The following is a 55,671-nucleotide window of genomic DNA, read 5'->3' on the forward strand; positions in this document are numbered from 1 at the left end:
GCCGCGGCCCCCCCCCGCGCCCCGCCCCCCGCGCCCGGCCCGGGGGGCCCCCCCCCCCCGGGGGGGGGGGGCCCCCCCCGGGGGGGGCCCCCCCCCCCCACCGCCGGTCGCAGACCGCTCTGCCCGTGGCCCCGGGCAGCGGCTCCGCGCCTCAGGACCGCCCGCGACCGGTGACGAAGTCGCGGACGCGGTCCACGAGGCCCGCGCCAGGGCCAAGGATCTTGTTGGCCGGAGGAGTGTCCGGCGCGCTCGGATGCGGACGCGTCGGCGCGACGTGCTTGGCCCGGCGGACCTTCTCGCCCAGCGCGAACAGCTCGTCGGGGGTGCACGCCTGCGCGAGGGCGGGGAACAACTGCTGCTCCTCCTCCCGCAGGTGCTCGGTGACATCGACGATCAGCTTCCGCGTGAGCTGGTCGAAACGGGGGTCGTCGACCTCGACGTCCTCCAGTTCCTTGAGGTCGCGCTCCATCTCGGCGTGCTCCTGGATCTCCTTGTCGGCCAGCGCGTCCCCGCCGGCCACGTGCTCGCGGACGGCCGGGTACAGGTACATCTCCTCGGCCACCGAGTGCCGGACCAGCTCGATGGTGACCTCGTCCGTCACCTTCCTGCGCTGCTTGTCTCCGACCGGGAGGGCCCGCAGTCGGGCGAAGTACTCCTCGACCTCGCGGTGGTCGGCCGTGAGCTCGGCGATGATGTTGCCGCCGTGTCCCATCACGTTCTCCTTCCGGGTTGAGGATCCGTCTACGGACGGCTGCCCGGTCCTGGGGAACGCACGCCCCCAGCCGGGGACGACGGCCGCCGGAGGGGGAACGGATCGTCTAGCGCGCCGTGGCGGGAGCGGCCGGGGCCGGTGGTTCGACCTCGACGACATCCTGCAGGCCGACGAGCGTCACGATGCGGCGCGGCTGGCCCTGCACCCCGTGGAGGGCCAGGTGGACGCCCTCGGGGCCGAGCCGGTGCCGCAGCCGGAGGACGAGGTTGACGCCGGACGAGTCCATGAAGGTGAGTCCGGCCAGATCCAGGACGACGGACGTGCAGCCGTCGAGGTCGAGTGCTTCGTTGACGCGCGAGACGTTGTCGATGTCCATCTCGCCGGTCAGGCAGAGGGTGAGGCGATCGGCGTGACGCTCGGGTGCCACGGTCAGGGCGGTGGTCATGGTTCCTGCTCCTTCGGGGAGCCGGAGCCCATCGCGGCATCTGTCGGGGTCGACTGCCGCCATCCGCGCGCATACCTGCGCACGCGGAATCCAGTAAGTGGCCCGTACCTTTCCGCCGGCCGTGGACGGCCGGGAGGACGGCGCGGAACGTGTACCAAACCAGGCTGATGTCCACTCACCGTCCCACAACGGGAACGCGCAGGCCAGGGCCTCGATCCTGGGAAATCGTCGGCCCCGGGCCGGGGGGTGGCCCGCCCGCACACCCCCCGCCTGCGGATTCATCCGTACAGGTGGGGCGCCGGACGTCGCGTCTCCTCCGGTCAATGGGCACATTTCCCGCACGTCCCGGCCACACCGTGCCCGCAACTCGGGCTGTTCGCCCGGCGAAGGGCCCCGGACGCCCGGTGCGCGGACGGTCAGGCGCGCCGCATTCCGCGTCGTGTCCTGCGCCGCATTCCGCGCGGCCGGCGCGGCGCACGCGGACGCATCCAGCGGCGCCACCATGCGGTGGCGGGCCACGTCGCACAGAGCAGCGTGGTCCCCCACGCGACGGCGAAGGCCCACAGGAGCGGACCGTCCTTGGTCATGGCGGCCGCCAGCAGCAGGACGAGACTGCACCCGCCCAGGAAGGTCACGAGCAGGGCGCGCGGCCGGCGTGCGAACCGCGCCGCCACGTCCCGCCGCCGGGTGTGCGGCCGCATCGTCCGCATCCGCCGGGCGAGTTCGCGGTCGCTCCGCAGCAGGCTCTCGATCCCGTTCAGTGCACGCACTTCCTCGACGCTGAGCGCGCAGTCCTCCCGCATCGACGCCTCCACGGCGGGTGCAACGGGGTCCGGGCCGTCCGGTCACCCGGCTCGCTCCTACCCCCGGGACGGCCCGGTGAGCGGGCCGGCGGCGCGATTGACCGGATTCCGTCGTCCGGCGCGCGGCCGTCCTCAGCCCGCCGGTGTCACGGTCAGCAGACGGGGCCGGGAGCGCGCGATGAGCAGGGCGACGTCGTCGCGGCACCCGGGCAGGCGCAGTTCGGTCAGCAGACGGTCGCAGGTCTCCTCCACCGAGCGGTCCCGGGCGTGCAGGAGGTCGACCAGCACGGCGAGGCGCTCGTCGATGGGCTGGTCGCGCGTCTCGACGAGCCCGTCGGTGTACAGGACGAGCGCGTCGCCGAGGCCGAGGCGGACCACGGTGTTCTGGAACGGCACACCGCCCACGCCCAGAGGAGTGCCGGTCGGCAGGTCGAGCAGTTCGGGCCGTTCGCCGCCGCGTACGACGATCGGCGGGAGGTGGCCGGCGTTGGCGACGCGGCACTCGCCCCGATCCGGGTCGTAGACCGCCAGGACGCAGGTGGCGATGGAGTGGTCGGCGTGTTCCCGCCCCTGGATGATCTTGTCCAATTCGCCCAGGATCTGCGCCGGTTCGAGGTGGAGGGCGGCGAGGGTCGAGGCGGCGGTCCGCAGCCTGCCCATCGTCGTGGCCGCCGGCACCCCGCTGCCCATGACGTCCCCCACGACGAGGACCGCCTTCCCGTCGTCCAGGGTGATGACGTCGTACCAGTCGCCGCCGACCTCACTGCTGGACTGCGCCGGACGGTAGCGGGCGGCGACCTCCAGACAGGGGTGGCAGGGGCGCAGCTGCGGGAGGAGGCTGCGTTGCAGGGTCTCCGCGGTGCTGCGCAGGCGCTGGTGCAGGCGGGCGTTGTCGATGCACACCGCGGCGCGGGAGGCCAGCTCCCAGGCGACGGTCACGTCGTCCTCGTCGAAGGGCTGGGGGTCGCGCGCACGGCCGAGTCCGAGGACTCCGAGGATGCGGCCGCGGGCGATGAGCGGCACCGCCATCGCCGAGTGCACACCGGCCTCGGCGAGGTCCGCCGCCGCGTCCTCGTCGCGGGCGATGCGCAGCAGGTCCCCGGCGTCGGCGTGCGTGATCAACTGCGGACGGCCGGTGCGCACGCAGAGTGCCGCCAGGTGCCCGGGCGGGTACGCCACGACGACCTCCGGTCCGGTCTCCATACGCGCCGCCCGTGTCGGCTGCGTGGTCTTGGACGCCAGGGCCCGGAAGACGGCGGTGTCCTCGGCGGGCTCGGCGCCCTCCTCCTCCAGCACGTCGTCGAGGATGTCCACCGCGGCCATGTCGGCCGGTTCCGGCACGACGACGTCCGCCAGTTCCCGCGCGGTCCGCTCCACGTCCAGGGAGGTGCCCAGACGGGCCGAGCCGTCCGCGATCAGGGCGAGGCGCCGGCGGGCCCGGTCCGCCTCCATCGAGGCGCTGTGCCGGTCGGTGACGTCGACCACGGAGCACGCCACGCCCAGCACGACCCCGTTCTGGTCCTCCAGCCGGTAGAACGAGACGGCCCAGGCGTGGTCGCTGTCCGGGTCCGCGGCGGTGCGGCCGACGACGTACCGGTCGACGACGGGGACGCCGGTGCCCAGGACCTCCCACAGCGTCTCCTCCGCCTGCCGGAACTCGGGCCGCGGCAGCACCTCGCGGAAGGGGCGGCCGATGTGGTCGTCCTCCGGGAGGCCGTGCATGCGGGCCAGCGCCGGGTTCACGGACAGGTACCGCAGGCCGGTGTCCATGACCGCCAGGCCGATCGGCGACTGCGCGACCAGCTGGTAGGCCAGGGCCAGGCCGCGCTCCATCGTCTGCAGCCGCGACCGGTCGGTGGCCAGCCCAAGGGCGTGACAGTCGCCGAGGCTGTCCGTCAGCCGTACGTTGCGGAACTCCACCAGGCGCGTGCGGCCGTCCTTGCACCGGATCGGGAACGCGCCGGCCCAGCTCCTGCCGGTCTCCATCACGTCCTCGAACAGCCGGACCGCCGCGTCCAGGTGCGCGGAGTCCACAAGGAGCACGGCGGCGTACTTCCCGACGGCCTCGTCGGCCGTGTAGCCGAACAGCTCCTGGGCCTGCGGGCTCCACATGTCGATGCGGCCGTCGGCATCCAGCAGGACGGCCGCGACCCCGAGGATGTCCATGAGCCCGCTGGGCCCCAGCGTCATGCCCTCGGGCCGGCCCGCGTCGAGCGGCTGGTGATCCACTTCGCTCATCGCGGGCTCTCCTTTCACCCCCACCCAGAGCGGCGGCCGCAAGCCGGGGTCAGGCGTCATCCGGCGGGCATGCACCCCGAGCCCGAGCGTGCGGCGGCGTACCTGCCGATGACTTCTCCGGCTCGCCTACCCGCGGGTCGTCCGGCTGAGTCATTTACGCGCCGGAGGCGTTCCGCCCCCGGTGCGTGCCGCGCTCCGGTCCTCAGGAGGGGTGGCGGCCCGCCACGTCACCGTCCGGGTCGTCGGCCAGGACGACGCGGGCGGTGATGCGCTTGCCGACCGGCTGCCGGTGGACCTCGAAGCTCTGGCAGACGGCCATGATGATCTCCAGGCCGTGCTGGCCCACCCGGTCGGCGTCCGCGGCGCGGGCCACCGGAAGCGTCGTGTCGCTGTCCCACACGGTGACCTCCACCGTGCCGTCGCTGATCTGCAGCGTCAGCAGGCACGGTCCGGGGGCGTACTTGCGGGCGTTGGTCACCAGCTCGCTGACCACCAGCTGCACCGTGACCATCACCCGGTCCGACACCGGCAGACCGTGGACCGCCTGCACATCGGCGAGGAAGTCGCGCGCGAGGTCGCGGGCCTCGGCGATCTGCTCGCTGCCCTCGTACGCGGCCGTCACCGCTATCGGTCGCGTGTCCGGATACGTCCGGTCCCCACCTCGTGCAGCCTCGTACATCCAGTCCGCCTTCGCGCCGCTTCCACACCTGCTCCGATGCGTGTGCCCCGACAGGGCAGGATCACACCTCACGATGTCCGGTGCCGCACCGGGACCCCGTCCGGCGGTCACCTGCCCTGGTCGCGGCCGGTTCACGGACCGGTCGGGTCTCAGCGGGCCCGGGTCCGGGCGGCGGTCCGCCCGCCGGTGCGCGCCTCGTCCGCCGCGGCGCGACGGGCCACGGCCTTGCCGCGCCGGAAGAGGGCCATGCTCGCGAGGCCGAGGACCATGAGGGCGACGCCCGTCACGATCTGGCTGAGATACGCGAGCCCGGCCCCCGAGTCCTCGCCGAAGTACCCGAACGCGAAGGGCGAGGCGATCAGGCAGGCGCCGCAGAAGACGGTCAGGATGTCGCTGGCCTCGCTGCGTGTCCTCGTCACGCGGGCACAGCCGTTGAGGATCACGACGGTGGCGAAGACCAGATCCACCATGCGCGCGCCGTTGGCGATGGGTGTGTTGGGGTAGGCCAGGGGCCAGCCCGCCGCGAAGAGCCATCCGCCGATCAGCAGCAGTGGCACGGTGAGCAGCGAGTCGCGGATGTCGATCATCGATGCGTCGTAGTGCGGCTCCACCAGGGGCCGGACCGGGGGACGGTTCGCCACGGACATGGTGCTCCCTCCTGCGCGTCGCCCGGTGGGCGACCGGCGGGGGTATGGGCGTCTGTCCCATTTTCATGCACCGTGACCGGAACGTCCTGTCGGCTGTCAGCGCGCGCCCGCGCCGTCCTCCGCGCTGTCCGCGGCCTCCGGCCCGACGAGGGTGTGGATGAGCGGGACGCGGACGAGAACCAGCGCGCCGCACACCACCAGGAGCGCGCCGAGCAGCATGGGCACGATGTACCAGCCGCCCCGCAGCCGCTCCTCGAAGACGGTGACGCCCAGCGCGAGGCTCACCGTCGCGTCCCCGAGCGTGAGCGCGGGCTGCGAGGCGACCAGGGGTCCCGACTGCATGGCGTTCTCCAGGAGGAAGACGGCGGCGACACCGACCAGGGCGAAGCCGTACGTCTGCCAGGCGGTGAAGAACGCCGCGGCTCCGTCGTCGTTCCAGACCTGCGTGGCGTCCTTCAGCAAGCCCGCGGTCAGCGCGTAGCAGATGGCCGCCCCAGAGCCGAAGCACGTGGCGCGCACCCGCCCCTCCGGGCGGCGGACGGCGACCGCGATGAGGAGCAGGACGGCGGCGCCGCAGGCCGGCAGGGCCGCGGCCCACAGCGCCGCATGCGGCCTGTTCACCCCGCCGCTGGGCGACGCGGCCCACAACCCCATGCCCAGCCCGACGACCATGCAGCCGACGGCGGTCCATCCGCGCGGCGGCAGCCGCCGGTGCAGCACGACTCCGGCGAGGGACAGTGCGAAGGGCAGTTCCAGGACGAAGAGCGGCTGGACGAGGGTCAGCTCGCCGTTGAGCAGGGCCAGCGCCTGGAAGGCCGCCGCCGCGATCACCGCGCCGAAGCCGACGAGCCACACGGGCTTGCGCAGCAGTTCCGCGATCAGGGCGAGCCGCAGTCCCTCCGAGAGCGGCACCGTGCGGGCGGCGTAGCGCTGCAGCACGGTGGCCAGCGCGTTGCTGAGCGCCGCGAGGAGGGCGAACAGCACGGCAAGGATGGTCTGCACCGGGGATCTCCTTTGCCTCACCTCCCACGTCGATCCCAAACTAATCGGTGACTTCCGTTCGGCACGCGCGCGACGCGTCGGCCGCCGCACGCGGATACCCGCGCCCTCAGAGCACGCGCTGACCCTTGCCGAGGGCGATGACGCCGTTGGCCGAGGCGTGGTAGAGCTCGCGGTCGCGGTCGGGGTTGACGCCGATCGTGGCGCCCGGCGGCACCGTGATGTTCTTGTCGAGGATGGCCCGGCGGACCACCGCCCCGCGGCCGATGCGGACGTTGTCGTGCAGGACCGACCCCTGCACCACGGCGCCCTCCTCGACCACGACGCCCGGCGACAGGACGGACTGGGTGACCTGGCCGGAGATGATGCAGCCCGGGCTGACCATGGACTCGCTCGCGATGCCCCCGGCCACGAACTTGGCGGGCGGCAGGCGCAGGGAGTGCGTGTACAGCGGCCACTGGTTGTTGTAGAGGTTGAAGACCGGGTTGATCGAGATCAGGTCCAGGTGGGAGTCGTAGTAGGCGTCCAGGGTCCCGACGTCCCGCCAGTAGCCGTGGTCGCGGGCCGTCTCGCCGGGGACGTGGTTGTCGTCGAAGTCGTAGACCTGGACCTGACCCTTGTCGGTGAGCAGGGGGATGATGCTGCCGCCCATGTCGTGGACCGAGTCGTCGTCCTCGGCGTCCTGGTGGAGGGCGTCCAGCAGCACCTTCGTGGTGAAGATGTAGTTGCCCATGGAGGCGTAGACGTGGTCGGGGTCGCCCGGCAGCCCCGGCGGGTCGGCCGGCTTCTCCAGGAACGCCTCGACCCGGATGCCGCCCGCGGCCGGGGTGATGATGCCGAAGGACGACGCCTGGTCGCGCGGGACGCGTATGCCGGCGACGGTGGCGCCGGCGCCGTTCTCGATGTGCTGGCGCAGCATCTGGCGCGGATCCATGCGGTACACGTGGTCGGCGCCGAAGACGACGATGTAGTCGGGCTGCTCGTCGTACACGAGGTTCAGCGACTGGAAGATGGCGTCCGCGCTGCCGAGGAACCACCGCGGGCCCAGGCGCTGCTGCGCCGGGACCGGGGTGACGTAGTTGCCCAGCAGGTTGGACATCCGCCAGGTGGTGGTGATGTGCCGGTCCAGGGAGTGCGACTTGTACTGCGTCAGCACGCAGATGCGCATGATGTCGCCGTTGACGAGATTGGACAGGACGAAGTCCACCAGCCGGTAGGCGCCGCCGAAGGGCACGGCCGGTTTGGCGCGGTCGGCGGTGAGCGGCATGAGCCGCTTCCCCTCCCCGCCCGCGAGAACGATTCCGAGCACTGAAGGTCCGCCGCGCATCGCTTCCCCCTACCCCTGGTCCGTCACTGTTCCCGGGTCCTTCGCGCACCCGCTCACCCGAGGGTCCGCCGGTACACGTCCACCGTGCGGCGGGCCACCGCGTCCCACCCGAACTCGGCCACCGCGCGCTCCCGGCCCGCCGCGCCCATCCGGGCGGCCGTGGCGGGGTCGCCCACAACGGCGTTGACGGCGGCCGCCAGGCCCTCCTCGAAGGCCGCCGGGTCCTTCTCCTCGTACGGCACGAGTACCCCCGTGACGCCGTCCCTCACCACCTCGGGGATGCCGCCGACGGCCGAGGCGACGACCGCGGTGCCGCAGGCCATCGCCTCCAGGTTGACGATGCCCAGTGGCTCGTACACCGACGGGCACACGAACACGGCCGCATGGGTGAGGAGTTGCACCACGTCCGGGCGCGGCAGCATGCCGGGGATCCAGATCACGCCGCTGCGCGCCTGGCCCAGTTGTTCCACCAGGTCGCGGAACTCCGCGTCGATCGCCGGTGTGTCGGGGGCCCCGGCGGCCAGCACGAGCTGGATGTCCGGGTCCAGGCGGCGGGCGGCGCGCAGCAGATGGGGGACGCCCTTCTGCCGGGTGATGCGCCCGACGAACAGGGCGTACGGGCGCTCGGGGTCGATGCCCTGCGCGTGCAGGACGGTGTCGTCCGGGTCGGGCCGGTACAGGCGCGTGTCGATGCCGTTGTGCACGGCGTGCACGCGGGACGGGTCCAGGGCCGGGTAGGACTCCAGGATGTCCACGCGCATGCCGTGCGAGACCGCGACGACGGCGTCGGCCGCCTCGATCGCGGTGCGCTCCGCCCAGCCGGACAGGGTGTAGCCGCCGCCGAGTTGCTCGGCCTTCCAGGGGCGCAGGGGCTCGAGCGAGTGGGCGGTCATCACGTGCGGGATGCCGTGCAGGAGCTTGCCCAGATGGCCGCCGAGATTGGCGTACCAGGTGTGCGAGTGCACCAGGTCGCGCCCGGTCAGGGCGGCGGCCATGGACAGGTCGACCGACAGGCTGCGCAGCGCCTCGTTGGCCCCGGTGAGGCCGCCGTCCGCGGCGTGCCGGAACACCCCGGCCGGGTCGTCCGCCGCCGCACCGGCCCAGCAGTGGACCTGAAGGTCCGTCAGGGCCCGTAGCTCACGGGCGAGGAACTCGACATGGACGCCGGCACCGCCGTACACGTCCGGCGGGTATTCACGAGTGAGCAGGGCCACCTTCACGGGCGCCTCCCGATTGCGTCGCCGTGTCGGGACATCCCTGCCCCGCGGAACGTCGTTCGATCCGCATTGTGCGCCGCCGCCGTCGATCTGTGGAGGGGCCGCACGCACCTCAACTGCCGTGCGGCCCCGGTCCGGAGGCCCTGACGTGCCGGTTACGCGACGGGCGCCCGGTCGTGGAAGGTGACGAGGACGGCGCGCGCCTCGGCGCCGTCGGGCAGCCGCCAGCGGGCGTCGACGTGCCCGAGCACACCGCCGCCCGGCGATCCGATGCCCGCGCCGGGGCGCAGCGCCCGGACCACCCGCAGGACCAGCCGCTCCTCCGGGTCGCCGTCCAGGACGACGTCCGTGGTGCCGTCGGGACCGTCAGCCACGGCGCCGGAGCCGTGGGACGGGGCCTGCGCGGGCCCGGTCCAGGAGCGGCCGACGGTGGGATCGGGGGTGTCGCTCACGCTCTGCGCCTGCGCCTGCGCCTCACCGCGGACGAAGGCCGCCAACTGGCCCACGAGCACCGGGTCGTGGGTGCCGTCGTACACCCAGCGCGTGCCCAGCACGCCGTGCTCCGTCGTGCCGATCAGGGCTTGCTCGGCCCCGGCCAGCGGGGCGCCGCGGTAGGTGAGCGGCACGTGGTAGGCCGCCTCGTCGCCGCTGCCGTCGGTGACCACCATGAACTCCAGGCCGACCTCGCCCCGGGGGTCGTCCAGGCGGAAGCCGCCCGCCTTGGTCAGTTCCGGGCGTCCGCCCGTGCCCGCGTACCACGGCTGCCGGGGGAGCCACTCGGTGAGCAGTTCCAGTTTGGTGGGCGACAGCGTGGTGCGGTGAATCAAGGACATCGCCTGTGAAGCCTTCCCCTGGGCGGACGCGGTCCGCCCATCGTGCCATCCGCTCCGCGGGCCGGGCGGGGAAGGCCGCCGGTTCAGCCGCCGGTGAGCGCCTTGTCGACCTCGGTGACGAAGGCGTCGAGGTCGTCCGGCGTACGGGAGGTGACGAGGGTCCAGCCGCCCGTCCTGTCGCTGACCACCGGCTCGTCCACCCAGGACGCGGCGCCCGCGTTGCCGATGTCGGTCCGCAGCGAGGCGTACGAGGTGAGGGTCTTGCCCCGTACGGCGTCGGCCTCCACCAGCGCCCAGGGGCCGTGGCAGATCGCGGCGACGGGCCGGCCGGAGGAGACGAACGACCGGACGATGCCGATCGCGTCCTCGCTCTGGCGGAGCGCGTCGGCGTTGATCGTGCCGCCGGGGATGAGGAGCAGGTCGAAGTCGGTCGGGTCCACCTTGTCGAAGGTGGTGGTCGGCCGCACCGTCCTGCCGGGGTCCTTGTCCCCGACGAGGGTCACGATGGGCTCGTCCGCGACGGCGGCGATGGCGACGTCCGCGCCTTCGTCGCGCAGGTGCTCGGTGGGGACGACGAGTTCGTCCTGCTCCACTCCGTAGTTGGTGGCGATCGCCAGGACGCGGTGACCGCTGAGTGGCTTGTCGGCCATGGTGCTGCCTTTCACGAGTGCCGCGGTGCGGCTGTTGGACAGACGGCGCCTGCCCGACCCCCTGTACGGGAAACGTGCATGATGAACCTTTTGTGTTCTGTATGCCAATCATTGGCATATGCCCGAGCGGCCCGGAGGTCCGGTCGGCCGCCGCGATCCGTCGCGGTCCGCCGCGGCGCCCGCGTCGAAATTCGTGACCCTGCGTGACCGCGACGGCGTCCTTCGTGATCGTTGGCCACTACTTCGCCCTGCGCCGCCGTGCCCACGCCAATCCATGTCGATTCGGACGACTCAATTGCCCCAACAGGGGTATTTGATGGTCGAAAAGACCGAAATGAGCGGAGATGGTTTCGATGGCCTACACGCGACCGAGCATCGAGGAGCACCCGGACCTTCTTGAGCTCCGCGCCGAGTACGAGCGGACGACGGCGACCAACCGGGGGCAGGCGATCGAGGCCATGGGCCTGGTCACAGGCACCTACCTGGCCGCGTCTCCATGGATCGTCGGCTTCAACGGCCTGTCGACGATAACGGTCGCCAATCTGATCGCCGGCGTCGCGTACGCCCTGCTGATGGGCGGCATCGGGCGGGGGTTCGAACGTACGCACTCCATGGCGTGGGCGGCGGCGATCATCGGTCTGTGGACGATCATCTCGCCGTGGTGCATCGCGGGGAGCGTCGCCACGACTCGGACGATCACCAACAACGTGGTCGTCGGCGTCATCATGCTCGTTCTCGCACTGGCGGCGGCGACGATGCGCCCCGGCGCCAACCGCATGCGGCGCGAGATGCCCGACCACCCCACGCCGGGTCGGCGCGTCTGAGCGACACCCCGCCGTGAGCCCCACCGGACGGCTCCCTGGACCGCCGGGACGGGGAACGGCGGAGGGCGGCACCGCCTGCCGGTGCCGCCCTCCGCCCTGTTCGGGGACTGACGTAGCACTCGCGCCCTCCCGGCGGTCTACTGGGAAGTGGCCTCGCCGACGTCCGCCCCGCACCGACCGGGCGGGGCGGCGACCTCGGGAGCCACTCATGTGCCACACGCACCCAGCAGGCGACGGGAACGAGGGCGGCATGTCGGTGGAGGAGCCGGAACTGCGGCAACTGCTCGCGGGTCTGACCGCGGTGCGCGACGGCGACTTCGGCACGCGGCTGCCCGACGGCGAGGACGGCCTGCTGGCCGAGATCGCCACCGTGTTCAACGGCATGGTCGACCAGCTGTCGCTCTTCACCTCCGAGGTGACCCGCGTCGCCCGGGAGGTCGGGACCGAGGGCGCTCTCGGCGGTCAGGCGGAGGTGCCCGCCGTCTCGGGGACGTGGGCGGATCTGACGGACTCCGTCAACGCGATGGCCGGCAACCTGACCGCCCAGGTCAGGAACATCGCCCAGGTGACCACCGCGGTCGCGCGCGGTGACCTCTCCCAGAAGATCGACGTCGACGCGCGGGGCGAGATCCTGGAGCTGAAGGAGACCGTCAACACGATGGTCGACCAGCTCTCCTCGTTCGCGGACGAGGTGACGCGGGTGGCCCGGGAGGTCGGCACCGAGGGCAACCTCGGCGGCCAGGCCGACGTACAGGACGTCTCCGGTACCTGGCGGGACCTGACGGACTCCGTGAACTCCATGGCGGGCAATCTGACCGCCCAGGTCAGGAACATCGCCCAGGTCGCCACGGCGGTCGCCGGCGGCGACCTCTCCCAGAAGATCAGGGTGGACGCGCGGGGCGAGATCCTGGAGCTGAAGGAGACCGTGAACACGATGGTCGACCAGCTGTCGGCCTTCGCGGACGAGGTGACCCGCGTGGCCCGGGAGGTCGGCACCGAGGGCAACCTCGGCGGTCAGGCCACCGTGCGCGGTGTCTCCGGCACCTGGAAGGACCTCACCGACAACGTCAACGTGATGGCCTCCAACCTGACCGGCCAGGTGCGCTCCATCGCCCAGGTGGCCACCGCGGTGGCCCGCGGCGACCTCTCGCAGAAGATCACCGTCGAGGCGAAGGGCGAGGTGGCCGCCCTGGCCGGGGTCATCAACACCATGGTCGACACGCTCTCGGCGTTCGCCGACGAGGTGACCCGCGTCGCCCGCGAGGTCGGGACCGAGGGCCGGCTCGGCGGCCAGGCCCGCGTGCCCAACGTGGCCGGCACCTGGAAGGACCTCACCGACAACGTCAACTCCATGGCCAACAACCTGACCGGCCAGGTGCGGAACATCGCGCAGGTCACCACCGCGGTCGCGGGCGGTGACCTGTCACGGAAGATCGACGTCGACGCCCGCGGCGAGATCCTGGAGCTCAAGACCACCATCAACACCATGGTCGACCAGCTGTCCGCCTTCGCCGCCGAGGTCACCCGGGTCGCCCGCGAGGTGGGCAGCGAGGGCCGGCTCGGCGGCCAGGCCGAGGTGGAGGGCGTGTCCGGCACCTGGAAGCGCCTGACGGAGAACGTCAACGAACTCGCCGGCAACCTCACCCGGCAGGTCCGGGCGATCGCCGAGGTCGCCAGCGCGGTCGCCGAGGGCGACCTCACCCGCTCGATCACCGTGGACGCCTCCGGCGAGGTCGCCGAGCTCAAGGACAACATCAACGCCATGGTCGGCTCGCTGCGCGAGAGCACCCGCGCCAACCGCGAGCAGGACTGGCTGAAGTCGAACCTGGCGCGCATCTCCGGTCTGCTCCAGGGCCACCGGGACCTGGACGTGGTGGCGGAACTCGTCATGGACGAGCTGACCCCCCTCGTCGACGCCCAGTACGGCGCCTTCTACCTCGCCGAGGAGACCGCGGACGGCACCGTCCTGCGGCTGGTCGGCTCCTACGGACGGCCCGCCGCGCTCGGCGCGGGGGAGCGCTTCGCGCTCGGCGAGTCCCTGGTCGGGCAGGTCGCGCGCAGCCGCCGCACGATCGCCGTCGACGAGGTGCCCGCGGGCTACGTCATCTCCTCCGGCCTGGGGGCGGCCACCCCCGCCGGGCTCGTCGTGCTGCCGGTCGTGGTCGAGGACCAGGTGCTCAGCGTGATCGAACTGGCCTCCTTCTCTGGCTTCACGGCTGTGCACCGCGACTTCCTGGAGCGGCTGAGGGAGACGATCGGCGTCAACGTCAGCACCATCCTCGCCAACGCCCGCACCGACGAACTGCTGGAGGAGTCCCAGCGCCTGGCCGGGGAACTGCGCGCCCGCTCCGAAGAACTGCAGGTGCAGCAGGACGAGTTGCAGCGCTCCAACGCCGAACTGGAGGAGAAGGCCACGCTCCTGGCCGCCCAGAACCGCGACATCGAGACCAAGAACCTGGAGATCGAGCAGGCCCGCCAGGAACTGGAGACCCGGGCCCGCGAGCTGGACCTCGCCTCGACGTACAAGTCGGAGTTCCTGGCCAACATGAGCCACGAACTGCGCACGCCCCTCAACAGCCTTCTCGTCCTTGCCCAGTTGCTCGCCCAGAACGCGACCCGCAACCTGACGCCCAAGCAGGTCGAGTACGCCGGCATCATCCACTCGGCCGGCTCGGACCTGCTTCAGCTGATCAACGACATCCTCGACCTGTCCAAGATCGAGGCCGGGAAGATGGACGTCAACGTCGAACCGATCCCCCTGCGGCGGATCGTGGAGTACATCGAGGCGACCTTCCGCCCGATGACCACCGAGAAGGGGCTCGCGTTCGACGTCGTCGCCGGGTCCGGCGTCCCGGGCGAGCTCAGTACCGACGAGGCCCGGCTGCGGCAGGTCCTGCGCAACCTGCTCTCCAACGCGGTGAAGTTCACCGAGGAGGGGCAGGTGCGGCTGCGCGTGGAGCAGGCGACGGCCGGCGAACTGCCCGCCGACGTCGACGCGGAGGCCGGGGCGATCGCCTTCCGCGTCACGGACACCGGCATCGGCATCGCGGACCGGCAGCTGGAGACGATCTTCGGCGCCTTCCAGCAGGCCGACGGCACCACCAGCCGCAAGTACGGCGGCACCGGCCTCGGCCTGTCCATCAGCCGTGAGATCGCCCACCTGCTCGGCGGCGCCGTCACGGCCCGGAGCACCCTCGGCAGCGGCAGCACCTTCACCCTGTACCTGCCCGTCGCCCGCACGGCGCGGGCCGCGCGGGAACCGGTACCGGAGCCGGAGCCGGCCCTCGGCCGTGCCGCCGCCATGGAGCCCTGCTGCGACGACGGTGTGACCACCGACGCCACCACAGGCACGGGCACAGAGGACGCCGCGACCCGGCCCGAACGCCTGCTCCTGGTGGTCGAGGCGCGCCCCCGCGGGCTGCTGTCGCTGGTCGCCGAGAGCGCCCTCGCCGACCTGGTGACGGGCCCCGGCACGCCGCGGCCCGGGGAGGCCGTCGACATCGTCACGGCCGTGGGCGCGCCGGAGGCCGCCGCCGTGCTCTCCGCAGAACCCACCGGGCACGTCGAGTGCGTCGTACTCGACCTCGGACTGCCGCACGGCGAGGCCTCCCGCATCGTGCGGGACATGCGGGAGGACGCCGCGCTGGCGTCCGTTCCCGTCCTGGCCTACCGCGCCGGCCCCGGCGACGCCGAGCCGGACGCGGTCGTGCGGGCCCAGGCCGGCGCGCAGCGGGTGGAGCTGCTGACCGGTCTGGACGCGCTGCGCGAACGCATCGCCGCGCACCTGTCCGCCCGTCAGCCGGCGGACGCGGCCCCCGCGCCCCGGCCGCAGGAGTCCCCGATGCGGGCCGAGAGCGACGAACCCGTCCCGCCGTCACTGGCCGGGCGGACGGTCCTGGTGGTGGACGACGACGCCCGCAACATGTTCGCCATCACCGGCATCCTGGAACTGCAGGGCATCCACGTGCTGCGCGCGGACAACGGGCGCAGCGGCATCGAGACGCTCCTCGCGCACCCCGAGGTCGACCTCGTCCTGATGGACGTGATGATGCCCGAGATGGACGGCTACGCGGCGACCGCCGAGATCCGCGGCAGGCCCGAGTACGCCGGACTGCCCATCATCGCGGTCACCGCCAAGGCGATGCCGGGCGACCGCGAGAAGAACCTGGCCGCGGGGGCGAGCGACTACGTCACCAAACCCTTCGACGCCGACGACCTGATCGCCCGGGTGCGCTACTGGCTGACCCCATGACCCCGCCCGCACCGTCCGAGGGACCCCCGCCGCATCGCCCGGGTGCGCTACTGGCTGACCCCATGACCCCGCCCGCACCGTCCGCATCGTCCGAGGGACCCCCGCCGCCGTGACCGCCCCCGACGCCCCGGAGCCGGCCCGGCAGGACCCGCCGGCCACACCGCCGTCCACGCCCTCGGACGGGGCGCCGTCCGCGGCCGTCGCCGCCCGGCTCGCCGTCACCGTGGAGCGCCTGCGGCAGCAACTCCAGGAGGCAGAGGCCGTCGCGGACGGCCGCGCCGTGGTCGAACTGGCCAAAGGAGTGCTCGTGGCACGGCTGGGCTGCGGCCCCGCCGAGGCGGCCCGGCAACTGACGCGACTCGCCGACACGGCAGGCGTCTCACGCCTGGAACTGGCCGCGGAGGTGGTCAACGACGCGGCCCACGACGGCATCACCGGCGCGGTCGGCGACATCACGGCCCGCGGGCCCGGCGCGGCTGCGGCGGACAACGGCGGCTCCCCGCCCGGGGTCCGCCTGCGCACCGCCGAGAGTGGAGCCCTGGCCGCCACGGACAGCCAGACCGTCGCGGTGTCGCTGCTGGGGCACGCCCTGGCCCCCCTGGGCGCCTGCGCGGTGGCGATCTGGGCGGCCGGACCCGACGCCTCCCTCACGCTGGCCGGTCACGCCGGGTACACCGAGGCCGAGGCGAGGCGCTGGCGGTACGTGCCGCCCACCGTGGCGACCGTCGCCCGCCGGGCCCTGGACGAGCGCCGGGCGCGCTCCTTCCCCGCTTCCTCTGCTTCTCCAGCTCCAGAAGGGGACATGCCCTCGATGCGGCCGGAGTGCGGCGCGGGCGGCCGCATCGCGGTGCCCGCGGGCGCGGGCGGGCGAGTCGACGCCGTCCTGGAGATCTGCTGGCCGGAGGAGCCGCCCCCGCTGTCCCAGGCGCTCCTGCGCCAGCTCGACGCCCTGGCCGGGCTCTGCGTCCACACCCTGGTCGCGGTCCCCGCGGCGCAGGGCCCGCTGCCCGTCGACGAACTGATCGACATCTGCGACGCCATCCACGACCCCGCGCTCGTGCTGACGCCGCTCACCGGCGCCGGCGGCCGTGTGACCGACTTCCGTATCCGTCACACCAACGGGCACTTCGTGGACCCCGCCGGACGCCCTCGCGGCGCCGTCACCGGAGCCACCCTCCTGGAGGCCTACCCCTCGGCCGCGGGCGACGGCCACCTCTTCGACAGGGCCGTGCAGGTCCATGCGACCGGCGAGCCCTTCCGCGCCGAGCACATGGCCTTCAGCTCGCTCGTCGAGCACGTCGCGCTGACCGTCGTCGCCGAGGTCGGCATCAGCCGGCACGGCCCGCACCTGCTGCTGATCTGGCGCGTCGAGGACGAGACCGCCCGGCTGGCCGGCCTTCTGCAGCACGCCCAGCGCCTCGGCGGGCTGGGCGGCTTCGAGGAGAACGTCCGCACCGGCGAGATCACCTGGAACAGCGAGCTGTTCGCCCTCTACGGCAGGAACGAGCACTCCACCCCGGTGCCCCTGGAGGACCTGCGGCTGCACGCCCACGCCGACGACTCCGCGGCCATCGGCCGCTTCCTGCGCACCGTCTCGCGCCACCACCGGCCCGCCTCCGTGGCCTTCCGGCTGCGGCGCCCCGACGGCGTCACCCGGCACATCCGCGTCGTCGCCGAACCGGTGCTGGACGCCGGCGGCAGACTGCTCGCCGTACGCGGGGCCTACCAGGACGTCTCCTCCCAGCACTGGACGGAGGTGGCGCTCGCCGCGACGCAGGACCGGCTCGCCCACTCCGAGGAGCAGGCCGCCGAACGCGACCGGCTGGCGCTGCAGTTGCAGCACGCCATCATGCCCCCCACGCGCGGACCGCTGGACGCCCCCGGCCTGGAGGTGGCCGTGCGGTACCGGCCCGCGGAGACGGAGTCCCTGGTCGGAGGGGACTGGTACGACGCGGTCGTGCTCCCGACGGGCGACGTCCTGCTGTGCGTCGGCGACGTGGCGGGGCACGGGATCGAGGCCGCGACGAGCATGGTCGTCCTGCGCAACGCGCTGCGCGGGCTCGCCGTCACCGGCGCGGGCCCGGGGCAACTGCTGTCCTGGCTCAACGTCGTGGCGTACCACCTGACCGACCGCGTCACGGCCACCGTCGTCTGCGGCCTGTACATCCCCGCGACGCGCACGCTGTGCTGGGCGAGGGCCGGGCACCTTCCTCCGGCCCTGCTGCGGGGGGAGGAGGCGACCACGCTGCCGCCGGGACACGGCATGCTGCTCGGCGCCGTTCCCGAGACCGCGTACGAGGAACAGGAGGTCCGCCTGCGGCCGGGGGACACGCTGCTGATGTACACCGACGGCCTGGTCGAGCGCCGGGACAGTTCCATGACCGACTCGGTGGCCCACCTGCTGGCGACCGCCCGCGACGCCGCTCCGTCCTCCCTGGAGCACCGCCTCGACCGGCTCCTCGCCGGGAGCCGCTCCGACACCGACGACGACACCTGTGTCATCGGCATCCGCGTGATCTGACGGTCCGTCCGGCGTGCCATCCGGACGGCATGGAAGCCGTGTCGGACATAACGGCATGGAGACGGACAAGTTAATGTCGCCGCCGGATCGCGGTCCGCCGCCCGGCCGGCGGACGACACCGAGGAGTCAGGAGCCCCCGATGGCCAGCCCGCACCACCCCCACGACAGCCACGAGCACGTCCACGGCGAGAACTGCGGCCACGTCGCCTTCCGGCACGGCGACCACACCGACTACGCCCATGACGGGCACGTCCACCGTTCCCACGAGGGCCACGTCGACGAGTGCGACGCGACGGGCGGTCACCTCGCCCACGGGGAACACGCCCACCAGCACGGCGAAGGCTGCGGCCATGTCGCCGTACGGCACGGCGACCACACGGACTTCGTCCACGACGGCCACCGCCACGCGGCCCACGAGGGGCACTGGGACGACCACTGAGCGGCCGGTGCCGGTCGTGATCGTCGCAGGGTGTACAGATGACGGTGCCGCCCGAGCCGGGCGGCACCCATCACGCAGAGGACACGCGAACACCCGTGCACAGACGCCTCCGACCGGCCGCCACCGCCGTGGCGGCCCTCCTCCTGGCCGCCCTGCTGGGCGCCTGCGCCGGTACTCCTTCGGGGTCCGGCGCGCCGGTCTCCTCCGGTCCGGTGGCCGCCCACGGCGGCTCCCACGGCTCCGGCGGAACCGCGAAGGCCCCGGACGGCACCGTCGTCGGCATGCTCGACACCTATCGCCACGACCCCCGGAAGACGGTCCCCGCGACGCGGCCCCGCATGGCCGACGCGTGCACCGACCGCACACGTCGGGTGCGGCACACGTCCTCCCGTCACTCCGGCAAGCACACGACGACCCGCAGTTGGTACACCACCGAGCACTACCGGGACTGCCACCAGGTCCGGCGCGGCACCGAGACGTACCAGCGCGTCGTGCGCGCCGAGCGCTGGTGCGTACGCCTCGACGACGTCTGGTACCAGGTGGACGCGGCCACCTACGCCACCGCCACGAACACCGACCAGGGCGACCGGCTCACCATCACCCCCATCCGGACCGGGTGTTCATGACGCGCTGACCGGATGACCGGATGACCGGGTGAACGGCTGACGGGCATCCGGGCCGGGGAGCCGCCGCTACCCTGCCCGGATGCCCCGCCCGCTGCTCTTCCTCGACATCGACGGACCCCTGATCCCCTTCGGCTCCCCGGCCGGCCACGCGGCGTTCCCCGTGGTACGCCCGTCCCCGCGGGAGACCGCGAACCCGCTGCTGGACCGGATCGATCCCGCACTCGGCCCGAAGCCGGCGGCGCTGCCCTGCGAACCGGTCTGGGCGACGTCCTGGACGGCCGAGGACGCCAACACGTCGGTGGCACCCCGCCTCGGCCTTCCGGCCCTGCCGGCGGTGACCTGGCCGGAACCGTCCGCCGACGACGCGCGCGACGAACGGGCGGGCCTGCACTGGAAGACGCGGACGCTGCTGCGCCGGGCAGCCGGACGGCCCTTCGCCTGGGCCGACGACGAGATCACCGCCGCCGACCGCGACTGGGTCGCCGCCCAGGGCGCACACGCCCTGCTGCACCGCGTCGACCCGCGGCAGGGCCTCACAGAACGGGACTTCGCCGTGCTGGCCGCCTGGCTGGCACGAGCAGCGCCGTCGGTCACATGACCGCGCCCGGATCGAGCGCACGGGACGGGCTCAGCGGTCATGGACGCAGACCAGGGCCTCGCGCCGACGCCGACAGCCGTGCACACCGTGAGGCGCTACTCCTCGGGCGCGACGACCTCGCCCGTGCCCGCGTTCCGGATCATGATCGCCTCGACCGGGCAGGACTCGGCGGCGTCCACGAGGACGTCCGCCGGTTCGGCCTGCGCGTGCCGGGGGTGCGAGACCCCGTTGCGGAGCTCGAAGTACTCGGGGGCGATGCCGGCGCAGGCGCCGGTGCCCATGCAGGTGTGTTCGTCGACGTTGATCTGCCAGGTCATGGTCGTGTCCTCGGTCGGTACGCGGTGAGGTGAGGTGGAGGTGCGAGTACGGGGCGGAGGTCAGGGACCGTCCCAGGTGACGGGCATGCGCTCCGGACCGCGCAGGGCCACGCCCGACTTCCAGACGACGGACTCCTCCCCGCCCGCGAACCGCAGCCCGGGCAGCCGTCCCAGCAGGGAGGTCAGGGCCACCTGCAGTTCCATCCGCGCCAGCGGGGCGCCGAGGCAGTGGTGCGGTCCGTGCCCGAAGCCGACGTGCGAGGCCTCGTCGCGCCGGAAGTCGAGCGCGTCGGGGTCGGCGTACACCGACGGATCGCGGTTGGCGGATGCGGCGGCGGCCACGACCGCCTCGCCGGCCCGTACGGTGCCGCTGCTCAACTCGACGTCCTCCGTCGCGTAGCGCGGCAGGCCGGCACCGTTGCCCAGGGGGACGAACCGCATCATCTCCTCGACGGCCTGCGGCACCAGACCGAGGTCCGCGCGCAGCGCCTCCAGTTCCCGGGGGTGGGTGAGGAGGGTGTAGACGAAGTTGGGGATCTGCGTGGCTGTCGTCTCGTGGCCCGCGACGAGCAGCGCGACGGCCAGGACCACCAACTCCTGCTCCGAGAGCCGGTCCTCCTCGTCCCGCGCCGCGACGAGCGAACCGAGCAGGTCGTCCCCGGGCGCGGACCCGCTCCGGCGCTGCGCGATCAGACCGGCCATGTACCCCGTGAGCCGCCGCATGTGGTCCTCCACCTGCTCGGCGGTGAACTTCGTGGTGGACAGCAGTGCGTCCGACCACGTGCGGAACGCGGCGCGGTCCTCGTAGGGCACGCCGAGCAGCTCGCAGATGACGGTGACCGGCAGCGGCAGGGCGAAGTCCTCCACGAGGTCGGCCGGAGCGCCCTTGCTGACCATCGCGTCGAGCAGGCCGGCGGCGATCTGCTCGGTGCGGGGCCGCAGCTGTTCGATGCGGCGGGCGGTGAACGCCTTCGCCACGACGCGGCGCACCCGGGTGTGGTCGGGCGGGTCGAGCTCCAGGATGCTGCCGGGCAGACCCCGGCCGGGCCGCAGGCGCGGCTCGTCGCGGCGGGCGGCCTCGGCCCGGCTGAACCGCGGGTCGCCGAGGACGGTCCTGACGTCCTCGTACCGCGTGACGAGCCAGGCGGTCTCGCCGTAGGGAAAGCGGACGCGGCACATCGGCTCGCTGTCGCGCAGCTCGGCGAACACCGGGTCCACGGTCAGCCGGTCGGCTGCGGAGAAGGGAAAGGTCCTCGGTTCGGTGACGGCCATGGAAACTCCTGCGAAGGCGGTACGTGCGGCGGAGGGGTTCGGCGGGCGCTGCGGGGCCCTCACGGCGGCCCGGGGAGCGGGTGCAGCGCGGGCGCGAGCAGGTGGCAGAGATCGTCCGCGAGCAGGTCCAGCGGGTCGGCGGTGCCCAGCGGCAGACCGCCCGCGATCCATGTCGTGAGGAACGACCCCGTCTGGAGGGAGGCCATCAGAGCGCGCTGCCGGGCCTCCTCGGGGGACACGCCCCGCCAGCGCCCGGCGTCGAGCGTCAGCAGGTCCACGTAGCGTTCGTGCGCGGCCACGTAGCGGTCCCGGACGTCGCCGTCGTCACCGGCCGCGGACGGTGTGGCGCCGAAGAGCACCCGGATCGTCGGCGCCAGCGCCCGCCAGTTCGCCGCCGCACGGTCCAGCCACGCGCGGACGGTGTCACGGTTCCACTCCGGGACGGCGGCGAGATCCTCGTAGAGCGCGTCGGCGACCGCGTACACCCGGTCGGACAGCGCGGCGATGATCGCGGCCTTGCCGCCGAAGTGCGCGTAGACCGTGGCCCGGGTGACGCCGCTCGCCGCGGCGATGTCCTCCATCGTGGCGTGCACGAAAGACGTCCTGCTGAAGACGGTGACCGCCCCGTCCAGCACCCGGTTGCGGGTCAGGTCCCGCTGCTGCTCACGCAGGCTCACCCGTGGTTCGCGGCCGGCCGGACGCGCTGCGTCCGGGGCGGTCGTGGAACGGGCGGCGGCCTGCTTGCGGCGCTCCATGGGACAAGCCTACAAAATGCCGCAAGTCTTGACATTTTGTGCAGCGCCGACCGGGGAGGGGCGGGGAGCGCCCCGCGGCACCGCGCTCGGGGACGCAGAAGTGCCGGTGGGGTGACGACCGCCGTTCGCGTCGCCACCGATGACGGTGTGAGCGAGCGGGGTGTGCCCGGCGGGATCCTCCAACTCCGGGTCCGCACCGAAGGCGAGGAGGACTGCCGTCGTGTGCACGGTCAGAGGCTGCCCGCTCTGCAGCGCGGAATCGCCCTCGACGTCGATCGCACGGGTCAGGAGCGTCATGCCTTCATCGATCTCGTCAGGATCGGCCCCTGCTCCGAGAAGGCGGGCCAAGATCTCCGCGTCCTCCGCCCCGACCGCCTGATGAGCGGGCGTCGAGGTGTCCTCCGGCTGCGTCACGAGGGGATCGAACCCGCACCTGTCCGGCGACGCGATCGGGTTGGTCCGCGCCGCAACCAGCAGGCAGCAGCCGGAGCGGGCTCACTTCGAACCGGCGTCCCGCCCCGTGTCCCGGCCCTGGTGAGCGTCGGGACACGGGGCGGCCCGCTCACTCCCCGGAGTCGATGGCGGGCCGGCGCAACTGCACCTCGGCGCCGTTCTGCTTGAACGACTCCGCCGACACCGGAACGATCACCGCGTCGCGGTGGAAGTCCCGCAGGTTCGTCGACCCGCAGCTGATCATCGTGGAGATGAGCTTCGCCCGGGTCCGCTCCACGTTGTCGTACAGGCTCCCGGCGTAGGGCACGTAGCCGTCGACGCCCTCCTCGAAGGCCATCCGGCCGCGCTGACCGTAGCGCGCCTCGTTCTGCGCGCGCCGCGAACCCTCACCCCAGTACTCCTTGTACCACTGGCCCCCGATCTGCAGTTTCCGCGAAGGGCTCTCGTCGAGCCGGGCGAAGTAGCGGCCGAGCATGATGAAGTCCGCGCCCATCGCCAGCGCCATGGCCATGTGCGAGTCGTTGAGCAGGCCCCCGTCGCAGCACAGCGGCACGTACACGCCGGTCTCCTGGGCATAGGCGTCGCGTGCCTCGACCACATCGAGCAGCGCGGAGGCCTGCCCTCGGCCGATGCCCTTCTGCGCCCGGGTGGTGCAGATGGCCCCGCCGCCGATCCCGATCTTCACGAACGCCGCGCCCGCGTCGGCCAGATAGCGGAAGGCCCGGCCGTCGACGACATTCCCCGCACCGACGAGAACGTCGTCACCGTACGCGTCCCTGGCGAATTCGAGGGTCCGCGCCTGGTACACGGAATAGCCGTCGGAGGAGTCCAGGCACAGCACGTCCGCACCGGCCTCCACCAGAGCCGGGATACGGTCCTTGAAGTCACGGGAGTTGAGGCCCGCGCCCACACGCAGACGCTTGTCACCGTCGACGCTCGCGCGGTGATAGGTCTTGTGGGCCTGATAGTCCCTCTTGAGGACCAAGGAGACGACCCGCCCGTCCTCCAGCACCGGCAGAACGTCCAAGTGGTGGTGCCAGATCAGCTCGTTCGCCTCGGACAGGGACACCGAGGCCGGCGCGGTGACCAGCCCGTCCCGGCCCCGCATCCGGGTGCGGGCCGCCTCCGAAGCCCCGTGACGCTCCAGATGGAAGTCGTCGAGGCTGATGACCCCCAGGAACTCGGCGTCCGGGTCCCCGCTCTCCGTGACCACGGCCACGCCCTGCTCGGTGCCGGCCAGCAGCCGGGCGACCTCACCGAGCGGCGTCTGCGGAGCCACGGTGACGTCACCGGTCCGGAAGCCCGCCTTGTGCCGCTTGACCGTCAGGACGTCCGCGGCTTGGTCCTCGATCCGCTGATTCTGGTGGATGAACGCCAGCCCGCCGACCTGCGCCAGCGCCACCGCCAGCGTCGGTGACGACACCGCCTGCATGATGGCGCTCACCATCGGGGTGGCGACCCGGATCGCCGGCTCCTCGCCGACCCGGTGGCGCACCAGGGGCGCCCCGAGATCGACCGTGTCCGGGGTGCAGTCTTCCGTGGTCAGGCCCGGGATGAGCAGGTACTCACTCAGCGTGCGGGAGATCTCGGGGAGGATTTTCATGTCGTCTCCAAGAAGAGGCCTGCGCCCGGTCGACGACCGATCGGCGAGGCTCGTGCGGGCAGTGCGGATCGACGCCGGCCGGTCGCGCACTGTCGGAAGAACACGCTCTGGACATCCTGAGAGCGGGCGCGCCCGGCGGAGCGGTGCTCGCACGCGCGGCCGGATCGGCAACGAAGGCACGGCAGACCCGAACCACACGGTGCTGCACAGGCGCTGACTTCCATCACGCCATGAGGCACCGTACCGCACTGCCCGTCAGGCATTTCCCACCTCGGCCTGGCGCGTTGAGGTGGAGCACGGACATCGCCGGGGCGGAATCCGGGCCGCGGGGGCAAGCTGCGCGAGCGCACGGGCCGTGGCCGGCGAACCCCCACCTTCTTCTCCGGCGGCCCGTCATCATCGGTCCCTGAGTGCCGGACCGAGGTCAGTACCAGCGGCTGAAAGCGGCAACACCGCATCCGGCCTCCGCGGCGTGCCGAACAACCCGTAGGGGTGCGTCGATGAGTTCCGCCGCGACGCAATCGGGTGCGTCGCCCATCGCGTTCATCCATGCGGTGATCCGGGAAAGGGCGGTGCTCCGCTGCGCGTCCGACAGGAGCAGGGCCTCCTCAACCCGGGGCAGAGAGGCCCGCACCTCGTCGGCGGACAGCAGGAAGTCCCCGAACCAGCCGGGCAGCAGCGCCGATCGGCGAGCGCCGAGGCCGTAGTACAGGGCCGCGACCGGATTCGCCTTCCGGGCGGTCGCGACGAAGAGAGCGGCGCCGATCGCCTCGGGCATCAACGCCATACTCTCGTCCTGCACGGCGTCCGTGGCCGCCGTCGACGGGTTGGCGACCTCGATGAGGTCCGCGAATCGATGGGCGACCGACGTGGGTACCAAGGGTCCGGAAGGACCCGTGGAACGCTCGAAAAAGGTCTCGTCCTCGCCGCCGTTCGACCACCAGGCCAGCGCCCGGCCGAACGCCGCCGGCTTGTCCCGGTCGCCGGGCCGGCTGAGATGGGCGTGTCGGTCCAGAAGTTCCCTGGCCTCGGCGTCGGGGATGACGCCGACCACCCACGCCCCTGTCGCGCTCACCGGCACCCTCTCCACTACAGAGCCGCATTGCGGACGACCGGCAGCAGCGAAGCCGCTGTACGGCGGCTGGTTCAGCAGGCGATCGGCACACCTCGGCGACCTGTCAGGCTCCGGCCAGGGACCAGGAGGCCACCCGGATCCTAGCGAGAGTGGCCTGCATGGAGGTCCCCGAGGCCTTGATCGCTCCGCGGTGCGCCGTGTACGGCGCGGGGCAGGCACTCACGCAGCACGTCCGCGCGAACGGGCGCGGCCTTGCCCCGGATGGAAGCCGAGGAAGCCCGTCCCGCATCCGGGCCCAAAAGAGCGGATCCCGGCGGTCGGGAGCCGCGCCGGGGCTGACCGTCAGCCCCCTCGCGTGGCGCGCAGGCCCCGGTCGGCGAAGGCGATCAGCCACTCGAAGCTCTCGTCGATGTCGGCGCTCCACTGGAAGCTGTTGGCCGCCTGCAACGTCGCGAAACCGTGGAAGAGGCTGCGGAGCATGCGCAGGGCGTGGTCCACGTCGGGGTCCGCGATGTCGTAGCCGCGCAGGACCGCTCTGAACGGGCCGAGCGACCGCTGACTCGCGGTGGCCAGTGGATCGTCCGGGCCGGACGGTTCCAGGCCGATCGTCGCGCCGTACCGGCCGGGATGTTCCAGGACGAAGGTGCGGAAGGAACGCGCCGCGGCCGCCAGGGCGTCGCGGCCCGCGTACCCCTGGACCGCGCTGCCGATGGCGTCGCCGACCTCGCTCAACGCCAGGGCCGCGATGCGCCGGATGAGGTCCTCCTGGCCGCCTACGTGCTTGTACAGGGACGGGGTGCGCACGCCCAGCCGCTCCGCCAGCAGTCCCATCGTCAGGCCGGCGAGGCCCACCTCGTCGGCGAGGGCGGCGCCCGCCGCGACCACGGCCGCCTGGTCCAGGCCCGCCCTAGGCACGGGCGGCGACCGATCGGAGGAAGGCGAGCACGAGGGAGACCACCTCGTCGGGTACCTGGTCGTGGGGGTAGTGCCCGGCGCCCTCGATCATCTCCAGCCGGCCGAGGCCGGACGGCAGGGCGTCGACGATCGCGGAACCCTCGGCGTTCGGGTCGGCCCAGTCGGGGTCGAGCGTGGCCATCACGACCAGGACGGGGCTCTGCACGTTGCCGAGCTGCGCGCCCGCGTCGGTCGGGGCGCTGCGGCCCATACCCTGCAGGGCCTTCATCCGGCCCGGCTCGCGCAGCAGGGAGTCGATGCGGTCGAGCCGTTCGGCCCAGTGGGCCGGCTTCGCGCCGGGGTACGCCACGTCGAGGTACGACCGCCACATCGGCACGCTGCCGAACAGGCCCGTGCCGAGCAGTCGCAGCATGCCCTTCCGGAAGCGCTTGACCCGCAGGTCGCCGAGGTGGAGGGACTGCTTGCGGGTGAACGGCGCCAACTCGACCACGGCGGTGACGAGCGAAGGTTCCTGCGCCGCGGCGACGGTGGCGGCCCCGCCGGAGATCGAGTGCCCGACGAGCACGGCCGGGCCGCCCAGGTGCCGGATCACGGCGAGCAGGTCGCCGGCGATGGCGGTGCGGCTCCATGCGGGCCAGTCGGCGCTGGATTCGCCGCAGCCGCGCAGGTCGACCGCGGCGACCCGGTAGCCGGCCGCCACCAGCGGCGGTATCACGGCACTGTATGCGGCGCGGCTGTCGCCCATGCCGTGCGCGAGAACGATCAGCGGGCCCGATCCCGCCACCTCGTACGCGATCGTGCCACCGTCGACGGCAAGGTACTCGGTCATGACATCCCTCCGGTCTGGCTAACTTTGTTAGCTAAAAGCTAATGGAGTTAGCCAATACTGTCAACGGCGCCCTCAGGGCACGGCCAGGGGGAGACGACGACGCGTGGGTGGGTCCGCGCCGGACGAGCAGCTGCTCGCGACGGCGGCCGCCGGGCCCTGGGAGCGACCAACCCTGTCGAGTCGACCGGACCAGCCCGCGGCCGCGTCGCGCCCGGCCCGAATGCCGTCGACGGTCCGGCGCGGGACGAGGCGGGGAGGCGCAGCAGTCCGGCCCAGGATCTCCAGGAAGCAATGAGTTCCGCGATGAGTTCCAGCGCTCTCCCGGGTCTTCAGGTTCATCCACCTTCGCTCACGAATTTGGAGGCACCTTGAAGCTCTTGCTCACGTCAGGCGGCGTCACGAACCCCAGCATCCACTCGGCGCTCGTACAGCTTCTCGGCAAGCCGATCGCCGAGTGCCACGCCCTCTGCATCCCGACAGCGCAATGGGGTCACCCGATGTGCGGTCCGGCATCGGTGCGGGGCCTCGTAGCCGCCCAACCCACCTGGCAGCACCTGACCGGCCTGGGCTGGGCGTCGCTCGGCGTCCTTGAACTCACCGCACTGCCCACCATCGGCGCGGAGCGATGGGTCCCCTGGGTCCGGGAGGCCGACGTGCTCCTGGTCGACGGCGGCGACGCGACGTACCTGTGCCACTGGATGCGGGAGTCCGGGCTGGCCGGTCTCCTTCCTTCGCTGGCCGAGACGGTCTGGGTGGGAGTGAGTGCCGGAAGCATGGTGATGACGCCGCGGATCGGAGCGTACTTCGTCGAGTGGCCCTCCGCGCCCGACGACGGCGCTCTGGGACTCGTCGACTTCTCGATCTTCCCGCACCTGGACGCTTTCCCGACGAACACCCTGGCTGACGCGGAGCGGTGGGCCGCCGGCATCGGCGTCCCGGCTTACGCCATCGACGAGCAGACGGCCATCAAGGTCGTCGACGGCTCCGTCGAGGTGGTCTCCGAAGGGCAATGGACAAAGTTCGGGTCATAGCCGCCCGGCATTCGTGACGTCGGCCCTCCGAGCCGCTCGGGTGCGCCCGGAACGTCAAGGTGCCAAGGTGCCGCGCGCCGTCGACCGGGTGGAACCCTGTGCCCCGCAATCGTGGGGCGTGGCCGATGTGTCGCGTAGCCCTGATGAGTCGATCGAGGTGCGGTAGAACCGTCGCCGGCTCCCATGGTGGACGACACGGTCAGTCGCCGGTTCTTCGGCTTCGCTCCGCCGCCTCGGCGGGAGTGTCGTAGTAGCCGGGCTTCGCCAGGAGCACGGAGCTGAAGTAGTAGCCCTGCTCCTCTTCTGGCTCGTCGTCGGCGGCAAAGGGGCGCCAGAATCCTAGAAGCAGGTCGGGAGCCGAGAAAGACGCGGGATCGTCCGGATCCGGGTCGACAACGGCGTACTCGCGCATGCGCCCGATCACCTCCCGTGCCGGGAGTGTGAAGAGGTCCAGATCCCGCAACATCACACGGTCGGTCGGCGTCGACGGCCTCCCCAACTCGATGGCCTGCAGGGCGCCCCGCATGCAGTCAACGCTGACCATCAAGCCGCTGGGACGAAAGATGTGTTGCCCTGGGCGGTCGGACTCCGAGAGTGCAGAGTGATCGCGAAGGGAGTCCAGCGCCGCGTCGGCTGCTTCCCTGGACATGCCGATCTGCAGCGGACCCACACCGCGCGGTGGGACGAGTTCAAAGTCCATACGGGGATGATGCCCAGCAAGTCCCGCGGGCCGCCGGGCGAGGTTCCCCTGGTCGCCGTCGTGGGGGCCGCACCCGCAGCCCGCGGCTCGTTGCGCGGACGTCAGTCATCATCGCCGGGGCGATAGCGGCTGCGCGGCGGCGGAGTGCCGGGCAGTGCGTCCTTGCGCCGTGGGGCGATCGCGCGTTCGGCGAGGTGCCGGGTGACGACTTGGGCCAGGATCCCCATGGCGGCTTGCGCCTCCAGATGGTCAAGGGCGTCCACGCCATCGCCCACCAGCGGGCTGTCGGTGGACATGGTGGTCCAGCCCGTTCCGTCGACACCGAGGTTCACCGTGACGGTCTCGCCCGTCGGCACGGTCACCGTGAGGGTCACAGCGTCGGTCACGGCGTTCCGGCCGGAGTGCAGGATTGCGCGGCGTCGGAAGTCGGCGGAGGCCGCGAGGTCTTGAGACGTGGCGATCTCGGCCAGCGCACGGTGGGCCTGATAGGACACCTTCTGCCCTTGCCCGGCCAGGTCGGGCAGGGTGTCCTGGGGGCCCCAGCCCGGCCCTTGATCCGCCGGCGGGTCCATCGCGTCGGCGACGCCCTGCAAGGCGTGGGATGCGGCTCGGGCGGCCCGCGTGAGCGGGTCGTCCGGGGCGTGAGCCCAGGCGGGCAGAGTGACGGCGTCCGCCACGCGCGCGACCGCGCGGACCGATTCCGCATTGAGCGGCATGCCTTGACCGGCCAACGGCCCGGGGATGCCCTCATCTCGTTTGCTCACCTCGATACCCCGCGCGGCGAGATCGGCGTAGACGGTGTCGCGTGAGACACGGGCCGCCCGGGACAACTCGGCAACGCTCCTGGTGCCGGTACGCCAAGCGCCGGCCATCAGATCGGCCCGGTCGGACGACAACCGTTCCCGGCGGTCGGCCCAGCCGATGAGCGCGGACAGTGCGGTGATGCGTGCGGCCTCGGTGTACGTGGTCATTCACCCAGACTATGTCGACTGACTCGACATGTCGAGTCAGTCGACACTCTTCAGGGCGTGGGCCACCGCTTGCCTGCGAATCCGGCCGCGTGGCCGCCCATCCGGCGCCTGGACGCGCTTGACGAAAGCCCCCCGTCCGGAGCCAGGACGGCGAGCACTTGATCGCCGTTCAGGCGCTACGCCGTCTCTCCCGGATGACATGGGCCCGTCGCCAGTGGGCTGCTTCTCGCGACCGACCCAGCTACTGTCCGTGCGGGGCAAGCGTGGCCGGCCCCGGCCCCGGCGTCGTGCTCGGTGACCGCGGCTACGACCACGACGAGTACCGGCAACTCGTCCGCGGGCTCGGCGTGAAGCCGTTGATCGCGTGACGTGGCACCGAACACGGTTCCGGACGTGGAACTCAACGTCGGGTTGTCGAGCGCGCCTTCGCCCACCTGCCTTGGTTCCGCGGCCTGCGGATCCGTTGGAAGAACGACATCCACGAAGCCTTCCTCACCCTGGGACGCGCCTTCATCTGCTGGCGGAAGCTCTGCTCACTCCCGTGACAAGTGGTCATCCCAAGCACTGAGTACGGCGCCGAGCAGGCGCCGGTGGGTGGAGATCCAGTCGGCCGGTAGGTCGATCGGCACCCGAACGGTCACCATGGAGACGAGATCGTCTTCAACCACCACCTCAGGACAGTCACGCTCGCCGCTGAGACGGATGAAGATGGACGGTCCACGCTGGACGTGCAACCAGGCGACGTCCTCGCCGACCTCAAGGCGATCCAGGGCCTCGCCCCACGAAGTCAGCCGTGACCGCCACAGCGAGAGATTCATGCGTCCGGCGACGAACGGCGTGTCAACGACGATCTCCGCGGCGAGCCCTCCAGCCACACCCTGCAGAGCGCCGAGCACGGTGATGCGAACGCTGTTGCCCTCGTCATCACGGAACAGGGCCAGATTCAGCTGCGTTGCCGTCTTCAAGTCGCCTCCTCAGCATGAAGCGATCTTGGCGCACGTCCGGTCAGCTGACCGGCGACTCGGACCTGCGCCAACTCGGTGAGCAGGTCAGGGCGGCTGCCAGGCCGAGGGAGGTGAGGAAGTGCGAGCCCTTTCATCCGTATCGAACGGTGAGGCGGCAGTAGCCGAAGAGCCAGGCGATCGACCGTTCGACCTTCCGGCGGTGCCCACCGAGGTGTTCGCCGGACTCGATGCCGGGCCGCGGGACGCGCGCGACGAGCCCGCGCTCGCGCAGCCGGGCCAGGCGTTCGGCGGAGAAGTGCGACGTGTCCGCGCGGAGTTTCAGGGGTCGGCGCCGCCGCGGTGCCCGGTCCTCTAAGCCTCGATTGGTGCGGCCGACCTGGCGGCCCGCTCGATCTTCGCGCAGTAGGCTGCACGGGCCTGCTCGTCGATCTCCTTCTCGTGTTCGGCGCGCAACCCGGTCCGGCCGTCGAGGCCCTCGCGCAGGATGTCGGCGTGCCCGGCGTGCCGGATGGACTCGCCGAGGACATGGACCATGATGCCGAACAGGTTCGTGTCGGCATGAGGCTTCGGCCACCACGGGACGTGGCCGGGTGCGTCGAGGGGAAGCTCGTTGATCGTCGCGTCCGAGTGTTCCCACGTGCGCCGGTAGAACCCGACGATCTGATCGCGGGTCTCGTCCTCGGTCGCCCACAGATCGCTGCCGTTGGAGTCCTGCCACCGGGGCAGCGGTTCCGGGGAAGGGCGGTCGAAGACCTCGCCGAAGTACCTGGCCTCGACGGTGGCCACGTGTTTGACCAGGCCGAGGAGGTTGGTCCCGGTCGCTGTCAAAGGTCGGCGGGCGTCGTATTCGGACAAGCCGTCGAGTTTCCAGAGCAGCGCCTTGCGGTCCCGCCGGAGTCTCCCGTGCAGGTTGTCCTTCGCGAAGTCATCGATCATGCGGCATGAGCCTGCCATGGGCTGCTCGTGGTCTCAAGATCCCGTACGTGGTCCGCAACGACTGGCAGAATCGAGGGCCCGGCCGTGGCTGCCGCCCTCACCTGCTCCAAGAAGCCCGCGGAAGTTGCCACGTGAGAGAACCTCCTGGAGTCGGTCCACCGCAGGTCGATGCGGCGAGGAGGAAGGAGATCCCCGCCGCGACGACCCAGTTCCGGGGTTTCACCGTTTCCTCCGTACCGCCTGCCGCGAGTGCTCGGCCCCTGACCCTTCCGCGAGCCGGTACGGGTGGACAACCACGGTCGGACTGGTCCCGCTGCCTCAGGCGTCGTGCCCGAGACCGCGATCGGGGGCGCCCATGTCCCCTGTGCCGGGCGTGCCGTCGGCGAGCCCGTAGCGCAGGTACACGGTGCCCTTCGCGCTGGCCACGGGCGGTTCGAGGAGCGTGAGGTTCGCGGGCACCGTGCCACCGTCGAACACCTTCTTCCCGACGCCGAGCATGATCGGGTGCACCCACAGGTCGATCCGGTCGAAGAGCTTCTCGCGCAGGAGGGTCTGCACCAGGTTCAGGCTGCCGACGACCTTCACATGCTCGTGACGCTCGCGGATCGCGCGCACGGCGGCGGCCAGATCCGGGCCGATCTGCGTGGACCCGGCCCACGACAGGTCGGGCCTGCCGCGGGACGCCACGTACTTCGGGACGCTGTTGAAGAGCGTGGCGATCGCGCCGTCCTCGCCGCCCTTCTGGTGCGGCCAGTACGCGGCGAAGATGTCGTACGTCCGCCGACCGAGCAGGAGGGCGTCCGTACCCTCGTACGCGGCACCGACCTGCGCCCCGGCGGCCTCGTCCATCAGGGGCGCCTGCCAGCCGCCGAACGGGAAGCCGGCCGGGTCCTCGTCGGGGCCGCCGGGCGCCTGCCCGACGAGGTCGAGGGTCGCGAACAGTTCGATGTGGATGAGTCCCATGCCGTGCTCCCGATGCTCCCGATGAATTGGATGTCCCGCTCGGCAGGTAGACCAGTGGGCGCGGACGGACTCATCGCCGCGACGGCGTCGGCGTCGGCGTCGGCGTCATCGCACCGGACCCGGCTGCACGCCGGTGCCCGCCTTGCGGCGCGGCTCCGGAAGGCACCCGCCCTACATCAGGTCGCTGATCACCGGATGCTCCGGCGAGGCAGGACAGGTGAAGATGCGCAGCGTCTCGGAATCGCCGAGTCGCACACCCGTGGGCGATTGACGCCGCATCCGTTCGTTGATGGGGCCGTCGAGTGATCCGGGCGGGGCCCAGCTCTCCGTGCCGCCGTCCCACTCGGTGCCGGCCACCGCCGCGACGAACCGCATGTCGCTGCCGCACGCGTGGCACCGCACCGGCCCGGAATAGCCCTGGTAGTTCCACGGCTCGTGACCGCCCAGCTTCCAGCCCGGAGCGGTGGTGAGCTCCCAGCGGAATCGGGGTTCGTGGTCCTCCGGGTCGTCGATGACGTCGCTGAAGGCGACCAGCTCCCACTCCTCGACCCGCTCCTCGAACTCCTCGCCCAGGGCGCCAGGGTGCGGATACTCGGTGACCGGCTCCGGACGAAGCAGACAGGGTGACAGCAGGAAGCCGGGCTCCCCGACACCGAGTGGCTCCGGCGGCGCCGACAGGTTCCCGGAAAGACTGCTGCTGCTGCGGTAGGTGACCTGGACGAACGGACCGGCGATGCCGTTGTAGGGCACCGACGCGCCGTCGTAGCGGTGCTGGAACGGACACCACAGGATCTGCAGGACATCCGTCCCCTGCGGAAAGGCGTCGTACCAGGGCACATCGCGCGCGTACACCTGCATGACCGGATGCATGGGCCGGGCGGCGTCGGCGGCGACCTCTTCCCACCTGATCCCGTCGTGATGGACGAGCGCCGTTGTCGACCGCTCGCCACGGTCGGTGCCGAGGCGACGCGGCGGGCGGGGCATGCGGTGCCGGCCCCCGGGGCAGCTCGGCCGGGGCTCGTCGGCCGGCCAGGCCAGCGGGCCGCCGATCGAACTGTGCTGTGGGCCCGGCTGAGCCGGTTCGGGGTGCAACCGGACCGCCGTCCTCGCATGACCGGCGAGCTCGGGGAAGACCGAGAGGACGTCGAAGGGGCGAGGTGGAGTTGCCGGGACGTTCATCGATGCCTCCCCTGCCGCTGAGCAGTCGTCCGGTCGGCCGGATCGGCCCACTGAGCGATGGATCCTTCGGTCACGTAGGGGCATCGTACGATCCTCGCCCTGCTCACGACGGGCCGGGCCGATCGGCCCGTGCGGCCACCGGCCGGCGACAGGCGCGCGCAACGGCCCCCTCACCCCAGGGCGTTTTCCCTCCGTTCACACGTGCGTGGCCGCCGAAATCGCCCCGTGATGCCTCGGCCACGCCGCCCGTAACAGCCTGCCTCGAAGATCGGCGTGCACACCGGCAGATCGAGAGAGGGCGACTCATGACGCAGGGGCAGCCAACAGGGCTCGACCGCAGGGGATTTCTGCGTGCCGTCGGCATCACCGGCGGGGCGGGCGCGATGTTCGCCACCATGGGAGCGATGGGGCTGGCGCCCACCGCGGAGGCGGCGGGCCGCGGCACGGACTTCCGGGCGCCGAGCGCGTCCGACTTCCATCTCACCGGACGGGCCGCGGGCAAGGTCGTCGTCCTGGGCGGGGGACTGGCCGGTCTGACGACCGCGTACGAGTTGGGCAAGGCCGGGTACGACTGCACGATCCTCGAGCCGCGCGACCGGCCCGGCGGCCGCAACTACACCGTGCGCGGCGGGGACTCCCACACCGACCTCGACGGCCGTACGCAGACGGCCCGGTTCTCCGAGGGCCAGTACCTCAACGCCGGCCCGGCCCGGCTGGCCCAGTGGATGGTCACCCTCGACTACTGCCGTGAACTCGGCGTGCCCATCGAGGTCTTCACCAACGCCAACGCCGACGCGTACATCTACCACGAGTCCGCCGGCATGCAGCCGGGCCGGCCCGTGCGCTACCGGACCGCCAAGGCCGACACCTACGGCTACGTCAGCGAACTGCTCGCCAAGGCCACCGACCAGGGCGCGCTCGACAAGGAGCTGACCGCCGACGACAAGGAGCGGCTGCTGTCCTTCCTGGAGGGTTTCGGCGAGATCGGCGGCCGGAGCGAGGACTGGGGGTACACCGGGGGAGCCAACCGCGGCTACACCGCCTGGCCCGGCGCCGCCGGCAGTCCCGGTGCCCTGCTCGGCGACCTGCCCAGCGCCTCGGAGGTCTTCGCCTCCGGCGTCGGACGGCACTTCGCCTTCGAGTTCGAGTTCGACCAGGCGATGCTGATGTTCCAGCCGGTCGGCGGCATGGACCGGATACCCAGGGCCTTCGCCCGGGCCATCGGTTCCCACCGGTTCCGGTACGGGTGCCAGGCCACCTCGCTCGTGCAGTCGGCGAAGGGCGTGACCGTCGGGTACACCGACCCGCACGGCCGCCCGCGGCAACTGGAGGCGGACTACTGCGTCGCGGCCATGCCGCCGCACCTGCTCGCCAAGCTGCCGCACAACCTCGGCCCCGACGTGCAGACCGCGCTGACGACGATCCGCCCCTCCTCGGCCGGCAAGATCGGTCTGGAGTACCGCAGTCGCTGGTGGGAGACCGACCACCGGATCTACGGCGGCATCACCGAGACCGACCTGGACCTCTCCCACATCTGGTACCCGTCCTACGGCCACCACGGCAGACGCGGTGTCATCGTCGGCTACTACAACACCGGGGCCAACGCCGACGCCTACGCGGCCCTCGCCCCCGCCGAGCGCGAGGCCCGCGCCGTCCTGCAGGGGGTGAAGATCCACGGCGAGAAGTACCGTACGGAGCTCGCCCATTCCTTCTCCATCGCCTGGAAGCGGGTACGCCATCTCGAGGGTGCCTGGCACAGCATCCCCGGCGGCCCCGACGCCGCCGTGTACAAGCCGCTCAACGAGCCGGCCGGGCGGGTGCTGTTCGCCGGCGACTGGCTGTCCTACATGGACGCCTGGCAGCACGGCGCCATCCTCTCGGCCCGCAAGGCCGTCACGGCCCTGCACAGCCGGGCGCTGAAGGCCTGACGGTACGACGCCGCGGTGCGGGGAGGCATCCGGTCGCCTCCCGTACCGCGGCGGCTCATCCGGCCGCGTCGGGTGTGCGCAGCGCCAGGAAGGCGACGTCGTCGTCGTTGTCCGGGGGACGGACCTGTTCGAGGAGCGTGTCGCTGAAGGAGTCCAGAGGACGGCGGGCCAGCGCGGCGGCGTGTTTGGCGAGCAGGTCCAAACCGTGGTCCAGCGAGTGGCTGGGGGATTCGATGAGTCCGTCGGTGTAGAGCATCAACGTGGACCGGGGCGGCAGCGTGACGACGGCGTCCTGGCGCGGCTTGGTGCTGCCGGTGCCGAGGAGGATGCCGTGCCCGTCGGTGAGGTAGCGGGTCCGGCCGTCGTGGGTGATCAGCAGGGGCGGCGGGTGGCCCGCATTCGTCCAGTGCAGCCGCCACAGTCCGTCCTCGCAGGTCAGCCGGGCGAGCAGCATCGTGGCCATGGGGACCTCGGCGATGTGCATGACCGCCTGGTCGAGCTGGGTGACGACGGCGCCGGGGCTCTCCGGTCGCGACCAGGCGAACGCGCGCAGCATGTTGCGCAGCTGCGCCATGCCGGCGGCGGCCTCCAGGTCGTGACCGACGACGTCGCCGATGGCCAGGGCCGTCGCCCCGTCGGCGAGCGGGAACGCGTCGTACCAGTCGCCACCGACCTGCGAGGCGTCGGGGGCGGGCACGTAGCGCGCCTTCATCTCCAGCCCCGGCACGGTCGGCATCTGCGGCAGCAGATGGCGCTGCATCGTCTCGGCGACCTTGCGCTGTCGCTGGTACAGGCGCGCGTTGTCCAGGGCCAGACCGGCCCGGCGGGTCAGGTCCTCCAGCAGGGGGAGGTCGGCAGCGGTGAAGGCGTCGGGTCGCAGTGAGCGCCCCAGTGTCAGGGCGCCGAGCACGTCCCGGAGGCCGCGGACGGGCGCGATGGCCGCCGAGTGCATGCCCGTCGCGGCGAACAGCCGGTGCTGCTCGACGGCGATCCCGGAATCGGGCGGCCCCTGGTAGGTCGAGGGGCCGGCCAGGGCGGACGCGGCGCCGCGCAGCGCGCGCGACAGCGGCATCGGGGATTCCTGCGGGACCGGTGGCATGGGGCCCTGCAGATCGGTGCGCTCGATCAGCACGCCGTTCTCGTGCTGCACGACCAGTGCGCGCCGCACCTCGTCGCCCTCCGTCAGCAGGTCCACGACGGCCCAGTCCGCGAGCCGGGGCACGGTGAGCGCGGCCAGCCGTCGCAGGGCCTCGTCCACGTCGAGGGTGGAAGTGAGCCCGGTGGTCGTCTCCGCCAGCAGTGCGAGGCGCTCGAGTTCGGACAGCGGCGGGGGCGCCGTCCCTGCGCCTGGCGGCGTGCCGGCCTGCTGCCGCACCTCGTGCAGCAGGACCAGCGCCCCCGTCGTCCCCCGCGCGAGCGTGTACGGCGTGATGAGCCAGGACAGTCCGAGCAGCGTCCCGTCGCCGCAGGCGAACCACCCCAGGTCGCTCTGCGTGGTGCTCTCGGTGAGGAGCGCCTCCCTCATCCGGCAGCGGGAGCGGGGCATGGGGTGCCCGTCGCTGTCCCGGTGCAGCAGGTCGTGGGCGTCCTGGCCGGCGAGTTCCTCCGCGGACTTCCGGAACAACCGCCGGGCCCCGGCGTTGGCCGCGACGATCCGCCCCTCGTCGTCGACCACGAGGGCGGACGCCCGGACGCCCTCCAGATCGAGGGCGGGGACCGGGGCAGGCGGCGGGGTGTCGTCCGGCCCCTGCGGCCCGATCACGGGCGGGGAATCTGCCGGGGATGCTGCGGCTTCCATGCCCTTCCTCGGTCCGGTCGAAGATCCGTGTCGTACCTGCCTCACCAGGATCACACGCGCCCGCACCGCGGGCCCACCGCGAACGGCGGTTTCCCGCCACGCGCGAGGTCCGGGAAGCCCGGTAGGGGGACCGACTCCGTACGACCCGGCGCCCGCCGGCCCGGTCCGTGCCCGTTCGGATCACGACCCGCCGACGGGCGTTAGGCTTCCGCGAATGGCGATCCCCACCCTCGCGCAGATCCGTGCGCTGCACGAGAAGCACGCGCCCAGTGCGAAGGCCTTCGACCTGGTGTTCACGCACTGCGAGATCGTGTGGAGCATCGCCGAACAGCTGATGCCCGCGTCGGGTTGCGGCGGCGTCGACGCGGAGTTGGTGCGCGCGGGCTGCCTCCTGCACGACATCGGCGTCTACCGGCTCTTCGACGACGCAGGCCGCCTGGACCACGCGGGATACGTGCGCCACGGCCTCCTCGGCCACGACCTGCTCGCCGCGGAGGGCTTCCCCGAGCCCCTGTGCCGGTTCTGCTCCTGCCACACCGGCGTCGGCCTCACCGCGGCCGACGTGCTGCGACAGGGGCTGCCCCTGCCCCCGGCGGACTACGTGCCGGTGACGCGTGAGGAGAGGCTGGTGATGTACGCGGACAAGTTCCACACCAAGGCGTCGCCGCCGCGCTTCCTCTCCTTCCCCGCCTACGCGGAACAGGCCCGCCGGTTCGGTGAGGACAAGGTCGCCGCCTTCCACGCGCTGCGCGCCGAGTTCGGCGAACCCGACCTCGGCGCGCTCGCGTCCGCTCACGGGCACGCGCTGACGGAAAAGAATTGACGTTCCGTCAGTTCTGCGCCGTGGGACGTACGACGATCTCGTTGACGTCGACCCCGGACGGCTGGGCGATCGCGTAACCGACGGCCTCCGCGACGGCGGACGCCGGGAGGCCGATCATCTCCGTGGCGGCCCGGGCCGCGCCCTGCGCCTCGGGGTCGCCACCGGCGAGGGTGAGTTCGGAACAGGTGAAGCCGGGGCTGACGACCGTGACCCGGATGTCGGAGTTCTCCTGTCGCAGCCCCTCCGACAGGGCCCGCACGGCGTACTTCGTCGCGCAGTACACGGCCGCGGTCGCGTCGACGCGGAGCGCGGCGGTCGAGGCGACGGTGACGACGTGCCCGGACCCGGCCTCGCGCATCGAGGGCAGGACGGCGGCGATGCCGTGCAGGACGCCGCGCAGGTTCACGTCGATCATCCGGTCCCACTCGTCGACGCGCAGGGCCGCGACGGGGGAGAGGGCCATCACGCCCGCGTTGTTCACGAGGACGTCGACGCGTCCGTGCCGGGTGAGCGCGCCGGTGACGAAGGCGTCGACGCTGCCCGCGTCGGTGACGTCCAGTTCCGCGTACTCGGCGCTGTGGCCGGCGGCGGCCAGCTCCGCGACGAGGCGGGCCAGACGGTCCACGCGCCGGGCACCGAGGACGACGTGGTGGCCGGCGGCGGCCAGATGGCGGGCGGTGGCCTCGCCGATGCCGCTGGAAGCGCCGGTCACCAGGACGGTCTTGCGGCGGGGGGAAGGGGTGGGGTGCTGCACGACGATCTCCGAACGGATGGGAGGAATGAAGAAACGGAAGGGTGCGGGGGCCGCGGTCGGTCGACCGGCCGACGCTCAGGCCGTGTGCGCGACGCGGGCCACCTGCCAGTCGACGGTCCGCTGGTCGATGGTGGCGTGGACGGGGGAGCCGCCCGTCTCGGTGGTGATCCCACGGGCGGCGGCCATCGCCTGCCCGGCGGTGTCCCAGGCCACGATGTCGACGACGGTGCCGTCCTCGCGCACCGCGACGGTCCGCCCCCGGAACCCCGGCTGACGGGCCAGGTAGGCGTCGACGTCCTGGCCGGCGGCCACGAAGTCGGCGGCCGTGCGGCCGGGTGCCGGGGCGAAGGTGGTGATCTCCAGTACGTGGTCCAAGGCGGAGGTCCTTTCCGGGGAGGCGGAGGGGGCGCGGCGGTCCGGACGCGCCGTCGCCGCCCCGTCATGCTCGGTCCGCCGGACCGGCGCGGGAAGGCCGTGCCGTGCCCGGTGCGGGGTGCCTGGGTGCGGCACACCCAGGACCACCGCGGCCTGCACCGGACGGCGCCGCCCCGGCATGCTGGGACAGCGCGAGCGCCCCCCGCCCCGCCCGTCCGCCGAGGAGAGCCATGGACCCGTGCGCCCCGGCCCGTCTTGCGCCGGCCGGTGAACGCGGCGGCAGTAGCATGAGCCGTATGCCCGATCCGTCCGACAACGACCTGGGCGCCTTTCTGCAGGCCGCGCGGTCCCGTCTGGAGCCGTCCGACGTGGGCCTGCCGGCCGGCGGCGGACGTCGCCGGGTCTCCGGACTGCGCCGCGAGGAGGTCGCCGTCCTGACGGGCGTGAGCGCGGACTACTACACCCGTCTGGAACAGGGCCGTGAACGCCGTCCCTCCGCCCAGGTGATCGAGGCCCTCGGGCGCGCCCTGCGGCTGGGCCCGGACGCCCGGGGCCACCTCTTCCTGCTCGCCGGGCTTGTTCCGGGTCAGCCCGCCGACCGCACCCGGCACCGGGTCCACCCGGACCTGCTGCGGCTGCTCGACTCCTTCCCCTCGGCCGCCGCGTACGTGCTGGGACCCGCCTTCGACGTCCTGGCCACGAACACGCCCGCCCGCGCGCTCCTGGCGCCCTTCGGGGCGGAGACCAACATGCCCAGGATCCTGTTCACGCACCCCGCGGCCCGTTCGGTGTTCGTGGAATGGCCGCTGGTCACCAGCGCCACGGTGCACGCGCTGCGCCTGAACGCCGCCCGCTTCCCGCACGACGCCGACATCGGCGACCTCGTCTCGGAACTCCTCGTCCGTTCCGAGGAGTTCGCGGCGCTGTGGAACGACCAGATGGTCGCCGGCCTCACCCGTGCCTACAAGGTGTTCGTCCATCCCTACGCGGGCCGCGTGGAACTCACCTACCAGACCTTCGACGTCCACGACGCCCCGGGCCAGCAACTGCTGGTCGGCACCCCCGAACCCGGCAGCCGCAGCGAGCAGGCCCTCACCTACCTCGCCTCCATGACCGGCGCCGACTGACCGGGACGGCGGCGCGGGAACGGCAGACTGGTGCGATGACCACCTCGGATCCCAAGGCCGACCTCCGCCTGTATCTGCAACTCGCCCGTGACGCCCTGCTGTGGAAGCTGGAAGGGCTCTCCGAGTACGACATCCGCCGGCCGCTGACACCGACCGGGACCAATCTCCTGGGCCTGGTCAAGCACGTGACCGGCATCGAGCGGGGCTATCTCGGCGACACCTTCGGGCGGCCGTCCGGCGAACCCGCGCCATGGCTGGAGGAGGAAGCCGAGCCCAACGCGGACATGTGGGCCGGCGCCGACGAGTCCCGTGAGCGGATCGTCGAGGGATACCGCCGGGCGTGGGCGCACGCCGACGCCACCCTTGACGCGCTGCCCCTGGACGCGACCGGCAGGGTGCCCTGGTGGCCGGCGGGCCGCGACGAGGTGACGCTGCTCCATGTCCTGGTGCGGGTGATCGCCGACACCCACCGGCACGCCGGGCACGCCGACATCGTCCGGGAACTCATCGACGGCGCCGTGGGTATGAACGACGGCAACGACAGCATGGCGCGGGGCGACGAGCAGTGGTGGCGGGACCACCGCAGCCGGCTGGAGCGGGTCGCCCGGGAGGCATCGGGCACGGCGTAGCCCGGCACATCGGCGCACGCTGTCGACCGTCTCCTTACGGCGCCCGTGGCGGCGTGGTCGCCGTACGCCGCGCACCACCCTGCCCGGCACGGCGATGTTCGTGCACCTGACCTCGGCCGCGAACGCGCCCCGCATCCCGCGGTCCGGGATCCGCGCGGCCGGCGGCGGGCGGGACGGTGGGCGGGGGGTCCGCTGCTTCCCGGTGCTGACCTCGTACACCCTCACCCACCCATGGCTGCGCGAACCGGCCCGGTTCGGGACCCGGGGAGGACTGGTGGCCGTCCGCGTCCGCCTGCCCGACGACCGGCTGCCCGACCCGCGGAGGTGGGAGGTGTTCGTGCCCCGGGCGATCCGCCCGCGCGCAGTGCACCGCACGCGCACCGCGCCGCAGGTGACGGGCCGGCGTTACCGGCCCGGCGCACACGGCACGCGCCCCTGCACCTGCTTCGGTTGCCGGGTGCGCGGCGAGTACGGGTCGCGGCGCCTGCGGGAACGGCTGCCACCTCCGCTGGACGGCCCGGCGGCGGATACCCCCGTGACCCGGTGGTCCTCCGGGAGGCGCTGCACTGGTTCGGGATGAGCCGGCGGGGTCCGCTCGGGCATGTGCGCCGCCTTGCCGCGCATCCCGGCCCCGGGGCGCGCGGCAGGACCTGGTGCGGGCGGTCGCCCGCTGGACCACCCCGGGGGTGGCCGAGGTGCCGGGCCGTCTCGCGGACGACCCGGACCCGGACGTCCGCGGGGCAGAGGCGGTCACGGACGACTGCGCCGCGGACGGCTCTCGTCCCGACCGCGGGCCGGGCGGGGACCGCCCACGGCCCGCGCCAGGGTCCGGTGGCGTGCCCCACCGTTCGGTGCCTTACTGGATGACATGCGTGTCACCTGCCCCCTGTTCCTCGTCCGCCGCACGTACGGATCGTGCGGCCGGCAGGGCGCGGCCGCGGCCCCGGCCGCCGTAAGGCTCCTGCGCGGCATGCTGCGGGGAGCGGCCGCGGGGGCCGCCGGGTGCACGACCCTGGACGCGGTCGGCTACCTGGACATGGTCCTCAGGGGCCGCGGCCCCAGCAGCACCCCGAAGGCCACGGTCGAGCGGCTCTCGCAGGTCGTGCACGTGCCCGTCCCGGGTCCGCCCGACGTCCGGGAGAACCGCATCGCCGCCCTCGGCGCACTCACCGGCATGACCACCGGCGCCGCCATGGGCGCCACGCTGGGACTGGCCACCGCGGCCGGCTGGCGGCCGCGCACCGCCGTGCTCACCGCGACGGCGGGCGTCCTGGCCCTGATCGGCACCAACGGCCCGATGACCGTGCTGCGCGTGACCGATCCCCGCACCTGGTCCGCGTCGGACTGGGTCGCCGACATCGTCCCGCACGTCGCGTACGCGCTGGTCACCACCGCGGTCCTCAAGGGCCTTGCCCCCGAAGCCCGTTCCGCTGGCGCAGCGGCGCGCGGCCCGCAGTGGTGGTGCGAAGCGGTACGCCTGCGGCTCACGCCTTGAGGATGTTCACCGATCGGGCGACCACCAGGGCCAGGGTCAGCAGCGAGACCATGGCCTGAAAGGTCATCAGCAGCTTGGCCCAACGGGACATCGGCATCGTGTCGGTGGGGCTGAAGGCGGTCGCGTCGGTGAACGACACGTACAGGTAGTCGGCGAAGGCCGGCTCCCACTCGTGGTGCACCGGATCCGGGCTCTGCATCTGGGGGAAGAGGAAGTCAGGGGTGTCCTGCGTGCCTGCGGCGCGGGCGACGGGGCCGCCGCGGTCCCACTCCCAGTACCACAGGGCGAACACGATGATGTTGGTGAGCCAGATGGACGCCGCGCCCAGCAGCAGCGCCTGCGCGTCGCTCTCCTCGGTCCCGCGCACCAGGCCCTCGATCAGCCGGACCGCCGACCAGCCGTTGGCCACGCTGACGGCGCAGGCCAGCGTGAGCCCCCCGGCGCGCAGGAGCGGACCCATCCGTCCGGCGCGCGAGGGGGTGGCCGGGAGCAGGGCGACCAGCAGCAGGAACTCCAGCGCCGGCAGCAGCCATTGCGGATGGACGGCCAGGTGCGCCGGCAGCAGCAACTGCAGGGCGATGGCGACCAGTACCGCCAGCGACACCGCCCATCGCCCCTCGACCCGCGTCGGGCGGCGCCAGGCCGGCTCGCCGGCGGGCCCCTCCGCGGAATTCGTGAGCAGTCCCTCGATCCGCGCCAGCCGCTCGTGGACGGCCCTCAACTCATCGTTCACGGAGCCAGTGTGGGCCCGCCGCGAAGGAAAGCCGCGACGGACACCCCTTCGGGCCGCCGGACGCCGGTGACGTCCGGGGACCCGGTACCGCGGTCAGCGCGCCTGCCGGGCCCGCTCCAGGTAGCCGACCAGCCCGGCCATCCGCTCCGCGGACCAGGGCAGGCCCCGGCTGAGGTCGGTGCCGTGGTCCTGCCACATCCGCCGCGCGGCCTCTTCCGTGCCCCGCTCGCCGGCGTGGAAGGCCGACCCGAGCTCTTCCCCGTCCCGGACGAGCCGCTGCACCCCGGGGTCGTCCACCGCGGTGCCGGCGTCGACGTGGCCGAGGAGTTCCTCGACGAGGCCGGTCCACCGGGTCCGCGCGGCGTCGACGGCCTCCGGGCCGAGCTCGGCCCGGCGCCGGGCCAGTTGGTCCTGCTGCTCCTGCGTGAAGTACCCGTCCAGCACAGAGATCATCTCCAAGGTCGTCATGAACTCGTCGGGATCGGGAGTCGATTCCGCGTCGAACTGCCGCAGGAGTCCGCGGACCTGCTGGGTGATCCGGCCGATCCGCTCGCCCTGCCGTTGCAGCTCCTCCAACTGGGCGCCCAGCACCGCGCGCATCGCCGGGAGGTCGTCCGGCGCGCCGTCCACCACGTCCCCGATCTCCTCCAGGGACAGGCCCAGGGTCCGCAGCGCCCGTACGCGGTACAGGCGGTGCAGATCGCGCCCGGTGTAGCGGCGGTGCCCCGAGGCGGTGCGCTCGCTCGCCCGCACCAGGCCGATCGCGTCGTAGTGGTACAGCGTCCGTACGGTGACGCCGCCGGCCCTGGCCAGCTCGCCGATGCTCCACCGGAGTCCGGTGGTGTCGTTCCCGATCACGTCCGCCACGCTACGACCTCCCGTCACGGGAGGAGCAAGCCCTTCGGACGCGGGCAGGGGGCCGGCGACGGCAGCGGACACACGACCGCGGGGCCCTCCCGGAGGAGGGCCCCGCCGGGTGGACGTGGGATCAGCCGCGGGACAGCTGCCCGTCGGTCAGCCGCCACAGGCCCAGGGGGTTGTCGGCGCCCAGCGCGTCGGGCAGCAGCGCGTCCGGGAAGCCCTGGTACGTGACCGGCCGCAGGAAGCGGTCGATCGCGGTCATGCCGACCGAGGTGAAGCGGCTGTCGGTCGTGGCCGGGAACGGGCCGCCGTGGATGGTGGCGTGCGCGACCTCCTGGGGGTGGGCGAAGGCGTTCACGACGATGCGTCCGGTGCGCCGCTCCAGGATCGGCAGCAGGCGCGCGGCGTCCGCGTGGTCCGGCTCGTCGATGTGCATCGCGGCCGAGAGCTGGCCGCGCAGGCTCCGGGCCACCTCCAGCAGCTGGTCCATGCCCGTCAGCCGGACCACCAGCGCGGAAGGCCCGAAGACCTCCTCGGCCAGATCGGGTTCGGCCAGGAAGCGGTCGCCGTCCACCTCGAGCAGCTGGGCGCGGCCCTCCCAGGTGCCCTGCGGCTCGGGGCCCTCCACCAGCGTCGTGGCACCGGCGTCGCGCAGCCGCCGGCCGCCCCGCTCGTAGGCGTCGTGGATGCCGGGCGTCAGCATGGTGCGCGCGTTCATGGCGCCCACGCGTTCCACGGCGGCGTCGCGCATCCCGGCGAAGCCCGGGCCGTCGATCGCGAGCAGGAGGGCCGGCTTCAGGCAGGCCTGGCCGACGTTGACGAGCATGCGCTCGGCGAAGCCGTCGCCGACCTCGGCGCCTCGGGCGGCGAGTGCCGACGGCAGGACGAAGGTCGGGTTGACGCTGGTCATCTCCGCGAAGACCGGGATCGGTTCGGGGCGCAGCTGGGCCCGCCGGTACAGCGCCATGCCGCCGGCCTCGGAGCCGGTGAAGGTGACCGCCTTGATCAGCGGATGGTCCACCAGGGCCTCGCCGATCTCGTTGCCCGCGCCGCGGACCACGGAGAACACGCCTTCGTGCAGGCCGCTGTCGGCGACGGCGGAGCGGATGGCGCGGGCCTGGATCTCGGAGGAGCCCGGGTGCGCGTTGTGGGCCTTGAGGATCACCGGGGCGCCCGCGGCCAGCGCGGAGGCGGTGTCACCGCCGGCGACGGAGTACGAGATCGGGAAGTTGCTCGCGCCGAAGACGGCGACCGGGCCGATCGCGATCTTCTGCATCCGGTGGTCCGTGCGCGGCCGCGGCTGCCGGTCGGGCTGCGCCAGATCGACGGTGGCGTGCCGGAAGCGGCCCTGCCGGACCACTTCGGCGAACTGCCGGAACTGGCCCGCGGCCTTGGCCGCCTCCGCCGAGAGCTGGGCGGCGGGCAGGCCGGTCTCCAGCGCCGTCCGCTCGGCCAGTTCGCCGTTGACGGCGTCCAGGCGGTCCGCGATCAGCTCCAGGAAGGCGGCGCGCTCGTACAGTCCGGTGCGGTTGTAGCTGTCGAAGGCCTCGTCGGCCAGGCGCGCGGCACGGTCCACCTCGGCGGCGCCGCCGAGCGCGAAGGGCGGCTCGATCTCACGGCCCGTCGCGGGGTTCAGCGCCCGCATGGTCGCGCCGGTCGCGGGCACGGACGACGAGCCGATCAGCATGTCTCCGGTCAGTGCCATGTCAGCCATGTCGGTGGGCTCCGTCCTCGAGGGCCAGGACCAGGTCCTGGGTGGTGGTGATGGCGTGGGCGAACGTGGGGCCGTTCAGCTCGTGGGCGGCGTGCATCATCTCCGGCAGGAAGGCGGCGGTGGCGTCGCGGACGAGGGTGACGTGGTAGCCGAGCTCCATGGCGTAGCGGCCCGTGGACTCGATGCAGGTGTTGGCGAGCAGGCCGATCACGATGACGTGGGTGATGCCGCGCTGCTTGAGCCGGAAGTCCAGATCGGTGTTGGCGAAGCCGCTCTGCGCCCAGTGCTCCTCGACGACGACGTCACCTTCCGCGGGTCGGAAGTCCGGGTGGAACTCACCGCCCCAGGTGCCCAGCGCGAAGGTGTGGCGCTCCTGCACGATCCGCTGGGTGGGGTTGGGGTGGTCCCAGTCCTCGTAGTCGCCCTCCCGCCAGCGGCGGTGCGGGACGAAGAAGACCGGCAGGTCCGCCCGGCGGCCCGCGGCGACGACGGCGCGCAGGTTGTCCAGCAGGCCGACCTCGGTGGCCACGGGCTCCAGGAGGGGCCAGACCTTCCCGCCGTCGGAGAGGAAGTCGTTGTAGGGGTCGACGAGGAGGACGGCGGTGCGGGTGGGGACGTACGGGGTGGTCATGCGTGCTGCTCCAATAATGTGGAGGATCTCTGTCATCCACATTCAGGATTACTCACATCATCCACATCGTCAAGGTCCGGCGTGCGGGGAGGGTGATTCTGTATGATTGACATCATCCAGATTGCGCCCGAGGCGCCCGAGGCGCCCGAGGCGCCCGAGGCGCCCGAGGCGCCCGAGGCGCCCGAGGCGCCCGACGGGCCAAGCGGGTCCGACGACCGAGGAGGAACGGCATGAATCCCGAGGAACTGCGCAGGGCGCTGATCGGCGCATGGCGGCTGGTGTCCTACAAGGCGACCGCGGTCGAGGGCGGCGGCGTCGTCGAGCCCTTCGGGCCCCGGCCCGAAGGGCTGATCGTCTACACCGCCGGCGGCCACATGTCCGCCCAGATCATGCGCCCGGGCCGCCCCGCCTTCCGTGAGGGGCGGCTGGAGAAGGGCCGGCCGGAGGAACTGTCGGCGGCCGCCCTCGGTTACCTGGCCTACGGGGGGACCTATGAGGTGCCCGAGGACGATCTCGTGGTCCACCATGTGGAGCTCAGCCTCTTCCCCAACTGGGTGGGCGTCCCCCAGGTGAGGGCCGTCGGCTGGGAGGGTCCGAGGCTCCGTCTGTCGCTGCGCGAGCCCGCTCCCATCTGGGGTGCGCGGCGCGACGGCGTCCTCGTCTGGGAACGTGTGCCGGGCGACGACGGCGCCCTGTCTGAGGCCCGCGGTCGGGGTGTATGATGCGCATCATCCACACTTGACCGGTGCAGCCTGAACGACATCCGGGAGGTCTTCAGATGGGTCACTCCCAGGCAGCCAAGGCGGAATCGCGCGAACGCGTCCTCCGGATCGCCGCCCGTCGCATCCGCGAGGAGGGCATGACCGCCCCGGGTGTCGCGGACCTGATGAAAGAGGCGGGTCTCACCCACGGCGGGTTCTACAAGCACTTCGCGTCCCGCGAGGAACTGATGGTCCAGGCCGCGACCCTGGCCCTGGAGGACGGCGAGGCCAAGATGGCCGAGGCCGCGCGCCACGACCCCGAGGAGCCGCGCACCGGCCTGATCGACGCCTACCTCAGCACCCGCCACCGCGACGCCCCCGGAACGGGCTGCGCCCTGGTGACCCTCGGCGCCGCGGCGGGCCGCGGCGTGGGGGAGATGAAGGAGGCGTACGAGAAGCAGGTGCGCGGCTACCTGGAGCTGATCGGCGAGGCCGCGCAGGGCGACGACCCCGAGGAGACCCGGGCCGACGCCATGCTCACGCTGAGCGCCATGGTCGGCGCCATCCTGATGTCGCGGGCCGTCGCGGACCAGCGGTTCTCCGACGAACTCCTGAAGACGGTCGCCGAGCGGCTCAAGCACCCGGCCGCAACGACGGTCTGACCGTCCCGGCCGTCCCACCCGTGCCGGGCCGCACGGTCAGCCGGCGCCGCCCGCGCAGGTGTGCTCACGGGCACGCGCCAGGCCCAGCCGGTGCAGCGCGTCCAGCCGGTCCGCTGCCGCCCGGGCCGTCGCGGCCCGGGCCATCAGGGCCGTGCACCGCTCACCGGCAGGGCCGCGCCCGGCGGCCGCGAGCGCGCTCAACAGCTCGGCGTCGACACGGTCGAGCCGCGGCCTGACCGTCCGGGCCAGATCGGGCCGGGTGCGCGGACGCTGCGCGGAATGGCGTTCCCAGGACCGGTACAGACCGCGCTGCACCAGCTTGCCCGCCTCGATCTGATCGGTGAGGACCCGCGTGGCGAGTGCCGGGCTCACGCCGAGCGCCCCGGCCCGCTCCGCCGCCCCGGCGAGGATCCGGCGCTCGCGGGCCGGATCGTCGATGGGCCGGTCCGTGCCCCACTTGGCCGCCGCCACGGTGTCCGCCGTCGCCAGCCGCTCGGCGTAGAGCCGGACGAGCGTCGTGGCCCACGCGGGCGCGGGCGCGCGGGCGGCCCAGGACGAGGCGGGGGAGACGGGCGCGACGAGGGCCAGCACCAGTCCCGCCACCACGGCCGGGGCCAGGGTGGTGGAACGCGCGCTCACGGACGGACTCATGACCCGGCGGCCCCTCCTTCGTGCGGTCGCGGGTTCCTGATCAGGTTGGCCGCCCGTTCCGCGACGGCCAGCACGGTCGCATTGGGGTTGGCGGACACGATGGACGGCATGACGGAGGCGTCGGCGACGCGCAGACCGTCGACGCCGCGGACCCGCAACTGGGGGTCGGTGACCGCGTCGTCGTCGGAGCCCATACGGCAGGTGCCCACCGGGTGGTAGTAGCTGCCGACGCCGTGCCGCACGTACGCGCGCCGCCCGGCCTCGTCCCGCACGTCGCCGCCGGGCAGGGCCTCCTCCCCGCGCCAGGCGTCCAGGGCCCGCTGCCGCCCGATGTCCCGCGCGAGCTCGACGCCCTCGGCCAGCCGGTCGACGTCCGACCGCTCGGTCAGGAGGCCGGGGTCGACGACGGGGGCGTCCCGGGGGTCGGGGCCAGAGAGCCGGACCGATCCGCGGCTGTCGGGTGCCATCAGGCCCACGACGAAGCTGAAGCCGCCCTCCACGGCGGCCAGCGGGGGCGGCGCGTACGACAGGCTGAAGAAGAGGACCTGCAGGTCGGGGACGGTCGACGAACGGGTGCTGCACAGCGTCGCGGCCGCGTCGAAAGCGGGGCCGGTCGGCGCGGAGAGCGCCCGTGCCGCACGGAAGTTGACGACGCTGATGGGGTGGTCGTGCAGGTTCGCCCCCACCCCCGGGGCGTCCGCCGTGACGTCGATGCCCAGACGCCGCAGGTCGTCGGCCGGTCCGATCCCGGACAGCATCAGCAACTGGGGGGAGCCGATGGCCCCCGCGGCGAGCACGACCTCGTCGGCGGACGCCCGTTGGGTGCGGCCCTCCCGGTCGTACTCGACACCCGTGCAGCACCCCCGGTCGAACAGAAGCCTGCGGACGAGAGCGTCGGCGCGCACGGTCAGGTTGGCCCGGTCCAGCACGGGCCGCAGATAGCCGTCGGCGGCACTCTGCCGTACGCCGTCCACGATGTTGAGGTCCAGCCATCCGCCGCCCAGTTGATGACGGCCGTTGATGTCGGTCGTGAGGAGGTGACCCGCGGCCTGGACCGCGCCGAGGCAGGCGGAGGAGACGGGGTGCGCGATGGGTGCCGGGGCCACGCGCATGGGGCCCTGGGTGCCCCGGTACTCCGGATCGCGGCCCTCGGTGCGCTCGCTGCGCCGCAGGTACGGAAGCAGGCTCCGGTGATTCCAGCCGGTGGCGCCCGCTTCCTCCCAGGCGTCGTAGCCCGCCGGGTGCCCGCGCAGATGGATCATCCCGTTGATGCTGCTCGACCCGCCGAGCGCCTTCCCGCGGGGGTAGCGGATCACGGTCCGTTCGCCGCCGTGGCCTGCGAGGGTGGCGGAGCATCCCCAGTCCGTCTCGCCGCCGATCAGGTGCATCCACTGCGTGGGGTCGGCGACGGCGTCGGGCCCGTGGGCCGGGCCGGCCTCCAGGAGCAGCACGTGGGCGTGGGGGTTCTCGGACAACCGGGCCGCCAGGACGCATCCGGCGGTTCCCCCGCCGACGACGATGTGGTCGTATTCCGTCATCGCAGACCTCCCACGTCACCGTATATGTGTCGGAACCAGGACGAAACCCGGACCGCCGGACCTGCACTTGCCCTCCCGTTACCTTTCGTGCGCGGGGCGCAACATGAAGTCACCTCTCGTGGGACGCGCAGCATGGGAAACGCGGACGAACCGGCTGCGGCGCCAAGCGGCGAGGGCGGGCAGTGAGGAGCAGGGGTGACAGTCGCGGACAGGGACCGACTCCAGGGCAGGGACCAGCGCGCCCGCCGGATGGTGGCCGGCCTGCTGGCCGACAGCCACCTGATGACCCTCGAGCAACTGCCCGCCAAGGCCGCCGAGTACGCGGATGCCGCGGGTGACCTCGCCGCCGCAGCGGCCGTTGTCCCTGTCCCCGGTGACACCCGTGCGGCCCCGCCCCTCGAAGGCATGGACTAGTTGCCGTATCAGGCGGTGTTGGCGGGGCGCGGGAAATCAGTACCGTCGCGCGGCCGGTACTGCCACGATCGTCGAATGGGTGCATTGGACGCGGTTGCGGGCGCGGTCGCCGGCGGGTCCACCGTGGAGTTCCGGCCCAGCGGCTCCTCGATGGTCCCGTTGATCCGCAGTCGTCAGCAGGTGGTCGTGGCCCCGGTCGACCCGACGAAGCTGGAGGTCGGGGACGTCGTTCTCGCCCGGGTCGCCGGGACGGTGTACCTGCACCGCGTGTCGTCCGTGGACCCGGCCGGGAAGCGTGTGCAGATCAGCAACAATCGGGGCCACGTCAACGGGTGGACCGGCCACGACCGGGTCTTCGGCATCTGTGTGGCGGTCGACGGCGTTCCGCGCGCGAGCGCGGCCGGCAAGACCCTCGCGGCCGATCCCCCGGCCCGTCCCTGACCGGCGAGGACACCGGGCACCACCCGCCGTGGCGGAGACCGCGGCAGCCGCCTCAGAGGACCTCCAGCGGGACGGGCCCGCTCGGCGGCGGGAACGCCTCGTCCAGCAGGGCGAGTACGTCCTCGGGCAGCCGCAGATCCGCGGCGGCCCGGTTGTCCCGGACGTGCGCCGGCCGGCCCGTACGGGGGATGACGGCCACGTCCTGTTCCAGCAGCCACGCCAGCGCCACCTGGGCCGGTGTGGCGCCCAGGTCACGGGCGACGGCGCGCAGCGGCGCGGACCGCAGCAACCGGCCCTGCTCGATGGGGGAGTAGGCCATGACGGCCACCCCGCCGCGCCGGCACCAGGGCAGCAGGTCCGCCTCGATGCCGCGGCGCGTGAGGTTGTAGAGCACCTGGTCGGCCGAGACCGCGTCGCCGCCCGGCAGTTCGGCCAGCTCGGTCATGTCGTCGACGTCGAGGTTGCTGACACCCCAGGAGCGGATCTTCCCCGCGGACATCAGGTCGGCGAAGCCGGCGACGGTCTCGGCCAGGGGATGTCGGCCGCGCCAGTGCAGCAGGTACAGGTCCAGGACGTCCGTGCCGAGCCGGCGCAGACTCGCCTCGCAGGCCGCGACGGTGCCGCGGCGGTCGGCGTGCGAGGGCAGCACCTTGCCGACCAGGAAGACCTCTTCGCGGCGTCCGGCGATGGCCTGCCCGACCAGTTCCTCGGCGGCGCCGTCGCCGTACATCTCCGCCGTGTCCACCAGCGCCATGCCCAGGTCCAGGCCCAGTCGCAGTGCGGCGATCTCCTCGTCCCGGCGGTCCGGGTCGTCACCCAGGTACCAGGTGCCCTGGCCGAGCGCCGGGACGTCCCGGCAGGGGAACCGAACGGTCCGCATGTCCCTGCCCCCGTTCCCGCGTCGAGTACGGCACACCGGCCGCCGGCGCCCCGCCCGTGCGCGCCGTGCCACCCTCAGGCCACCACCGCCGCCGGGCGGATGCAACTCGACGCCCGGGCGCATGCGGCGGCATCGCGATCGGCGGCCCATGCTGGGAAGAGGGAAGACCGGCCGAGGAGGACGTCCATGTCGGAAGCGCGAGCGAACCACCCGGGGCTCATCGTCCCGGTCGGACACGTGGAGCCGGTCCCGCGGCGCATCCGCGGCACGGTCGACGGCCGGACGGTCCTGGACACCACGAGTGCCCTGTACGTGTGGGAGTGGCCCGGCTATCCGCAGTACAGCATCCCGTTGGGGGACGTCGCCGAGGGCGCCCTCACCGACGAGGGCCGCACCGGAAAGCTCAGCCCGGGGCCCGCGCGACGGCACGCGCTGCGCGTCGGGGCACAGGTCCGCGAAGGCGCCGCCTGGGTGTGGGAGGAGGGAGCCCCCGAGCGGCTGCTCGGCACGGCCCGCTTCCGCTGGGACGCCATCGACGCCTGGTACGAGGAGGACGAGCAGGTCTTCGTGCATCCGCGCAGCCCCTACACCCGCGTCGACGCCCTGCGGTCCTCCAGCAGCGTGCGCGTGGAGGTCGACGGCGCGGTCCTGGCGGACGCGCCGCACGCGGTGCTGCTCTTCGAGACCGGCCTGCCGACCCGCTACTACGTGGAACGCCCCTACGTCGACTGGACCGGGCTGCGTCCCACGGCCACCGTGACGGCCTGCCCGTACAAGGGCAGGACCACCGGCTACTGGTCGTTCACCTCGCGGACCGCCACCCACACCGACCTCGCCTGGGCCTACGACTTCCCCACGCCGCAGGTCGCCGCGATCGCCGGGATGGTCGCCTTCTACAACGAGCACGTCGACCTCTACGTCGACGGCTCCCTCGTGCCGCGCCCCGCCCCGGTCTCGCGCGACGCCTGGAAGCGCGCGCACGAGGCCTGAGCGGACGGGCGCCTCACAGGGTCCGGAGCACGGCGACGACCTTGCCCAGGATCGTCGCGTTCTCGCCGGGGATGGGCTCGTAGGCGGGATTCTCCGGGAGCAGCCAGACGTGGCCGGTCTCCTGCTTGAGGCGTTTGACGGTCGCCTCGCCGTCGAGCATGGCGGCGACGATGTCGCCGTTCTCCGCGGTCGGCTGCCGTCGCACGGTCACCCAGTCGCCGTCGCAGATCGCGGCTCCGAGCATCGAGTCGCCGGCCACCTCCAGCGCGAACAGCTCGCCCTCGCCGACCACTTCCCGTGGCAGGGCGAAGACGTCCTCGACGAGCTCCTCGGCCAGGATCGGCGCGCCCGCGGCGATCCGCCCGACGACCGGAACGTACGCTGCCTCGGGCAACCGCGCGGGTTCCGCGCCGTCGCGCACCCCGGGGGAGGCGGACCGCACCCGGTACGCCCGCGGCCGGTGCGGGTCCTGCTCCAGCACGCCCTTGCGCTGCAGCGCGCCCACCTGGTGGGCCACGGACGAGGTGCTGGCGAGCCCCACGGCCTGCCCGATCTCCCGCATCGACGGCGGGTAGCCGCGCTGGGCCACCGACTGAAGGACGGCCTCGACGATGCGGGCCTGGCGGGTGGTCAGGCCGTCCGGGCGCACTCTGTCGCCGGGCGGGCGGCCAGGCCCCGCTCCGCTGGTCGCGTCCATGCCGGTTCCTCCACGTGTGCCGATCTTGACCGTTGTGCCACCGTACCCCGCTGACCTGCCGGGACGGAACGGGGTGCGGGGATTTGCCCCCGGGCGGCGGCACGGTACGCCACGGCACGGCACGCAATGGCTACGACAGCGGCTCGCTCAGTTCGATGCAGCGCAGGGCGGCCGCCATGGCCCGCTCGTCGACGACGTCCATCGCGGTGTCGGTGAGCTTGATGACGTGTTCGTCCCCGTGGGCCAGGGCCAGCTGCACGATCTCCCGCGGTGCGATGCCGCCGGGCGGGGACCACGGGACGGGCGCGTCGGGCGCGTACATCGCGGTCACCGCCGCCGAGGCCACCCAGGCGGCGCGCAGGCTCGGCAGCCACAGGGCCTCGGGCAGTGCGGGCAGGGTCCGCAAGACGGCGTTGGGCGCGGTGGCCGCGTGGACGAGCATCGTCTCCTCGCCGTGCCCGTGGGTGGCGTACCGGTGGGTGGCGGCGCGGACGAGGTCCGCGAGCCGCTGCCGTGCGGCCTGCGGGTCGCGGACGTCGTCGGCCCACACGGGCACGGCCGTCACGCGGGCCAGCCGGTCGGGGAAGCCTCCCGTGCGCTCCGCCAGGGGCGGCACCGCGTCCAGGGCCGCGTCGGCGGTGTCCGCCCGGACGGGCAGCACTCCGAGACCGGTGACGGGCCGGTGGCGTGCGGCCCAGTAGCCGAGGCCCTGGGCGAGTTCGCCGAGCCGCGGCGCGGTCTCCTCCCCGGCGAGCAGGGTCCGCACGGCGTGCCCGACCCGGATCACCGGATGCGTCGACCCGCCGTACATCCCGGGCAGCAGGCGCGGCCACCACTGGCCGAGCACGTCCCGCCACGGCCGCTCGGCGACCTCCCGGCCGAAGAAGGCGATCCAGTCGGCCAGCCGGCGCAGGTCGCCCAGGGCGTCCCGCCAGTCGGCCGCCGTCACGGGCGCGGTCCCCGAGGGGAATTCCTCCAACTTCGCGGAGTACCGGTCGAGCCAGCGGTGCACACCGCCCGCCTGTCCGTGCGAGGCCAGCGCCTCGACCGCCATCGGCGCGTGGTTGCTGAGCCGTCCCAGGCGCTCGGGCCCGGTCCGGTGCAGCCGTTCGAGTGCTTCGTCGAGTATTCCTGTCCCGTCCACGGGCGTGGACCCTACGGCGTGCGCCCGCGCGGCGTAACCGGCGGAGGTCCTAGGTCCGAGGACCCCGCCCGTCACCGCCGTACAAGCAGGCGTTGGCCGGGCGGTGTTGCGGCCTCGTCAGCCGGTCCGTGCGGGCCTGCGCAGCAGGAAGACGCCCACGGTGGCCGACATCAGGACCACGTACAGCGAGAAGAGCATGCCCGCGTCCCGCAGACCCAGAGCGAGGGCGAGGGCGCCGACCCCGACGACGGGCACGGAGATCCCGACGTAGGCCACGACGAAGAACGCCGAGATCGTCGCGCCCCGGTGCTCTTCCGGAGCGGCCGCGCCCACCCCGGCGAGGCCGGCCCGGAAGGACATGCCCTGGCCGAGGCCGGCCACCATGGCGCCGACCACGAGCACCGGCAGGGACTCCGTCCACAGCGAGGACGCCACGACGACCATCCCCCCGGTCAGCACGAGGCAGCCGGCGGGCAGCGCGCGCCGCGCGCCCAGGGGGCCCGTCAGCAGTTGCCCGACCGTGGAGGAGCCGAACGCGGAGAAGACGACCGCGGCGATGACGGCCAGGTTGTGCTCCCCCAGCGTCTGTTCGAGGAAGCTCGGCGCCACCGCGGTGAACAGTCCGAGCATCGAGAAGCCCCCGAACGCGGCCAGCGCGGCCGGTACGAATGCCGCGCGCGTCTGCGGCGGAACGACCATGCCCTGCGGGCGCAGCGGCGGCCGGGGAGTGCGGCGCGCCACCGTCTCGGGCAGCGCGCTGGTGACGGCCAAGGCGGCCACCAGCAGGACGATGTGCGCGAGGAAGGGCAGCCGGAGCGGCCACGGCGCGTACTGGGCCAGGAAGCCCGACAGGAGCGGCCCGCACCCCAGGCCGCCCATGTTCGCGGCGGTGGCCGCGAAGGCCGCGCGGG

General features: G+C 72.7%; 56 protein-coding genes (1 of these 56 only partly in view). 18 read left to right on the forward strand and 38 right to left on the reverse strand.

Annotation, left to right across the window (positions count from 1 at the left end):
- Positions 1 to 151 precede the first annotated feature (151 nt).
- The 11 genes from ACFYXS_RS35120 to ACFYXS_RS35170 form a co-directional block, all read right to left on the reverse strand.
- Positions 152 to 712 carry a hemerythrin domain-containing protein gene (locus tag ACFYXS_RS35120; RefSeq protein ID WP_389255731.1) on the reverse strand — a complete coding sequence of 187 codons (561 nt, stop codon included), beginning with the start codon at positions 710 to 712 and terminating at the stop codon, positions 152 to 154.
- Between the two features lie 106 nt (positions 713 to 818).
- Positions 819 to 1,157, reverse strand: coding sequence for an STAS domain-containing protein (locus tag ACFYXS_RS35125; RefSeq protein WP_389255733.1), 339 nt, complete (start codon positions 1,155 to 1,157; stop codon positions 819 to 821).
- 416 nt (positions 1,158 to 1,573) lie between these two features.
- On the reverse strand, positions 1,574 to 1,960 hold the full coding sequence (locus tag ACFYXS_RS35130) for a DUF3040 domain-containing protein (RefSeq protein ID WP_389255735.1): 387 nt from the start codon (positions 1,958 to 1,960) through the stop codon (positions 1,574 to 1,576).
- Between the two features lie 132 nt (positions 1,961 to 2,092).
- Entirely contained in the window at positions 2,093 to 4,198 is a 2,106-nt protein-coding gene (locus tag ACFYXS_RS35135) for a SpoIIE family protein phosphatase (RefSeq protein ID WP_389255737.1), read from the reverse strand.
- Positions 4,199 to 4,400: 202 nt separating this feature from the next.
- Positions 4,401 to 4,877 (reverse strand): ATP-binding protein, encoded by a 477-nt coding sequence (locus ACFYXS_RS35140; RefSeq protein WP_389255739.1) that lies wholly within the window; start codon positions 4,875 to 4,877, stop codon positions 4,401 to 4,403.
- Positions 4,878 to 5,026: 149 nt separating this feature from the next.
- Positions 5,027 to 5,524 (reverse strand): hypothetical protein, encoded by a 498-nt coding sequence (locus ACFYXS_RS35145; RefSeq protein WP_389255741.1) that lies wholly within the window; start codon positions 5,522 to 5,524, stop codon positions 5,027 to 5,029.
- A gap of 96 nt (positions 5,525 to 5,620) precedes the next feature.
- On the reverse strand, positions 5,621 to 6,526 hold the full coding sequence (locus tag ACFYXS_RS35150) for a DMT family transporter (protein WP_389255743.1): 906 nt from the start codon (positions 6,524 to 6,526) through the stop codon (positions 5,621 to 5,623).
- Between the two features lie 106 nt (positions 6,527 to 6,632).
- A complete protein-coding gene (gene glgC, locus ACFYXS_RS35155; RefSeq protein ID WP_389255745.1) occupies positions 6,633 to 7,850 on the reverse strand; it encodes a glucose-1-phosphate adenylyltransferase in 1,218 nt (405 codons plus the stop codon).
- A 53-nt stretch (positions 7,851 to 7,903) separates the two neighbouring features.
- Positions 7,904 to 9,070, reverse strand: a complete 1,167-nt coding sequence (gene glgA / locus ACFYXS_RS35160) for a glycogen synthase (RefSeq protein ID WP_389255747.1) — start codon at positions 9,068 to 9,070, stop codon at positions 7,904 to 7,906.
- A gap of 152 nt (positions 9,071 to 9,222) precedes the next feature.
- A complete protein-coding gene (locus ACFYXS_RS35165; RefSeq protein ID WP_389255749.1) occupies positions 9,223 to 9,900 on the reverse strand; it encodes a 1,4-alpha-glucan branching protein in 678 nt (225 codons plus the stop codon).
- An 83-nt stretch (positions 9,901 to 9,983) separates the two neighbouring features.
- Positions 9,984 to 10,550, reverse strand: a complete 567-nt coding sequence (locus tag ACFYXS_RS35170) for a DJ-1/PfpI/YhbO family deglycase/protease (RefSeq protein ID WP_389255751.1) — start codon at positions 10,548 to 10,550, stop codon at positions 9,984 to 9,986.
- Positions 10,551 to 10,903: 353 nt separating this feature from the next.
- Here ACFYXS_RS35170 and ACFYXS_RS35175 point away from each other — a divergent pair, with 353 nt between their 5' ends.
- The 6 genes from ACFYXS_RS35175 (at position 10,904) to ACFYXS_RS35200 (ending at position 19,810) form a co-directional block, all read left to right on the forward strand.
- Positions 10,904 to 11,374 (forward strand): SPW repeat protein, encoded by a 471-nt coding sequence (locus tag ACFYXS_RS35175; RefSeq protein WP_389255753.1) that lies wholly within the window; start codon positions 10,904 to 10,906, stop codon positions 11,372 to 11,374.
- A 208-nt stretch (positions 11,375 to 11,582) separates the two neighbouring features.
- Positions 11,583 to 15,626, forward strand: coding sequence for a HAMP domain-containing protein (locus tag ACFYXS_RS35180; RefSeq protein WP_389255755.1), 4,044 nt, complete (start codon positions 11,583 to 11,585; stop codon positions 15,624 to 15,626).
- Between the two features lie 109 nt (positions 15,627 to 15,735).
- A complete protein-coding gene (locus tag ACFYXS_RS35185; RefSeq protein WP_389255757.1) occupies positions 15,736 to 18,147 on the forward strand; it encodes a SpoIIE family protein phosphatase in 2,412 nt (803 codons plus the stop codon).
- Between the two features lie 139 nt (positions 18,148 to 18,286).
- On the forward strand, positions 18,287 to 18,586 hold the full coding sequence (locus ACFYXS_RS35190; protein WP_389255759.1) for a hypothetical protein: 300 nt from the start codon (positions 18,287 to 18,289) through the stop codon (positions 18,584 to 18,586).
- Between the two features lie 95 nt (positions 18,587 to 18,681).
- A complete protein-coding gene (locus ACFYXS_RS35195) occupies positions 18,682 to 19,212 on the forward strand; it encodes a hypothetical protein (RefSeq protein WP_389255761.1) in 531 nt (176 codons plus the stop codon).
- A 79-nt stretch (positions 19,213 to 19,291) separates the two neighbouring features.
- Positions 19,292 to 19,810 (forward strand): hypothetical protein, encoded by a 519-nt coding sequence (locus ACFYXS_RS35200; RefSeq protein ID WP_389255763.1) that lies wholly within the window; start codon positions 19,292 to 19,294, stop codon positions 19,808 to 19,810.
- A 95-nt stretch (positions 19,811 to 19,905) separates the two neighbouring features.
- On the opposite strand, the gene ACFYXS_RS35205 is transcribed toward ACFYXS_RS35200, so the two are convergent.
- The 8 genes from ACFYXS_RS35205 to ACFYXS_RS35240 all read right to left on the reverse strand — a co-directional run bounded on the left by ACFYXS_RS35205 (position 19,906) and on the right by ACFYXS_RS35240 (position 27,029).
- Positions 19,906 to 20,127, reverse strand: a complete 222-nt coding sequence (locus ACFYXS_RS35205) for a ferredoxin (RefSeq protein WP_389255765.1) — start codon at positions 20,125 to 20,127, stop codon at positions 19,906 to 19,908.
- A 60-nt stretch (positions 20,128 to 20,187) separates the two neighbouring features.
- Positions 20,188 to 21,399, reverse strand: coding sequence for a cytochrome P450 (locus ACFYXS_RS35210; protein ID WP_389255767.1), 1,212 nt, complete (start codon positions 21,397 to 21,399; stop codon positions 20,188 to 20,190).
- 59 nt (positions 21,400 to 21,458) lie between these two features.
- Positions 21,459 to 22,154: a TetR/AcrR family transcriptional regulator gene (locus ACFYXS_RS35215; RefSeq protein ID WP_389255769.1), complete on the reverse strand. Its 696-nt coding sequence runs from the start codon at positions 22,152 to 22,154 to the stop codon at positions 21,459 to 21,461.
- Positions 22,155 to 22,163: 9 nt separating this feature from the next.
- Positions 22,164 to 22,568 carry a hypothetical protein gene (locus ACFYXS_RS35220; protein WP_389255771.1) on the reverse strand — a complete coding sequence of 135 codons (405 nt, stop codon included), beginning with the start codon at positions 22,566 to 22,568 and terminating at the stop codon, positions 22,164 to 22,166.
- A gap of 148 nt (positions 22,569 to 22,716) precedes the next feature.
- Positions 22,717 to 24,210, reverse strand: a complete 1,494-nt coding sequence (locus ACFYXS_RS35225; RefSeq protein WP_389255773.1) for an IMP dehydrogenase — start codon at positions 24,208 to 24,210, stop codon at positions 22,717 to 22,719.
- A gap of 424 nt (positions 24,211 to 24,634) precedes the next feature.
- Positions 24,635 to 25,285 carry a hypothetical protein gene (locus ACFYXS_RS35230; protein ID WP_389255775.1) on the reverse strand — a complete coding sequence of 217 codons (651 nt, stop codon included), beginning with the start codon at positions 25,283 to 25,285 and terminating at the stop codon, positions 24,635 to 24,637.
- A gap of 342 nt (positions 25,286 to 25,627) precedes the next feature.
- Positions 25,628 to 26,170, reverse strand: a complete 543-nt coding sequence (locus ACFYXS_RS35235; RefSeq protein ID WP_389255866.1) for a TetR/AcrR family transcriptional regulator — start codon at positions 26,168 to 26,170, stop codon at positions 25,628 to 25,630.
- Between the two features lie 22 nt (positions 26,171 to 26,192).
- Entirely contained in the window at positions 26,193 to 27,029 is an 837-nt protein-coding gene (locus ACFYXS_RS35240; protein WP_389255777.1) for an alpha/beta fold hydrolase, read from the reverse strand.
- Positions 27,030 to 27,397: 368 nt separating this feature from the next.
- Here ACFYXS_RS35240 and ACFYXS_RS35245 point away from each other — a divergent pair, with 368 nt between their 5' ends.
- Positions 27,398 to 28,060: a Type 1 glutamine amidotransferase-like domain-containing protein gene (locus ACFYXS_RS35245; RefSeq protein ID WP_389255779.1), complete on the forward strand. Its 663-nt coding sequence runs from the start codon at positions 27,398 to 27,400 to the stop codon at positions 28,058 to 28,060.
- A 199-nt stretch (positions 28,061 to 28,259) separates the two neighbouring features.
- Here ACFYXS_RS35245 and ACFYXS_RS35250 read toward each other — a convergent pair whose 3' ends face one another.
- From ACFYXS_RS35250 to ACFYXS_RS35275, 6 genes are all read right to left on the reverse strand, one after another.
- A complete protein-coding gene (locus ACFYXS_RS35250) occupies positions 28,260 to 28,760 on the reverse strand; it encodes a hypothetical protein (protein WP_389255781.1) in 501 nt (166 codons plus the stop codon).
- Positions 28,761 to 28,861: 101 nt separating this feature from the next.
- Complete coding sequence (locus ACFYXS_RS35255) at positions 28,862 to 29,731, reverse strand: hypothetical protein (protein WP_389255783.1); 870 nt, start codon at positions 29,729 to 29,731, stop codon at positions 28,862 to 28,864.
- 533 nt (positions 29,732 to 30,264) lie between these two features.
- Complete coding sequence (locus ACFYXS_RS35260) at positions 30,265 to 30,696, reverse strand: DUF5959 family protein (protein WP_389255785.1); 432 nt, start codon at positions 30,694 to 30,696, stop codon at positions 30,265 to 30,267.
- 351 nt (positions 30,697 to 31,047) lie between these two features.
- Positions 31,048 to 31,632 carry a DinB family protein gene (locus ACFYXS_RS35265; protein ID WP_389255787.1) on the reverse strand — a complete coding sequence of 195 codons (585 nt, stop codon included), beginning with the start codon at positions 31,630 to 31,632 and terminating at the stop codon, positions 31,048 to 31,050.
- Positions 31,633 to 31,950: 318 nt separating this feature from the next.
- Positions 31,951 to 32,595, reverse strand: coding sequence for a dihydrofolate reductase family protein (locus ACFYXS_RS35270; protein WP_389255789.1), 645 nt, complete (start codon positions 32,593 to 32,595; stop codon positions 31,951 to 31,953).
- Positions 32,596 to 32,766: 171 nt separating this feature from the next.
- Positions 32,767 to 33,774, reverse strand: a complete 1,008-nt coding sequence (locus tag ACFYXS_RS35275; protein ID WP_389255791.1) for a hypothetical protein — start codon at positions 33,772 to 33,774, stop codon at positions 32,767 to 32,769.
- 305 nt (positions 33,775 to 34,079) lie between these two features.
- Here ACFYXS_RS35275 and ACFYXS_RS35280 point away from each other — a divergent pair, with 305 nt between their 5' ends.
- Complete coding sequence (locus tag ACFYXS_RS35280) at positions 34,080 to 35,702, forward strand: flavin monoamine oxidase family protein (protein ID WP_389255793.1); 1,623 nt, start codon at positions 34,080 to 34,082, stop codon at positions 35,700 to 35,702.
- Between the two features lie 55 nt (positions 35,703 to 35,757).
- Here the strand turns inward: ACFYXS_RS35280 and ACFYXS_RS35285 are convergent, their stop codons facing one another.
- On the reverse strand, positions 35,758 to 37,500 hold the full coding sequence (locus tag ACFYXS_RS35285; RefSeq protein WP_389255795.1) for a SpoIIE family protein phosphatase: 1,743 nt from the start codon (positions 37,498 to 37,500) through the stop codon (positions 35,758 to 35,760).
- Positions 37,501 to 37,714: 214 nt separating this feature from the next.
- Between ACFYXS_RS35285 and ACFYXS_RS35290 the strand changes: the two genes are divergently transcribed.
- On the forward strand, positions 37,715 to 38,323 hold the full coding sequence (locus tag ACFYXS_RS35290) for an HD domain-containing protein (protein WP_389255797.1): 609 nt from the start codon (positions 37,715 to 37,717) through the stop codon (positions 38,321 to 38,323).
- Positions 38,324 to 38,330: 7 nt separating this feature from the next.
- On the opposite strand, the gene ACFYXS_RS35295 is transcribed toward ACFYXS_RS35290, so the two are convergent.
- Together ACFYXS_RS35295 and ACFYXS_RS35300 are read right to left on the reverse strand one after the other, a co-directional pair.
- Positions 38,331 to 39,077 (reverse strand): SDR family oxidoreductase, encoded by a 747-nt coding sequence (locus ACFYXS_RS35295; RefSeq protein WP_389255799.1) that lies wholly within the window; start codon positions 39,075 to 39,077, stop codon positions 38,331 to 38,333.
- A gap of 75 nt (positions 39,078 to 39,152) precedes the next feature.
- Positions 39,153 to 39,452 (reverse strand): hypothetical protein, encoded by a 300-nt coding sequence (locus tag ACFYXS_RS35300; RefSeq protein ID WP_389255801.1) that lies wholly within the window; start codon positions 39,450 to 39,452, stop codon positions 39,153 to 39,155.
- Positions 39,453 to 39,748: 296 nt separating this feature from the next.
- On the opposite strand from ACFYXS_RS35300, the gene ACFYXS_RS35305 reads away from it, so the two are divergent.
- The 3 genes from ACFYXS_RS35305 (at position 39,749) to ACFYXS_RS35315 (ending at position 42,703) form a co-directional block, all read left to right on the forward strand.
- A complete protein-coding gene (locus ACFYXS_RS35305) occupies positions 39,749 to 40,579 on the forward strand; it encodes a helix-turn-helix transcriptional regulator (RefSeq protein WP_389255803.1) in 831 nt (276 codons plus the stop codon).
- A gap of 35 nt (positions 40,580 to 40,614) precedes the next feature.
- Entirely contained in the window at positions 40,615 to 41,208 is a 594-nt protein-coding gene (locus tag ACFYXS_RS35310; RefSeq protein WP_389255805.1) for a DinB family protein, read from the forward strand.
- 868 nt (positions 41,209 to 42,076) lie between these two features.
- A complete protein-coding gene (locus ACFYXS_RS35315; protein ID WP_389255807.1) occupies positions 42,077 to 42,703 on the forward strand; it encodes a hypothetical protein in 627 nt (208 codons plus the stop codon).
- Here ACFYXS_RS35315 and ACFYXS_RS35320 read toward each other — a convergent pair.
- The 4 genes from ACFYXS_RS35320 to ACFYXS_RS35335 all read right to left on the reverse strand — a co-directional run bounded on the left by ACFYXS_RS35320 (position 42,693) and on the right by ACFYXS_RS35335 (position 46,642).
- Complete coding sequence (locus ACFYXS_RS35320) at positions 42,693 to 43,436, reverse strand: hypothetical protein (RefSeq protein ID WP_389255809.1); 744 nt, start codon at positions 43,434 to 43,436, stop codon at positions 42,693 to 42,695. The genes ACFYXS_RS35315 and ACFYXS_RS35320 overlap by 11 nt on opposite strands.
- Positions 43,437 to 43,529: 93 nt before the next feature.
- Positions 43,530 to 44,294 carry a MerR family transcriptional regulator gene (locus ACFYXS_RS35325; RefSeq protein WP_389255811.1) on the reverse strand — a complete coding sequence of 255 codons (765 nt, stop codon included), beginning with the start codon at positions 44,292 to 44,294 and terminating at the stop codon, positions 43,530 to 43,532.
- 130 nt (positions 44,295 to 44,424) lie between these two features.
- The gene (locus ACFYXS_RS35330) at positions 44,425 to 46,011 is read right to left on the reverse strand and encodes an aldehyde dehydrogenase (NADP(+)) (RefSeq protein WP_389255813.1); all 1,587 of its coding nucleotides are present in this window, start codon (positions 46,009 to 46,011) and stop codon (positions 44,425 to 44,427) included.
- Positions 46,004 to 46,642, reverse strand: coding sequence for an isochorismatase family cysteine hydrolase (locus tag ACFYXS_RS35335; protein WP_389255815.1), 639 nt, complete (start codon positions 46,640 to 46,642; stop codon positions 46,004 to 46,006). The genes ACFYXS_RS35330 and ACFYXS_RS35335 overlap by 8 nt, the downstream gene beginning before the upstream one ends.
- A gap of 102 nt (positions 46,643 to 46,744) precedes the next feature.
- On the opposite strand from ACFYXS_RS35335, the gene ACFYXS_RS35340 reads away from it, so the two are divergent.
- Genes ACFYXS_RS35340 through ACFYXS_RS35350 form a run of 3 tightly spaced genes read left to right on the forward strand, consistent with a single transcriptional unit; the run spans position 46,745 to position 48,005 of the window.
- Positions 46,745 to 46,876, forward strand: coding sequence for a hypothetical protein (locus ACFYXS_RS35340; protein ID WP_389255817.1), 132 nt, complete (start codon positions 46,745 to 46,747; stop codon positions 46,874 to 46,876).
- Positions 46,873 to 47,364, forward strand: coding sequence for a lipocalin-like domain-containing protein (locus ACFYXS_RS35345; RefSeq protein ID WP_389255819.1), 492 nt, complete (start codon positions 46,873 to 46,875; stop codon positions 47,362 to 47,364). The genes ACFYXS_RS35340 and ACFYXS_RS35345 overlap by 4 nt, the downstream gene beginning before the upstream one ends.
- A 56-nt stretch (positions 47,365 to 47,420) precedes the next feature.
- The gene (locus ACFYXS_RS35350; protein WP_389255821.1) at positions 47,421 to 48,005 is read left to right on the forward strand and encodes a TetR/AcrR family transcriptional regulator; all 585 of its coding nucleotides are present in this window, start codon (positions 47,421 to 47,423) and stop codon (positions 48,003 to 48,005) included.
- A gap of 36 nt (positions 48,006 to 48,041) precedes the next feature.
- Here the strand turns inward: ACFYXS_RS35350 and aroQ are convergent, their stop codons facing one another.
- Entirely contained in the window at positions 48,042 to 48,656 is a 615-nt protein-coding gene (gene aroQ / locus ACFYXS_RS35355; protein WP_389255823.1) for a gamma subclass chorismate mutase AroQ, read from the reverse strand.
- Positions 48,653 to 50,194, reverse strand: a complete 1,542-nt coding sequence (locus tag ACFYXS_RS35360) for a GMC family oxidoreductase (protein WP_389255825.1) — start codon at positions 50,192 to 50,194, stop codon at positions 48,653 to 48,655. Before ACFYXS_RS35360 ends, aroQ begins: the two co-directional genes overlap by 4 nt.
- A 195-nt stretch (positions 50,195 to 50,389) precedes the next feature.
- Here ACFYXS_RS35360 and ACFYXS_RS35365 point away from each other — a divergent pair, with 195 nt between their 5' ends.
- Together ACFYXS_RS35365 and ACFYXS_RS35370 are read left to right on the forward strand one after the other, a co-directional pair.
- Positions 50,390 to 50,608, forward strand: a complete 219-nt coding sequence (locus tag ACFYXS_RS35365) for a hypothetical protein (protein ID WP_389255827.1) — start codon at positions 50,390 to 50,392, stop codon at positions 50,606 to 50,608.
- Positions 50,609 to 50,683: 75 nt separating this feature from the next.
- Positions 50,684 to 51,049: a S24/S26 family peptidase gene (locus ACFYXS_RS35370; protein ID WP_389255829.1), complete on the forward strand. Its 366-nt coding sequence runs from the start codon at positions 50,684 to 50,686 to the stop codon at positions 51,047 to 51,049.
- Positions 51,050 to 51,101: 52 nt separating this feature from the next.
- On the opposite strand, the gene ACFYXS_RS35375 is transcribed toward ACFYXS_RS35370, so the two are convergent.
- Positions 51,102 to 51,929 carry an aldo/keto reductase gene (locus ACFYXS_RS35375; RefSeq protein ID WP_389255831.1) on the reverse strand — a complete coding sequence of 276 codons (828 nt, stop codon included), beginning with the start codon at positions 51,927 to 51,929 and terminating at the stop codon, positions 51,102 to 51,104.
- Between the two features lie 186 nt (positions 51,930 to 52,115).
- Here ACFYXS_RS35375 and ACFYXS_RS35380 point away from each other — a divergent pair, with 186 nt between their 5' ends.
- Positions 52,116 to 52,919: a DUF427 domain-containing protein gene (locus ACFYXS_RS35380; protein ID WP_389255833.1), complete on the forward strand. Its 804-nt coding sequence runs from the start codon at positions 52,116 to 52,118 to the stop codon at positions 52,917 to 52,919.
- Between the two features lie 13 nt (positions 52,920 to 52,932).
- Here ACFYXS_RS35380 and lexA read toward each other — a convergent pair whose 3' ends face one another.
- The 3 genes from lexA to ACFYXS_RS35395 form a co-directional block, all read right to left on the reverse strand.
- Positions 52,933 to 53,616: a transcriptional repressor LexA gene (gene lexA, locus ACFYXS_RS35385; RefSeq protein WP_389255835.1), complete on the reverse strand. Its 684-nt coding sequence runs from the start codon at positions 53,614 to 53,616 to the stop codon at positions 52,933 to 52,935.
- Between the two features lie 130 nt (positions 53,617 to 53,746).
- Complete coding sequence (locus ACFYXS_RS35390; protein WP_389255836.1) at positions 53,747 to 54,760, reverse strand: questin oxidase family protein; 1,014 nt, start codon at positions 54,758 to 54,760, stop codon at positions 53,747 to 53,749.
- Positions 54,761 to 54,877: 117 nt separating this feature from the next.
- Positions 54,878 to 55,671 carry the 3' portion of an MFS transporter gene (locus tag ACFYXS_RS35395; RefSeq protein WP_389255838.1) on the reverse strand. 406 nt of this gene lie beyond the right edge of the window, so only the last 794 of its 1,200 coding nucleotides appear in the window; the start codon falls outside the window, past its right edge; the stop codon is at positions 54,878 to 54,880.

Source organism: Streptomyces sp. NPDC002574 (genome assembly GCF_042889545.1).
GTDB lineage: Bacteria > Actinomycetota > Actinomycetes > Streptomycetales > Streptomycetaceae > Actinacidiphila.

Coding starts and splice junctions, on each gene's coding strand:
- ACFYXS_RS35345 (WP_389255819.1), top strand. CDS start 46,873: ATGAATCCCGAGGAACTGCGCAGGGCGCTGATCGGCGCATGGCGGCTG.
- ACFYXS_RS35225 (WP_389255773.1), bottom strand. CDS start 24,210: ATGAAAATCCTCCCCGAGATCTCCCGCACGCTGAGTGAGTACCTGCTC.
- ACFYXS_RS35180 (WP_389255755.1), top strand. CDS start 11,583: ATGTGCCACACGCACCCAGCAGGCGACGGGAACGAGGGCGGCATGTCG.
- ACFYXS_RS35250 (WP_389255781.1), bottom strand. CDS start 28,760: ATGGACTTTGAACTCGTCCCACCGCGCGGTGTGGGTCCGCTGCAGATC.
- ACFYXS_RS35265 (WP_389255787.1), bottom strand. CDS start 31,632: ATGATCGATGACTTCGCGAAGGACAACCTGCACGGGAGACTCCGGCGG.
- glgC (WP_389255745.1), bottom strand. CDS start 7,850: ATGCGCGGCGGACCTTCAGTGCTCGGAATCGTTCTCGCGGGCGGGGAG.
- ACFYXS_RS35280 (WP_389255793.1), top strand. CDS start 34,080: ATGACGCAGGGGCAGCCAACAGGGCTCGACCGCAGGGGATTTCTGCGT.
- ACFYXS_RS35275 (WP_389255791.1), bottom strand. CDS start 33,774: ATGAACGTCCCGGCAACTCCACCTCGCCCCTTCGACGTCCTCTCGGTC.
- ACFYXS_RS35215 (WP_389255769.1), bottom strand. CDS start 22,154: ATGGAGCGCCGCAAGCAGGCCGCCGCCCGTTCCACGACCGCCCCGGAC.
- ACFYXS_RS35350 (WP_389255821.1), top strand. CDS start 47,421: ATGGGTCACTCCCAGGCAGCCAAGGCGGAATCGCGCGAACGCGTCCTC.
- ACFYXS_RS35380 (WP_389255833.1), top strand. CDS start 52,116: ATGTCGGAAGCGCGAGCGAACCACCCGGGGCTCATCGTCCCGGTCGGA.
- aroQ (WP_389255823.1), bottom strand. CDS start 48,656: ATGAGTCCGTCCGTGAGCGCGCGTTCCACCACCCTGGCCCCGGCCGTG.
- ACFYXS_RS35205 (WP_389255765.1), bottom strand. CDS start 20,127: ATGACCTGGCAGATCAACGTCGACGAACACACCTGCATGGGCACCGGC.
- ACFYXS_RS35255 (WP_389255783.1), bottom strand. CDS start 29,731: ATGACCACGTACACCGAGGCCGCACGCATCACCGCACTGTCCGCGCTC.
- ACFYXS_RS35145 (WP_389255741.1), bottom strand. CDS start 5,524: ATGTCCGTGGCGAACCGTCCCCCGGTCCGGCCCCTGGTGGAGCCGCAC.
- ACFYXS_RS35330 (WP_389255813.1), bottom strand. CDS start 46,011: ATGGCTGACATGGCACTGACCGGAGACATGCTGATCGGCTCGTCGTCC.
- ACFYXS_RS35370 (WP_389255829.1), top strand. CDS start 50,684: ATGGGTGCATTGGACGCGGTTGCGGGCGCGGTCGCCGGCGGGTCCACC.
- ACFYXS_RS35310 (WP_389255805.1), top strand. CDS start 40,615: ATGACCACCTCGGATCCCAAGGCCGACCTCCGCCTGTATCTGCAACTC.
- ACFYXS_RS35270 (WP_389255789.1), bottom strand. CDS start 32,595: ATGGGACTCATCCACATCGAACTGTTCGCGACCCTCGACCTCGTCGGG.
- ACFYXS_RS35305 (WP_389255803.1), top strand. CDS start 39,749: ATGCCCGATCCGTCCGACAACGACCTGGGCGCCTTTCTGCAGGCCGCG.
- ACFYXS_RS35140 (WP_389255739.1), bottom strand. CDS start 4,877: ATGTACGAGGCTGCACGAGGTGGGGACCGGACGTATCCGGACACGCGA.
- ACFYXS_RS35175 (WP_389255753.1), top strand. CDS start 10,904: ATGGCCTACACGCGACCGAGCATCGAGGAGCACCCGGACCTTCTTGAG.
- ACFYXS_RS35170 (WP_389255751.1), bottom strand. CDS start 10,550: ATGGCCGACAAGCCACTCAGCGGTCACCGCGTCCTGGCGATCGCCACC.
- ACFYXS_RS35290 (WP_389255797.1), top strand. CDS start 37,715: ATGGCGATCCCCACCCTCGCGCAGATCCGTGCGCTGCACGAGAAGCAC.
- ACFYXS_RS35340 (WP_389255817.1), top strand. CDS start 46,745: ATGATTGACATCATCCAGATTGCGCCCGAGGCGCCCGAGGCGCCCGAG.
- ACFYXS_RS35335 (WP_389255815.1), bottom strand. CDS start 46,642: ATGACCACCCCGTACGTCCCCACCCGCACCGCCGTCCTCCTCGTCGAC.
- ACFYXS_RS35360 (WP_389255825.1), bottom strand. CDS start 50,194: ATGACGGAATACGACCACATCGTCGTCGGCGGGGGAACCGCCGGATGC.
- ACFYXS_RS35125 (WP_389255733.1), bottom strand. CDS start 1,157: ATGACCACCGCCCTGACCGTGGCACCCGAGCGTCACGCCGATCGCCTC.
- ACFYXS_RS35165 (WP_389255749.1), bottom strand. CDS start 9,900: ATGTCCTTGATTCACCGCACCACGCTGTCGCCCACCAAACTGGAACTG.
- ACFYXS_RS35210 (WP_389255767.1), bottom strand. CDS start 21,399: ATGGCCGTCACCGAACCGAGGACCTTTCCCTTCTCCGCAGCCGACCGG.
- ACFYXS_RS35200 (WP_389255763.1), top strand. CDS start 19,292: ATGCCCCGCCCGCTGCTCTTCCTCGACATCGACGGACCCCTGATCCCC.
- ACFYXS_RS35190 (WP_389255759.1), top strand. CDS start 18,287: ATGGCCAGCCCGCACCACCCCCACGACAGCCACGAGCACGTCCACGGC.
- ACFYXS_RS35285 (WP_389255795.1), bottom strand. CDS start 37,500: ATGGAAGCCGCAGCATCCCCGGCAGATTCCCCGCCCGTGATCGGGCCG.
- ACFYXS_RS35375 (WP_389255831.1), bottom strand. CDS start 51,929: ATGCGGACCGTTCGGTTCCCCTGCCGGGACGTCCCGGCGCTCGGCCAG.
- ACFYXS_RS35315 (WP_389255807.1), top strand. CDS start 42,077: ATGCGTGTCACCTGCCCCCTGTTCCTCGTCCGCCGCACGTACGGATCG.
- lexA (WP_389255835.1), bottom strand. CDS start 53,616: ATGGACGCGACCAGCGGAGCGGGGCCTGGCCGCCCGCCCGGCGACAGA.
- ACFYXS_RS35135 (WP_389255737.1), bottom strand. CDS start 4,198: ATGAGCGAAGTGGATCACCAGCCGCTCGACGCGGGCCGGCCCGAGGGC.
- ACFYXS_RS35120 (WP_389255731.1), bottom strand. CDS start 712: ATGGGACACGGCGGCAACATCATCGCCGAGCTCACGGCCGACCACCGC.
- ACFYXS_RS35240 (WP_389255777.1), bottom strand. CDS start 27,029: ATGACCGAGTACCTTGCCGTCGACGGTGGCACGATCGCGTACGAGGTG.
- ACFYXS_RS35130 (WP_389255735.1), bottom strand. CDS start 1,960: ATGCGGGAGGACTGCGCGCTCAGCGTCGAGGAAGTGCGTGCACTGAAC.